Annotated in this window: 42 protein-coding genes (1 of these 42 cut by a window edge); 32 read left to right on the forward strand and 10 right to left on the reverse strand. The window is 75.2% G+C overall.

Annotation, left to right across the window (positions count from 1 at the left end; genetic code table 11):
• From mutM to ACI784_RS02540, 5 genes are all read left to right on the forward strand, one after another.
• Positions 1-447, forward strand: the 3' portion of a protein-coding gene (mutM, locus tag ACI784_RS02520) for a bifunctional DNA-formamidopyrimidine glycosylase/DNA-(apurinic or apyrimidinic site) lyase (protein WP_457012426.1). It extends 432 nt beyond the left edge of the window; the window shows 447 of its 879 coding nt (coding positions 433-879); its start codon lies off the left edge, out of view; the stop codon is at positions 445-447.
• The gene (locus ACI784_RS02525; protein WP_457012427.1) at positions 444-713 is read left to right on the forward strand and encodes an acylphosphatase; all 270 of its coding nucleotides are present in this window, start codon (positions 444-446) and stop codon (positions 711-713) included. Before mutM ends, ACI784_RS02525 begins: the two co-directional genes overlap by 4 nt.
• Before the next feature lie 149 nt (positions 714-862).
• Positions 863-1,054, forward strand: a complete 192-nt coding sequence (locus tag ACI784_RS02530) for a hypothetical protein (protein WP_456922142.1) — start codon at positions 863-865, stop codon at positions 1,052-1,054.
• Between the two features lie 86 nt (positions 1,055-1,140).
• A complete protein-coding gene (smc, locus tag ACI784_RS02535) occupies positions 1,141-4,707 on the forward strand; it encodes a chromosome segregation protein SMC (protein WP_457012428.1) in 3,567 nt (1,188 codons plus the stop codon).
• Positions 4,708-4,966: 259 nt separating this feature from the next.
• The gene (locus tag ACI784_RS02540) at positions 4,967-5,956 is read left to right on the forward strand and encodes an IS481 family transposase (RefSeq protein ID WP_457012429.1); all 990 of its coding nucleotides are present in this window, start codon (positions 4,967-4,969) and stop codon (positions 5,954-5,956) included.
• Here ACI784_RS02540 and ACI784_RS02545 read toward each other — a convergent pair.
• Both ACI784_RS02545 and ACI784_RS02550 read right to left on the reverse strand, forming a co-directional pair.
• On the reverse strand, positions 5,953-6,768 hold the full coding sequence (locus tag ACI784_RS02545) for an endonuclease/exonuclease/phosphatase family protein (protein WP_456922140.1): 816 nt from the start codon (positions 6,766-6,768) through the stop codon (positions 5,953-5,955). The genes ACI784_RS02540 and ACI784_RS02545 overlap by 4 nt on opposite strands.
• 4 nt (positions 6,769-6,772) lie before the next feature.
• Complete coding sequence (locus ACI784_RS02550; RefSeq protein WP_456922139.1) at positions 6,773-8,452, reverse strand: alkaline phosphatase D family protein; 1,680 nt, start codon at positions 8,450-8,452, stop codon at positions 6,773-6,775.
• A 71-nt stretch (positions 8,453-8,523) separates the two neighbouring features.
• On the opposite strand from ACI784_RS02550, the gene ftsY reads away from it, so the two are divergent.
• Positions 8,524-9,726 (forward strand): signal recognition particle-docking protein FtsY, encoded by a 1,203-nt coding sequence (gene ftsY / locus ACI784_RS02555; RefSeq protein WP_457012430.1) that lies wholly within the window; start codon positions 8,524-8,526, stop codon positions 9,724-9,726.
• Here the strand turns inward: ftsY and ACI784_RS02560 are convergent.
• From ACI784_RS02560 to ACI784_RS02575, 4 genes are read right to left on the reverse strand one after another with little or no spacing between them, the layout of a single operon-like run.
• Positions 9,723-10,502, reverse strand: coding sequence for an energy-coupling factor ABC transporter ATP-binding protein (locus ACI784_RS02560; protein WP_457012431.1), 780 nt, complete (start codon positions 10,500-10,502; stop codon positions 9,723-9,725). The genes ftsY and ACI784_RS02560 overlap by 4 nt on opposite strands.
• Positions 10,499-11,281 carry a cobalt ECF transporter T component CbiQ gene (gene cbiQ / locus ACI784_RS02565; RefSeq protein ID WP_457012432.1) on the reverse strand — a complete coding sequence of 261 codons (783 nt, stop codon included), beginning with the start codon at positions 11,279-11,281 and terminating at the stop codon, positions 10,499-10,501. Before cbiQ ends, ACI784_RS02560 begins: the two co-directional genes overlap by 4 nt.
• Before the next feature lies 1 nt (position 11,282).
• Complete coding sequence (locus tag ACI784_RS02570) at positions 11,283-11,606, reverse strand: PDGLE domain-containing protein (RefSeq protein ID WP_457012433.1); 324 nt, start codon at positions 11,604-11,606, stop codon at positions 11,283-11,285.
• Complete coding sequence (locus tag ACI784_RS02575; RefSeq protein ID WP_457012434.1) at positions 11,603-12,304, reverse strand: energy-coupling factor ABC transporter permease; 702 nt, start codon at positions 12,302-12,304, stop codon at positions 11,603-11,605. Before ACI784_RS02575 ends, ACI784_RS02570 begins: the two co-directional genes overlap by 4 nt.
• A gap of 335 nt (positions 12,305-12,639) precedes the next feature.
• On the opposite strand from ACI784_RS02575, the gene ACI784_RS02580 reads away from it, so the two are divergent.
• From ACI784_RS02580 to ACI784_RS02605, 6 genes are all read left to right on the forward strand, one after another.
• Positions 12,640-13,998: an ammonium transporter gene (locus ACI784_RS02580; protein ID WP_456922133.1), complete on the forward strand. Its 1,359-nt coding sequence runs from the start codon at positions 12,640-12,642 to the stop codon at positions 13,996-13,998.
• Positions 13,995-14,333 (forward strand): P-II family nitrogen regulator, encoded by a 339-nt coding sequence (locus tag ACI784_RS02585; protein ID WP_097208882.1) that lies wholly within the window; start codon positions 13,995-13,997, stop codon positions 14,331-14,333. Before ACI784_RS02580 ends, ACI784_RS02585 begins: the two co-directional genes overlap by 4 nt.
• 100 nt (positions 14,334-14,433) lie before the next feature.
• Positions 14,434-16,806 carry a [protein-PII] uridylyltransferase gene (locus ACI784_RS02590; RefSeq protein ID WP_457012435.1) on the forward strand — a complete coding sequence of 791 codons (2,373 nt, stop codon included), beginning with the start codon at positions 14,434-14,436 and terminating at the stop codon, positions 16,804-16,806.
• A gap of 85 nt (positions 16,807-16,891) precedes the next feature.
• Entirely contained in the window at positions 16,892-17,110 is a 219-nt protein-coding gene (locus ACI784_RS02595; RefSeq protein ID WP_456922131.1) for a hypothetical protein, read from the forward strand.
• A gap of 158 nt (positions 17,111-17,268) precedes the next feature.
• Entirely contained in the window at positions 17,269-18,846 is a 1,578-nt protein-coding gene (gene ffh / locus ACI784_RS02600; protein WP_457012436.1) for a signal recognition particle protein, read from the forward strand.
• Between the two features lie 85 nt (positions 18,847-18,931).
• Positions 18,932-20,017, forward strand: a complete 1,086-nt coding sequence (locus tag ACI784_RS02605; protein ID WP_457012437.1) for an amidohydrolase family protein — start codon at positions 18,932-18,934, stop codon at positions 20,015-20,017.
• Between the two features lie 107 nt (positions 20,018-20,124).
• On the opposite strand, the gene ACI784_RS02610 is transcribed toward ACI784_RS02605, so the two are convergent.
• Both ACI784_RS02610 and ACI784_RS02615 read right to left on the reverse strand, forming a co-directional pair.
• Complete coding sequence (locus ACI784_RS02610; RefSeq protein WP_457012438.1) at positions 20,125-21,375, reverse strand: HAMP domain-containing sensor histidine kinase; 1,251 nt, start codon at positions 21,373-21,375, stop codon at positions 20,125-20,127.
• Positions 21,372-22,058, reverse strand: coding sequence for a response regulator transcription factor (locus ACI784_RS02615; protein WP_456922127.1), 687 nt, complete (start codon positions 22,056-22,058; stop codon positions 21,372-21,374). Before ACI784_RS02615 ends, ACI784_RS02610 begins: the two co-directional genes overlap by 4 nt.
• 123 nt (positions 22,059-22,181) lie before the next feature.
• Between ACI784_RS02615 and ACI784_RS02620 the strand changes: the two genes are divergently transcribed.
• A complete protein-coding gene (locus ACI784_RS02620) occupies positions 22,182-22,835 on the forward strand; it encodes a hypothetical protein (protein WP_457012439.1) in 654 nt (217 codons plus the stop codon).
• A gap of 233 nt (positions 22,836-23,068) precedes the next feature.
• Positions 23,069-24,817: a proline--tRNA ligase gene (locus tag ACI784_RS02625; protein ID WP_457012440.1), complete on the forward strand. Its 1,749-nt coding sequence runs from the start codon at positions 23,069-23,071 to the stop codon at positions 24,815-24,817.
• A 4-nt stretch (positions 24,818-24,821) separates the two neighbouring features.
• Here ACI784_RS02625 and ACI784_RS02630 read toward each other — a convergent pair whose 3' ends face one another.
• Positions 24,822-25,763, reverse strand: coding sequence for a helix-turn-helix domain-containing protein (locus ACI784_RS02630; protein ID WP_457012441.1), 942 nt, complete (start codon positions 25,761-25,763; stop codon positions 24,822-24,824).
• 224 nt (positions 25,764-25,987) lie between these two features.
• On the opposite strand from ACI784_RS02630, the gene ACI784_RS02635 reads away from it, so the two are divergent.
• The 17 genes from ACI784_RS02635 (at position 25,988) to ACI784_RS02715 (ending at position 40,198) form a co-directional block, all read left to right on the forward strand.
• The gene (locus ACI784_RS02635; RefSeq protein ID WP_457012442.1) at positions 25,988-28,120 is read left to right on the forward strand and encodes a molybdopterin-containing oxidoreductase family protein; all 2,133 of its coding nucleotides are present in this window, start codon (positions 25,988-25,990) and stop codon (positions 28,118-28,120) included.
• A 174-nt stretch (positions 28,121-28,294) separates the two neighbouring features.
• Positions 28,295-28,729 carry a 30S ribosomal protein S16 gene (rpsP, locus tag ACI784_RS02640; protein WP_456922122.1) on the forward strand — a complete coding sequence of 145 codons (435 nt, stop codon included), beginning with the start codon at positions 28,295-28,297 and terminating at the stop codon, positions 28,727-28,729.
• 3 nt (positions 28,730-28,732) lie between these two features.
• Complete coding sequence (locus ACI784_RS02645) at positions 28,733-28,969, forward strand: RNA-binding protein (protein ID WP_012949998.1); 237 nt, start codon at positions 28,733-28,735, stop codon at positions 28,967-28,969.
• A 13-nt stretch (positions 28,970-28,982) separates the two neighbouring features.
• Positions 28,983-29,528, forward strand: a complete 546-nt coding sequence (gene rimM, locus ACI784_RS02650) for a ribosome maturation factor RimM (RefSeq protein ID WP_457012443.1) — start codon at positions 28,983-28,985, stop codon at positions 29,526-29,528.
• Entirely contained in the window at positions 29,525-30,265 is a 741-nt protein-coding gene (trmD, locus tag ACI784_RS02655) for a tRNA (guanosine(37)-N1)-methyltransferase TrmD (RefSeq protein ID WP_456922120.1), read from the forward strand. Before rimM ends, trmD begins: the two co-directional genes overlap by 4 nt.
• Positions 30,262-30,762 (forward strand): NUDIX hydrolase, encoded by a 501-nt coding sequence (locus ACI784_RS02660; RefSeq protein ID WP_457012444.1) that lies wholly within the window; start codon positions 30,262-30,264, stop codon positions 30,760-30,762. The genes trmD and ACI784_RS02660 overlap by 4 nt, the downstream gene beginning before the upstream one ends.
• 143 nt (positions 30,763-30,905) lie before the next feature.
• The gene (gene rplS, locus ACI784_RS02665) at positions 30,906-31,262 is read left to right on the forward strand and encodes a 50S ribosomal protein L19 (RefSeq protein WP_012949994.1); all 357 of its coding nucleotides are present in this window, start codon (positions 30,906-30,908) and stop codon (positions 31,260-31,262) included.
• A gap of 64 nt (positions 31,263-31,326) precedes the next feature.
• On the forward strand, positions 31,327-32,292 hold the full coding sequence (gene lepB, locus ACI784_RS02670) for a signal peptidase I (protein ID WP_457012445.1): 966 nt from the start codon (positions 31,327-31,329) through the stop codon (positions 32,290-32,292).
• Between the two features lie 282 nt (positions 32,293-32,574).
• Positions 32,575-33,288, forward strand: a complete 714-nt coding sequence (locus tag ACI784_RS02675; RefSeq protein ID WP_456922117.1) for a LuxR C-terminal-related transcriptional regulator — start codon at positions 32,575-32,577, stop codon at positions 33,286-33,288.
• A 251-nt stretch (positions 33,289-33,539) separates the two neighbouring features.
• The gene (locus ACI784_RS02680) at positions 33,540-34,307 is read left to right on the forward strand and encodes a ribonuclease HII (RefSeq protein ID WP_457012446.1); all 768 of its coding nucleotides are present in this window, start codon (positions 33,540-33,542) and stop codon (positions 34,305-34,307) included.
• Positions 34,304-34,624, forward strand: a complete 321-nt coding sequence (locus ACI784_RS02685) for a DUF2469 domain-containing protein (protein ID WP_097208899.1) — start codon at positions 34,304-34,306, stop codon at positions 34,622-34,624. Before ACI784_RS02680 ends, ACI784_RS02685 begins: the two co-directional genes overlap by 4 nt.
• Positions 34,625-34,744: 120 nt before the next feature.
• Positions 34,745-35,104 (forward strand): YraN family protein, encoded by a 360-nt coding sequence (locus ACI784_RS02690; protein ID WP_456922115.1) that lies wholly within the window; start codon positions 34,745-34,747, stop codon positions 35,102-35,104.
• On the forward strand, positions 35,101-36,621 hold the full coding sequence (locus ACI784_RS02695) for a YifB family Mg chelatase-like AAA ATPase (RefSeq protein WP_457012447.1): 1,521 nt from the start codon (positions 35,101-35,103) through the stop codon (positions 36,619-36,621). Before ACI784_RS02690 ends, ACI784_RS02695 begins: the two co-directional genes overlap by 4 nt.
• A complete protein-coding gene (gene dprA, locus ACI784_RS02700) occupies positions 36,618-37,877 on the forward strand; it encodes a DNA-processing protein DprA (protein WP_457012448.1) in 1,260 nt (419 codons plus the stop codon). The genes ACI784_RS02695 and dprA overlap by 4 nt, the downstream gene beginning before the upstream one ends.
• Positions 37,878-37,963: 86 nt before the next feature.
• Complete coding sequence (locus ACI784_RS02705) at positions 37,964-38,899, forward strand: tyrosine recombinase XerC (RefSeq protein WP_456922112.1); 936 nt, start codon at positions 37,964-37,966, stop codon at positions 38,897-38,899.
• Between the two features lie 116 nt (positions 38,900-39,015).
• Complete coding sequence (whiG, locus tag ACI784_RS02710) at positions 39,016-39,816, forward strand: RNA polymerase sigma factor WhiG (protein WP_456922111.1); 801 nt, start codon at positions 39,016-39,018, stop codon at positions 39,814-39,816.
• Between the two features lie 16 nt (positions 39,817-39,832).
• On the forward strand, positions 39,833-40,198 hold the full coding sequence (locus ACI784_RS02715) for an antibiotic biosynthesis monooxygenase family protein (RefSeq protein WP_457012449.1): 366 nt from the start codon (positions 39,833-39,835) through the stop codon (positions 40,196-40,198).
• Positions 40,199-40,214: 16 nt separating this feature from the next.
• On the opposite strand, the gene ACI784_RS02720 is transcribed toward ACI784_RS02715, so the two are convergent.
• Complete coding sequence (locus ACI784_RS02720) at positions 40,215-40,709, reverse strand: murein hydrolase activator EnvC family protein (RefSeq protein WP_456922109.1); 495 nt, start codon at positions 40,707-40,709, stop codon at positions 40,215-40,217.
• 308 nt (positions 40,710-41,017) lie between these two features.
• Here ACI784_RS02720 and rpsB point away from each other — a divergent pair, with 308 nt between their 5' ends.
• Complete coding sequence (gene rpsB / locus ACI784_RS02725) at positions 41,018-41,944, forward strand: 30S ribosomal protein S2 (RefSeq protein ID WP_456922108.1); 927 nt, start codon at positions 41,018-41,020, stop codon at positions 41,942-41,944.
• The last annotated feature ends 36 nt before the right edge of the window (positions 41,945-41,980 follow it).

Here is a 41,980-nt window from a genome sequence, read left to right on the forward strand (position 1 = left end):
GCCATCGACCCGCTCGACGGCTCCTTCGACGCCGACGGGTTCAGCGCCGCCCTGCGCCGGCGGCGCACCGAGGTCAAGCGTGCGCTGCTGGACCAGACGCTGATCGGCGGCGTCGGCAACATCTACGCCGACGAGGCGCTGTGGCGGGCGCGGCTGCACGGCAACCGGCCCACCGACCGGCTCACCCGAGCGCAGGTGGCCGACCTGCTCGACGGCGTCCGCGACGTGCTGGGGGAGGCCCTCGCCCAGGGCGGCACGTCGTTCGACTCCCTGTACGTCGACGTCAACGGCCAGAGCGGCTACTTCTCCCGGTTCCTCGCCGTCTACGGCCAGGCCGACCGGCCCTGTCCCCGGTGCGGGACGGCGATCGTGCGGGAGTCGTTCATGAACCGGTCGAGCTACAGCTGCCCGCGCTGCCAGCCCCGCCCGAGAGCCCGCCGGTCATGACCCGCCGCGTGGTCGCCCTCGTGTCCGGCGACGTGCAGGGCGTGGGCTACCGCTGGTTCGTCCGGAACCGCGCCGCGGACGCGGGCCTGGCCGGATCGGCGACCAACCTCGCCGACGGCCGCGTCGAGGTCGTGCTCGAGGGTGAGGACGCCGCGGTGGCCGCCGTCCTGGCCGAGCTCGACGGCGCGGGCGCCCCCGGGCACGTCACGCGGGTCGACGTCCGGGACGACGCGGCGCAGGGGGGAACCGGGTTCACCACGGCGTGACGAACGCGACACCCGCCCGACACGGTGGGTGTGCAGGGTGGCCGTTGACCTCTGTGACCTGGCCTGTCACCCTGGGAACACACGGACCGCGCCGACCGTCGAACGGGGCGCAGGTCACACACTCACGCAGTCGAAAGGCCGCATTCGCCATGGCCAAGGCCCTGTTCGGTCACGTCGTCACCACCGCGGAGCTCCGAGTAGTCGAGGAGAACGCCGTCCTCCGGGCGAAGGTGCGCCGACTGGAGCAGGAACTGAAGGAGCTGCGCGCCCAGCGGGACGCCGCCATCGCCCACGAGCTGCTGAGCATCGCCGGCGACCACGCCGAGCCCGCGCTCGCCTGAACTCCACCGTCCCACCGGCACCACCCGCACCGCCTGCGCCACGCGTCCCCGGCGTGGGCGCACCGCCGGGCTAGAGTTCTCTCCCCGTGCACCTGTCGAGCCTGACGCTCAAGGGCTTCAAGTCCTTCGCGTCCGCGACGACCCTGCGCCTCGAGCCGGGGATCACCGCCGTCGTGGGTCCCAACGGCTCCGGGAAGTCCAACGTCGTCGACGCCCTCGCCTGGGTCATGGGCGAGCAGGGGGCCAAGAGCCTGCGCGGCGGCAAGATGGAGGACGTCATCTTCGCCGGCACCGCCGGCCGCCCGGCGCTCGGCCGGGCCGAGGTCACCCTCACCATCGACAACGCCGACGGCGCGCTCCCGATCGAGTACACCGAGGTCTCGATCACCCGCCGCATGTACCGCTCCGGTGAGAGCGAGTACGAGATCAACGGCGACAAGGTCCGCCTGCTCGACGTCCAGGAGCTGCTCAGCGACTCCGGCATCGGCCGCGAGATGCACGTCATCGTCGGTCAGGGCCAGCTGGACGCCGTCCTCTCCGGCCGTCCCGAGGACCGCCGCGCCTTCGTCGAGGAGGCCGCCGGCGTCCTCAAGCACCGCAAGCGCAAGGAGAAGGCGCTCCGCAAGCTCGAGGCGATGCAGGCCAACCTGGACCGTCTCGGCGACCTCACCGCCGAGCTGCGCCGCCAGCTCAAGCCGCTGGGCCGGCAGGCCGAGGTCGCCCGCCGCGCCGCCGGCGTCCAGGCCGACCTGCGCGACGCCCGCCTCCGGCTGCTCGCCGACGACCTGGTCCAGCTCCGCGACGCCCTGGAGAAGGACGTCGCCGACGAGACCGCCGCCCGGCAGCGCCGCACCTCCGTCGAGGCCGACCTCGCGCGCACCTCGACCCGCGAGTCGGGGCTGGAGGCCGAGCTCGCCGCCAACGCGCCGCTGCTGGGCGGCGCGCAGGACACCTGGTACCGGCTGTCGGCGCTCACCGAGCGGTTCCGCGGCGTGGCCCAGCTGGCCGCCGAGCGGCACCGGCACCTCTCCGCCGCCCCGCCCGCCGCAGCCGGCGGGCGCGACCCGGACCAGCTGGACGCCGAGGCCGAGCGGGTCGCGGCCACCGAGGCCGAGCTCGCCGCCGGGCTGGAGGCCGAGCGCGGACGGCTGGCGGCCGCCGTCGCCGCGCGCGGGGACCTCGAGGCCGAGCTGGCCGCGGCCGAGAAGGCCTGGGTCGCCGCCGCCCGGGCGCTGGCCGACCGCCGGGAGGGGCTCGCCCGGCTGTCCGGCCAGGTCGCCGCCGCCCGCTCCCGGGTGTCGGCCGGGGAGTCGGAGATCGAGCGGCTCGCGCTGGCGGCGGGGGAGGCCGCCGACCGCGCCGAGGTCGCCGCCGAGCGGCTGGCCGAGCGCCGCGAGGAGGTCTCCGGCCAGGAGGACACCGACGTCGCCCTGGTCACCGCGCACCAGGACGCCGTCGCCGCGCACACCGCGGCGGCGGCCGTCGTCGCCGAACTGGCCGCCGCAGAGCGCGCCGCCGAGCGCGACCGCGCCTCCTGGCAGGCCCGCCGCGACGCCCTGGCCCTCGGCCTGGCGCCGGCCGACGGCACCGCCGCCGCGCTGGCCGCCGGTCTGCCCGGCGTCCTCGGGCCGGTGGCCGAGCGGATCACCGTCGAGGCCGGCGCGGAGGTGCCACTGGCCGCCGCGCTCGCCGGCCTGGCCGACGCGCTCGTCGTCGACGGCGTCGCCGGCGCCGCGGGCGTGCTGGCCCACCTCCGGGACGTCGACGGCGGACGCGCGGGACTGCTGGTCACCGGCGGCCTGCCGCCCCTGCCCCGTGAGGGCTGGCCGGAGCTGCCGGACGGTGCCCGGTGGGCGCTGGACCTGGTGGCCGCCCCCGACGAGCTGCGCCCCGCGCTCGCCCGCACGCTGGACCGGGTCGCCGTCGTGCCCGGCCTCGACGACGCCGTCGCACTCGTGCGCACCCACCCGCGGGTGCGGGCGGTCACCGCGGACGGCGACGTGGTGGGGGCCGACTGGTCGGTCGGCGGGTCGGCCAACGCGCCCTCCGGCCTCGAGGTGCGGGCCCGGGTCGACGAGGCCGGCCGCGAGCTCACCGCCGCCGCGGCGCGGGCCGCCGAGCTCGCCGACCGGCTGACCGCCGCCCGCTCGACCGCGCGGGACCGCTCCGCCGACGTGGACGCCGCCCTCGCCGCCCGCCAGGCCGCCGACCGCACCCGCTCCGCGGCCGCCGCCCAGCTGGCCGAGCTGGGCGCCGCCGCCCGCTCCGCCGCCGCCGAGGCCGAGCGCTCCGCCGCCGCCCGCGTGCGTGCCGAGCAGGCCCTCGAGCAGGCGCAGACCGCCCTGGCCGGGCTGGAGGAGCGGCTGGCGGAGGCCGAGGCCGCACCGGTGGAGGAGGAGCCCGACCCCGCCGTCCGTGACCGGCTGCGGCTGGAGACCGCCGCCGCCCGCCAGGCCGAGACCGAGGCCCGGCTGGCCGTGCGCACAGCGGAGGAGCGGGCGAGGGCGCTGTCCGGCCGGGCCGACTCGCTGCGCCGGCAGGCCCGCCAGGAACGCGCCGCACGGGAGCGGGCGGCCGCCGCCCGGGTCGCCCGGGAGCGGGGCGCGCAGGTCGCCGCGCGGGTGCGGGCCGGCGCGGAGGCGGCGCTGGCCGCCCTGGCCGAGTCGCTGACCCGCGCCGCCACCGAGCGCGACGAGCTGGCCCGCGTGCGCACGGCGCGGGAGGCCGAGCTGCTGGAGGTGCGGGCGGCGGTCCGTGCGGCCACCGCCGAGCTGGAGCGGCTGACCGACGAGGTGCACCGCGACGAGGTGGCCCGCACGGAGCAGCGGTACCGGATCGAGGCGCTGGAGGCTCGCGCCGCCGAGGAGTACGGCGTCGACCTCCCGACGCTCCTGGCCGAGTACGGGCCGGCCGCGCCCGTGCCCCCGACCCCCGCCCGGGTCGCCGCGGCCCGGGCGGCGGGGGAGCCCGAGCCCGAGCCGGAGCCCTACGACCGCGCCGCGCAGGAGCGGCGGGCCGCCAAGGCCGAGCGCGACCTCGCCACCCTCGGCAAGGTCAACCCACTGGCCCTGGAGGAGTTCGCGGCCCTGGAGGAGCGGCACTCCTTCCTCGCCACCCAGCTCGAGGACCTCAAGGCCACCCGGCGCGACCTGCTCACCGTCGTCCGTGAGGTCGACGAGCGCATCCACACCGTGTTCTCCTCGGCCTTCGCCGACGTGCAGCGGGAGTTCGAGCAGGTCTTCGCCACGCTGTTCCCCGGCGGCGCGGGCCGGCTGACCCTGACCGACCCCGACGACATGCTCACCACCGGCGTCGAGGTCGAGGCCCGCCCGCCGGGCAAGAAGGTCAAGCGGCTGTCGCTGCTGTCCGGCGGCGAGCGCTCGCTGACCGCGGTGGCGCTGCTGGTCGCGATCTTCCGGGCTCGGCCCTCGCCGTTCTACGTGCTCGACGAGGTCGAGGCGGCGCTGGACGACGTCAACCTCGGCCGGTTGCTGACCCTGGTCGAGCAGCTGCGGTCGACGTCGCAGCTGATCATCATCACCCACCAGAAGCGGACGATGGAGATCGCCGACGCCCTGTACGGGGTGAGCATGCGCGGCGACGGCATCACCGGCGTCATCAGCCAGCGCCTGCGCGAGGCCGAACCCGCCTGACGGCCCCCTGCAGGGGCCCACCGCGAGCTCGCGAGTGGTGGGGGGCAGGGGGTTCCCCCTCGGCTCCTGGCCCCCTGCAGGGGCCCACCGCGAGCTCGCGAGTGGTGGGGGGCAGGGGGTCCTCCTAGCTGTACTGACCGGAGACGTTGGTCGAGGGCGTGTGACCACAGGATCTGACTGAGGGATCTTGTGGAGGGAGGACCTCCGGACGTGGAGTGGAGCTGCTGAAGGCGACCACGACACGAACCCGGAGGTCCTCGTGCTCCACGCTAACGCCGTTCTGACCCCACGCCAGCGTCTGCGCCTGGCCCGCTTGGTGGTCGAGGAGAACTGGCCCAAGAGCCGGGCCGCGGAGTTCTTCGGAGTGGCCTGGAAGACCGCCGACCGCTGGGCCGAGCGGTATCGGACCCTGGGCACGGCGGGCATGGTCGATCGCTCCAGCCGACCGCACACCAGCCCGGGTAAGACCGATCCGGCGAGGACGAAGCGGATCATCTCGCTGCGGCTGCGCAAGCGCTGGGGGCCGGTCCGGCTGGCCGCCGAGACCGGGGTGGCGCCCTCCACCGCCGGCACGGTGCTGCGCCGCTGCGGGGTCAGCAGGCTGTCCGTGCTGGACCGCCGGGAGCGGGTGGTGACCCGCTATGAGCACCCCGCCCCCGGCGAGCTGCTGCACGCCGACGTCAAGAAGCTGGGCAACATCCCCGCCGGCGGTGGGTGGCGGTTCCTGGGCCGAGAGCAGGGCGGCCTCAACCGCACCGCCGACGGCGGCCGAGCCCGGAGTCAGTACCACAACCCGTTGATGCGCCATGGCTTCATCCACGTCGTGCTCGACGATCACAGCCGGCTGGCCTACGCCGAGATCCACAACGACGAACTTGGCGTCACCGCGACCGCCGTGCTGCGGCGAGCGGTGGCCTGGTTCGCCGACCGCGGCGTCACCGCGCGCCGGGTGCTAACTGACAACGGCGGCTGCTACCGCAGCCGGGACTGGGCCACCGCCTGCCAACAACTGGGCATCACGGCCAAGCGGACCCGGCCTTACCGCCCGCAGACCAACGGCAAGGTCGAACGCTTCAACCGCACCATGACCAGCGAATGGGCCTTCGCGCAGTTCTTCACCAGCGAAGCCGATCGCCGTGCGGCCTTTCCTGGTTGGCTACACGCCTACAACCACCCTCGGCCCCACACCGGCATCGGCGGTCACCCGCCCATCAGCCGCCTGACCAACCTCCCCGGTCAGTACATCTAGACGCCGGAGGGGACCTCGAGGTCGACGACGACCGGCAGGTGGTCCGAGGCGCCGTCCCCGACGAGCACGCGGGCCCCGGCGACGGCGGTCCCCGGCGTCACCCACACGTGGTCGATCCGGCGGTGCGGGTGCCGCGCGGGGTGGGTCAGGCCCTCGTCGTGCTGCCAGAACCGCCACCCGGCCTGGTCGTCGCGGTCGCGGGCCAGCTCCCAGGCGTCGGTGAACCGCTCGCGCAGCGCGGCCAGCTCCGGCTCGTCCGGTGTGGCGTTGAAGTCGCCGGCGAGGACGCCGGCCGCCATCGGCTCGGTGTGCAGGGAGGCCAGCCGGGCGGCCTGCGCGGCCCGCTCGCCGGCCGAGCGCGTGGAGAGGTGCGTCGTGGTCACCCAGAGGGTGCCGCCGTCCAGCTCCACCATGGTCCGCAGCGCACTGCGCGGCTCCCCGGTCGCCGGCAGCGGGTGGACGTCGCTGACCAGGATCGGCAGCCGCGACAGCAGGGCGTTGCCGTACTGGCGGCGCTCGCGCCCGTGGCGGCCGGGCTCGTCGATCGCCGGACCCCAGGCCAGCTGCATGTCCAGGGCCCGGGAGAGGAGCAGCGCCTGGTCGACGTCCTCGCTGCGGTCGCCGAAGTGCCGGTCGACCTCCTGCAGGCAGATCACGTCGGCGTCCGCGGCGGCCAGCACCTTCGCCAGCCGCGGCAGGTCGTGGCGGCCGTCGTCGCCGACCCCGTGGTGGGTGTTGAAGGTGACCAGCCGGACGGGGATGGGCGGCTGGTCGGGGCCCGGTGCGGGCTTCGCCCCGGTCGCGTCGGTCACCGCCTCAGCCTGTCACCTCCGCGGCCACGGGGTCGGACAGCGGCAGGTCGGCGACCTGGCGCAGGGAGTCCCCGCCGTCCGGCCGGCGCTCGCAGACGAACAGCCGGAAGCGCGCCTCGCGGCCGTCGAGCACCAGCTCACCGAGCTGGTTGCCGAAGAAGGGTCCGGCGATCTTCGCCCAGCGCAGCTCCGAGGGCCGCACGCGGGCCAGCCGCGCCATGCCGGTGGTCAGCCGCCGTGCCCAGCGGCTCCAGCCGATGCGGAAGCCGACCTTGATCGGGTGCGGCGCCTGGTTGTGCAGCGGGGAGACGGTCAGCTGGTGCACCCGGGTGGTCAGCCCGCCGGGGGAGACGAGCTCCGCGGCGTAGGCGTGGTGGACGTCGCCGGAGAGCACCAGCGCGGTCACCGGCGCCCGGCCGTGCTCCCCGCGGGCCACCGCGACCAGCGCCCGGCCCAGCCGCTCGAAGGAGTCCCCGAACGCTGCCCAGTGCTCCAGGTCGGCAGCCTGCCGCAGCTGCTCCGACAGCCATCCGACGGGCCCGCCGAGGTGCCGGCCGTTGAGCGTCTCGTTCCACCGCTCGAGCTCGTGGATGGCGTGCGGCAGCAGCCACGGCAGCGACGTCCCGAGGACCAGGTGCTCGACCCCCTCGTCGACCGCGCGGCGCAGCGCCGCCTCCACCCAGGCGAACTCCTCGTCGTCGACCATCCGCCGCTGGTGCTCGTCGAGCACCCGCCCGGCCCGGCTGTCGACCATGACCATGCGGGCCTCGCCCCAGTGCCGCACGAAGCTCCAGCGGACCGACCGGGGCTCGGTGTCGGCGGCGTCGGCCATGGCCCGCAGGACCGGCTCGGCGTCGCCCGGGTACTCGTTCACCGCCTGCCACGTCGCGTTCTCCGCCAGCTCCTGCGGGCTGAGGTTGCCCAGGTGCTGGTACACCCAGTAGCTGACCAGCCCGCCGCTGATCCGGTGCTCCCACCACTCCTTGCCGGTCACCCTGCGCCGCCAGGCGGCCGAGCTGTTCCAGTCGTCGATCATCTCGTGGTCGTCGAAGATCATCGAGGACGGGATCGTCGACAGCAGCCAGCGCACCTGCGGGTCGCTCCAGGACTCCGCGTAGAGGCGGGTGTACTCCTCGAAGTCCGCGACCTGGCTGCCGGCCGGCGCGTGCTCGCCCCGGCGCAGCGACAGCCACCGGCGGGTCGCTCCCGTCAGCTCGTCGGCGTACACCTGGTCACCGAGCAGGACCAGCGCGTCGGGCCATTCGCCCTCCGGGAGCTGGGCGAGGCGGGCGGCGTAGGTGTCCAACGCGTCCGGCGGGATGCCCTCGTCGACGTCGACCGTGCTGTGCGTGGCGTAGCGGCAGGACCCGAAGGCGATGCGGAAGGGCCCCGGTCGGCCCGGCGTCCGGATGCGGCTCGGCGGGAAGGTCGAGGCGGCCTCCGGCCACACCCGGTCGCCGTCGAGGCGGACGTCGTAGGGCGTGGTGCTGCCCGGTTCCAGGCCCTCGACGAGGACGAGCGCGAAGTGGTGCCCCCCGACGGTGAAGGTGTCGGCGCTGCGACCGAGCACCGTCACCTGGCACGGCCGGTCGGTCTCGACCCACACGGTGGCCGAGACGGGGTCGACGTGCCGCAGCAGCGGTCCGAGCAGGATGACCGGGGACTCCCGGCCGGGCAGCGGCATGCCGACCAGCCTGGCCCACGGACCTGGATTCCGCCCAGACCTGGCCGTACGTGGGCTGGGAGACTGACCCCATGGAGTTCGTGCTGATCGCGGTCGCGATCCTCGTCGTCGCGCTGGTCCTCGGGGTCAGCCTGCTCGTCGGCCGCGGCCGCCGCACCACCCGCCTGGACGAGGACGCCGCCCTCGGCACGACCCTCACCAGGCCGCGGCCCCCCGCACCGGCCGAGGCCGCCCCGCCCACCGAGCAGGCGCAGCCCGACACCGTGCAGCCGGAGGCGCCGCCGGTCCCAGAGGCGCCGCTGCCCCCGGCCGAGCCCGAGCCGGGCCTGGTCTTCGAGACCCCGCCCCCCTCGGCGGGCCGGCTGGTGCGGCTGCGCTCCCGGCTGGCCCGGTCGCAGTCCTCCCTGGGCCGCGGCCTGCTCACCGTGCTGGCCCGCGAGCGGCTCACCGAGGACGACTGGGAGGAGGTCGAGGAGACCCTCCTGGCTGCCGACGTCGGCATCGCGGCCACCACGCAGATCGTCGAGCGGCTGCGCACGCAGTCGCTGGTGCTGGCCACCGCCTCGGGCCCGGAGCTGCGCCGGCTGCTGGTCCGGGAGCTCACCGCCGTGCTGGGGCCCGACCTCGACCGCGCGCTGGCCGTCGACCGCCACGACGGCCGGCCGGGTGTGGTGCTGGTGGTCGGCGTCAACGGCGCCGGCAAGACGACGACGGTCGGCAAGATCGCCCGCGTGCTCGTCGGGGACGGCAAGAGCGTCGTGCTGGGCGCCGCCGACACGTTCCGCGCCGCCGCCGCCGACCAGCTGGAGACGTGGGGCGAGCGGGTCGGCGTCCTCACCGTGCGCGGGCGCGAGGGGGCCGACCCGGCGTCGGTCGGCTTCGAGGCGGTGCGCACCGGTGTGGAGGCCGAGGTGGACACCGTCGTCGTCGACACCGCCGGCCGGCTGCACACCAAGGGCGGCCTGATGGACGAGCTCGGCAAGATCAAGCGGGTCGTGGAGAAGGTCTCGCCGGTCACCGAGGTGCTGCTGGTGCTCGACGCGACGACCGGCCAGAACGGCGTCGTCCAGGCGCGGGTGTTCACCGAGGCCGTCGACGTCACCGGCGTCGTCCTGACCAAGCTCGACGGCACCGCCAAGGGCGGGATCGTCGTCTCGGTGCAGCGGGAGCTCGGCATCCCGGTGAAGCTGGTCGGGCTGGGGGAGGGCGCCGACGACCTCGCGCCGTTCGAGCCGGAGGCGTTCGCCGAGGCGCTCGTGGGTGGCGCCGACTAGGGGACGTTGGCCGGGTCGAACCCGTAGGGCAGCTCCAGCCGGTGCCGGGCCAGCATCCCGGTGTCGGCCAGCAGCTCGCGGGTCGGCCCGTCGGCGACCACGACCCCGCCGTCCAGGACCACCGACCGGGGACACAGCTGCAGGGCGTAGGGCAGGTCGTGGGTGACCATCAGCATGGTCACCGGCAGGCTCGTGAGCACCTCGGCCAGCTCCCGGCGTCCGGCCGGGTCGAGGTTGGACGACGGTTCGTCGAGCACCAGGATCTCCGGGTGCATCGACAGGACGGTGGCCACCGCGACCCGCCGGCGCTGCCCGAAGGACAGGTGGTGCGGCGGGCGGTCGGCGGACCCGGCCATGCCCACCTGGTCCAGCGCGGCGGCGACGCGGGCGGCCACCTCGGTCTCGGGCAGGCCGAGGTTGCGCGGGCCGAAGGCGACGTCCTCGCCGACGGTGGGCATGAACAGCTGGTCGTCGGGGTCCTGGAAGACGATGCCGACCCGCCGCCGGACCTCCTGCAGATGGCGCTGGTCGACCGGCAGCCCGGCCACGGCGACCGATCCCCGGCCGCCGCGCAGGATGCCGTTGAGGTGCAGCACCAGGGTGGTCTTGCCCGCGCCGTTGGGCCCGAGCAGCGCCACCCGCTCGCCCGGCTCGATCCGCAGGTCGACGCCGAACAGGGCCTGGTGACCGTCGGGGTAGGCGAAGGCGAGGTCCTCGACGCGGAGGGAGGGCTCCGGGGGCGAGGAGCCCAGCGGGGACGGTGCGGCGGTGTTCACCCGAGGAGGAGACCAGATGCGAGGACGGCCCCCGCGGCCAGCGGCAGGGCGAGGGCGGACAGCCACGCCTGCGCGGGCACCGCGGCGACCGGGCCGCTGGGCATCCGCCCGGTGTAGCCGCGCGACAGCATCGCCAGGTGCACCCGCTCGCCGCGCTCGTAGGAGCGGATGAACAGCGAGCCGGCCGCGGGGCCGAGCACCCGCAGCGCGCCCACGTGGCGGCCGCGGAACCCGCGGGACTCCCGGGCCACCCGCATGCGGCGCAGCTCGCCGCCGACGACGTCGGCGTAGCGGAACATGAACATCAGGATCTGCACGAGCACCGAGGGCAGCCGCAGCCGCTCCAGGCCGCGCACCAGCGCCCGGGGCTCGGTGGTGGCCGCCAGCACGGTGGCGGCGAGCACCGAGAGGGTCGCCTTGGCCAGCAGCCCGCCCGCGGCGGTCAGCCCGCTCTCCGACAGCGAGAGCCCGAGGACGTCGACCCGGGGCCCGCGCGCGACCAGCGGCAGCAGCAGGGCGAACAGCACGAAGGGCACCTCGACGACCAGGCCCCGGGCCAGCCGCCGCGGGCCGATGCCGGCGAGCGCGGCGGCGCCGAGCACGAGGGCGAGGTACCCGGCGTAGGCGGCCCAGGCCCACGGCGCGTGCACCGGGGTGGCCACCACGACCAGGGCGAACCCGAGGACGGCGACGAGCTTCAGGTGCGGCTCCAGCCGGTGCACCGGGCTCGCGCCGGCGAGGTAGGCGGAGCCGAGGGCCCCGCCGTGCCCGGCACCCACGTCAGTCGCCGGTGCCGGCGGGCTCCCGGCCGCGCCGGCGGACCAGCACGGTGACGCCGCCGGCGAGGACCAGGGTGACCGCGACCCCGACGACGCCCGCGAGACCACCGGAGAGCCGGCTGTCGTCGACCCCGGCGACGGCGTAGTCGGCCAGCGGGGAGTCGGCCGTGGCGCTGTCGCGCGCGGTGTCGAGGAAGCCCTCCTGCTCGGCCGACCACTCCAGCCCGTCGGGGTGGGAGCTCGCGTAGTAGCTGCCGACCCCGGCGATGAGCAGGGTCACCACCAGCCCGAGGAGGAGGCCGGTGGTCCGGCGGGAGACGGTCATCGGGGGCCTCCCGTGGTCGTCGTCGGACGCGGGGCCAGCTGCGCGACCGTGCGCAGGCAGCGCGCCCCCCAGACGAGGTCGGGCCGGACGGTGAGGACCGCACCGAGGACGGCGACGCTGATCGCCGCCTCGCCCAGGCCGATGAGCAGGTGGATGCCGCCCATCGTGGCGGCCACGGTGCCGATCGGGACGTCGGCGACGCCGCCCACGGCGAACAGGGCGACGAAGGCCAGCGCGGCCGCGGGCACCGACAGGAAGGCGCCCACGCCGGCCGCCGTCAGCACGCCGGTGCGGGTGCGCGGCAGCACGGCCGACAGCAGCCGGAAGGCGCCGTAGCCCACGCCGACGGCGACCAGGCCCATGAGCGTGACGTTCGTGCCCAGCGCGGTGAGCCCGCCGTCGGCGAACAGCACGGCCTGCACCAGGAGGACGACGGTCATGCACAGCACCGCCGTCCACGGCCCGACCAGGACGGCGGTGAGCGCGCCGCCGATCAGGTGACCGCTGGTGCCTGCGCCGACGGGGAAGTTCATCATCTGGACGGCGAAGACGAAGGCGGCGGTGAGGCCGGCCAGGGGAGCGGTGCGCTCGTCGAGCTCGCGGCGCGCGCCGCGCAGGGCCACCGCGACCGTGCCGGCGGCCACGACCCCGGTGGCCACGGACGTCGGGGCGTCCAGGAACCCGTCCGGGACGTGCACGCTGCCTCCTGGGGATCAGTCGTCGGTGGGGACGCGACCTGCGCCGCCGCGACCTTATTGCACCCCCTTCGCAATTGCACACGGGTCGCAACAAGCGCGGTACGGCCGCGCCGGGGGGGCTCCGCAACACGGCTGGAACACGAGGGCCGGACACGCGGGCCGGAGTTCACCGTCCGGAAACAGCGACACGTCGTCCCCGGAAACAGGCGCGCGGCACGGTGAACGCCACGTCGCCCCTCGCTGGAGGGGTGACCGTCCGAGCCCCCGGCCCCGGCGTGACCCCACGCCGACGCCACCCCGTGGCCCCGCCACACCGATCCCGTCAGGAGGTTGCCGTGGACACCGGCGACACCGCCTGGGTTCTCATCAGCGCCGCACTGGTGCTGTTCATGACCCCGGGTCTGGCGCTCTTCTACGGCGGCATGGTCCGCGCGAAGAGCGTGCTCAACATGATGATGATGAGCTTCGGCGCGCTCGCCCTCATCGGCGTGCTCTGGGTGCTCTACGGCTACTCGATGGCCTTCGGCGACGACGTCGGCGGCGGTCTGCTGGGCGACCCGTTCGAGTTCTTCGGGCTCTCCTCGCTGATCGGCACCGGCGGCCTCGACGCCGCCTTCGCGCCGGAGAACCTGGTCTTCACCATCCCGTCGCTGGCCTTCGTCGCCTTCCAGGCGGTGTTCGCGATCCTCACCGTCGCGCTGATCTCCGGTGCCATCGCCGACCGCGCCCGCTTCGGCCCGTGGATGGTCTTCGCCGGCATCTGGGCCACGATCGTCTACTTCCCGGTCGCCCACTGGGTGTTCGCCTTCAACGGGGCGGAGTCGGAGACCGGCGGCTGGATCGCCAACGACCTGCTGGCCATCGACTTCGCGGGTGGCACGGCGGTGCACATCAACGCCGGTGCCGCCGGCCTGGCGCTGGCCCTGGTGCTCGGCAAGCGGCGGGGCTTCGGCCGCGACCCGATGCGCCCGCACAACCTGCCGCTGGTCATGATCGGCGCCGGCATCCTCTGGTTCGGCTGGTTCGGCTTCAACGCCGGCTCCGCGCTGTCGGCCAACGGCCAGGCCGCCGAGGTCTTCGTGACCACCCTCGCCGCCACCGGTGCGGCCACCCTCGGCTGGCTGCTCACCGAGAAGCTGCGCGACGGCCACGCCACCTCGCTGGGCGCCGCCTCCGGCGTCGTCGCGGGCCTGGTCGCCATCACCCCGGCCTGCTCCTCGGTGACCCCGCTCGGCGCGATCCTCGTCGGCCTGATCGCCGGCGTGCTCTGCGCCCTCGCGGTGGGCCTGAAGTACCGGCTGGGCTACGACGACTCCCTCGACGTCGTCGGCGTCCACCTCGTCGGCGGCCTGTGGGGCACCCTCGCGGTCGGCCTCTTCGCCTCCGCGGCCACCACGGCCGGTGTCGACGGGCTCTTCTACGGCGGTGGCCTGGACCAGCTGTGGCGGCAGGCCATCGGCGCGTTCGCGGTCCTCGTCTACTCGTTCGTCCTCACCCTGGTCATCGGGTTCGTCATCGCCAAGACGATGCGCTTCCGGATCACCGAGGAAGAGGAGGTCAGCGGCATCGACGGCGCCGTGCACGCTGAGACCGGCTACGACCTCGCCTCGCTCGGGGGCGGTGGCGGCGGCGCTGCGACACTCACCGCGCAGGCGCACGCCGAGGCGCGCAACACGGAAGGGATCCGGGCATGAAGCTCGTCACCGCCATCGTCAAGCCGTTCAAGCTGGACGACGTCAAGAACGCCCTCGAGCTGATCGGGATCGCGGGGCTGACCGTCAGCGAGGTCCAGGGCTTCGGCCGCCAGCGGGGCCACACCGAGGTCTACCGGGGCGCGGAGTACCAGGTGGACTTCGTGCCGAAGGTCCGCATCGAGGTCGTCGTCGGCGAGATCGACGCCGCCCGGGTGGTCGACGCCATCGTGGAGGCGGCGTCCACCGGCCAGATCGGCGACGGGAAGGTGTGGGTGACGACGATCGACGAGATCGTCCGGGTCCGCACCGGTGAGCGCGGCGCCGACGCCCTGTAGCGCCCGGCAGGACAGCACGACGAGCCGGCCGGGGTGGTGGGAGGACCCGCCACCCCGGCCGCCGTCGTTTCTCGGTCAGGAGCAAACCGGAGGGGGAGACGTGCTGGACACCGGGTCGCTGCCCGCACTGCCGCGGGCGCGGCGGGGCGAGGAGCTGGACGCCTGGCTGGCCGGACTGCTGGACGAGGCCGTCGCGGGCACGCCGGCGCCGCGCGGGAAGCGGGGGGCGCCGCCGCCACGGACGGGCACCGAGGGGCTCGCGCTGGTCGCGGTCGGCAGCCTGGGCCGTCGCGAGCTCCCGCCCCACGGGGACCTCGACCTCGTGCTCGTGCACGACGGCCGACCGGAGATCGCCGCCCTCGCCGACGCGGTCTGGTACCCGATCTGGGACGCCGGGCTGCGGCTGGACCACTCGGTGCGCACCGTGGCCGAGGCGGTCGGGGTGGCCTCCACCGACGTCAAGGCCGGGCTCGGGCTGCTCGACGCCCGGCTGGTGGCCGGTGACGCCGACCTCGCCGCGGCCCTGCGCACCGCCACCCTGGCCAGCTGGCGCCAGTCGGCGTCCCGGTTGCTGCCGCAGCTGCGCGACCTGCGCCGCGGCCGCGCCCGGCAGGTCGGCGAGCTGGCCTTCCTGCTCGAGCCGGACCTCAAGGAGGCCTACGGCGGGCTGCGCGAGGGCCAGGTGCTCCGTGCGGTGGCCGCGGCCCAGCTGGCCGACGAGCCCACCGCCGAGGCGGAGACGGCCTACGCCTTCCTGCTCGACGTCCGCGACGAGCTGCGCCGGCGCTCGGGCCGGGCGACCGACGTGCTGGTCCGCCAGGAGCAGCGGCCGGTGGCCGTGGCGCTCGGGCTGCCCGACGAGGACGCGCTGCTGCGCGAGGTGAGCCTGGCCGGCCGGCGGCTGGCGTTCGTCGCCGACGAGACGTGGCGGCGGGTGGAGGCGGCCCTCGTGCGCCGTCCCCGCGGCCGCTACCGGCGGGTGCGGCGGGAGCCGCTGGCCGAGGGCGTGGTCCGGCAGGGCGACGAGGTCGTCCTCGCCCGGGACGCCCGCCCGGCCGCGGACCCGGGGCTGGTGCTGCGCGGTGCGGCCGCGGCCGCCCGGGTCGACCTGCTGCTGTCGCCGTACACCCTCAAGGTGCTCGCGGTGCACTCGCCGCCGGTGCCCGAGCCGTGGCCGGCGGAGGTGCGCTGGTCGTTCCTCCGGCTGCTGGCCAGCGGCCGGCCGGCGGTCGCGGTGCTCGAGCAGCTGGACCAGGAGGGACTGCTGTCGCGGTTGCTCCCCGAGTGGGACCGGATCCGCTCCCTGCCGCAGCGCCACCCCTGGCACCGGTTCACCGTCGACCGGCACCTGGTGGAGGCGGCCGCGGCGGCCGCGGAGCTGACCCACGACGTCGACCGGCCCGACCTGCTGCTCGTCGGCGCGCTGCTGCACGACCTCGGCAAGGGCTGGCCCGGTGACCACAGCGTCGTCGGGGAGCCGATCGCGGCGGCGGTCGCCACCCGGATGGGTTTCTCCGAGGCCGACGTCGCCACGCTGGCCGCGATGGTGCGGCACCACCTGCTCCTCCCCGACACCGCCACCCGCCGCGACATCGACGACCCCGCGACGGTCGACCGGGTCGCGGCGACGATCGGCCACGACCCCGCGCTGCTGCAGCTGCTGCACGCCCTGGCGCAGGCCGACGGCGCCGCGACCAGCTCCTCGGCCTGGAGCCCGTGGAAGGCCCACCTCGTGGCGGCGCTGGTCGCGCGCGTGCAGGGGCGGCTCAGCGGTGTCCCCTCCCGGGAGCAGGAGCCGGTGCTGCACCCGGTCGAGCCCCAGGTGAGCTCCGCGCCGGTGGACCTGCCCGGGGGCGCGGGTGGGGTCACCGTGGGGGTCGAGGACGTCGCCGACGGCCAGCAGGTCACCATCGGCGCCCCCGACCGGCCCGGCCTGTTCAGCTCGCTGGCCGGGGTGCTCGCGCTCAACCAGCTCGACGTGCGCGCCGCGAAGGTCAACGTCGTCGAGGGCCGGGCCACCGCCGTGTTCGCCGTCCGGCCGCGGTTCGGGCGGGTGCCGGTGCCCTCGATCCTGGCCGACGCCGTCCGCGCGGCCCTGGAGGGGACGCTGCCGCTGGCCGACCGGCTGCGGCAGCGCGAGGCCGACTACCGGCAGGACGCCGGACGGTCTGCCCCGCCGCGGATCTCCTGGCACAACGGCGAGGTGACCGGGGACGCCACCGGAATCGTCGAGGTGCGGGCGAGCGACCGGGCCGGGCTGCTGTACCGGCTCACCGCGGCCCTCGCCGGGGAGGGGCTGGACGTGACGTCGGCCCGGATCGAGACCCTGGGCGCCGACGCGGCCGACCACTTCTACGTCAGCAACCCCTCCGGGGTGCCGATCGACGACGCGCAGCGGACCCGCGTGGAGGCCGCCCTGGCCGTCGCCGTCCGCGGCGGGGCGGCCGAGCCGGTGGCGGACACGCCGCACTGAGTTGCGCGGTTCTGTCGGTACCCCGTGTCACCGTCGCGGGCGAGTGGGACGGAACGGTCCCACCGACGCGGAGGGGGTTTCGCTGATGGGCCACCGGTCCTTCGAGATCGCGACGGCCGAGGGGCGCGTGTGGCGCTGCGCGGCCTGCGGGGACGACCGGGAGTTCGTGCAGCCGCCGTGCGTCGACGGGCACGCCGAGGACGGCGGGGAGTGCCCGGAGTGGGCCTGCGCCGACTGCGGTGCCGCGGTGGTCGCCGGCTCCGGTGCCGCCGTCGTGGCCGCGTCCGTCGCCCGGGCGGCCTGAACCGGCCTGCCCGGCCCGCAGGAGACCGGCATCCGGCCGGCGCTCGTTAGGCTGGTCGGGAGGTGGCGCGACGGTGCCGGGGTCCCCCGGGTGCCGGAGCCGAGCAGCCGGTCGGTCCGACCGGCGGGCCGCGCCCGCGACGTACCCGAGGACGTGCTGTGTTCGAGACCCTCTCCGACCGCCTGGACAAGGTCTTCAGCGGCCTGCGCGGCAAGGGTCGGCTCACCGATGCCGACATCGACGCGACCGCGCGCGAGATCCGCATCGCGCTGCTGGAGGCCGACGTCGCCCTGCCGGTCGTGCGGGCGTTCATCACCGCCGTCAAGGAGCGGGCCCGCGGCGCCGACGTCTCCCAGGCACTCAACCCGGCGCAGCAGGTCATCAAGATCGTCAACGAGGAGCTCATCGAGATCCTCGGCGGGGAGACCCGGCGGCTGCGCCACGCCAAACAGTCGCCCACGGTCATCATGCTCGCCGGTCTGCAGGGCTCCGGTAAGACGACGCTGGCCGGCAAGCTCGGCCGCTGGCTGAAGTCCCAGGGCCACACCCCACTGCTGGTCGCCGCCGACCTCCAGCGGCCCAACGCGGTCAACCAGCTGTCGATCGTCGCCGGCCAGGCCGGGGTCGACGTCTTCGCGCCCGAGCCGGGCAACGGCATCGGCGACCCGATCCGGGTTGCCGCGGACTCCGTCGAGCACGCCCGCCGCACCATGCACGACGTCGTCGTCGTCGACACCGCCGGCCGGCTCGGCATCGACGCGGAGCTCATGGCGCAGGCCGCCGGCATCCGTGACGCCGTGCAGCCGGACGAGACGCTGTTCGTCGTCGACGCGATGATCGGTCAGGACGCCGTCACCACGGCCGAGGCCTTCCGCGACGGCGTCGGGTTCAGCGGCGTGGTCCTGACCAAGCTCGACGGTGACGCCCGCGGTGGTGCCGCCCTGTCGGTCCGCTACGTCACCGGCCAGCCGATCATGTTCGCCTCCACCGGCGAGAAGCTGACCGACTTCGACGTCTTCCACCCCGAGCGGATGGCCTCGCGCATCCTCGGCATGGGCGACGTGCTGACCCTCATCGAGCAGGCCGAGCAGGCGTTCGACGCCGAGCAGGCCGAGCGGATGGCCGGCAAGCTCGCCTCGCGGGAGGGCTTCACCCTCGAGGACTTCCTCGAGCAGATGATGGCGATCCGCAAGATGGGCCCGATCGCCAACCTGCTCGGCATGCTGCCCGGCGCGGGGGCGATGAAGGAGCAGCTCAAGCAGGTCGACGACCGCGACCTGGACCGCACCGCGGCGATCATCCGCTCCATGACGCCGGAAGAGCGGGTCAACTCCAAGATCATCAACGCGTCGCGGCGGGTGCGCATCGCCAACGGCTCGGGCGTGACCGTCACCCAGGTCAACCAGCTGCTGGAGCGCTTCGCCCAGGCCCAGAAGATGATGGGCCAGATGGCCGGCAGCATGGGCCTGCCCGGCGTGGGCCCCATGTCGAAGAAGGCGCGCGGCCGGCAGATGCAGGCCCAGACCCGCGGCAAGGGCAAGAAGGGCAAGGGCAAGGGGAAGGGCGGTCCCGCCCGCCGGCCGACCGGTGCGCCGGCCCTGCCGCCCGGTGCCGGCTTCCCCGGTGCCGGCTTCCCCGGCGGGATGCCGTCGCTGCCGCCCGGTCTGGCCAACGGCCAGGGGCTGCCCGATCTCACCAAGCTGAACTTCGACCAGCCGGGGGACGAGCGGCGGTGACACGGGCTCGGCTCCGCCCCCGGTCCGCTCCTCGCTCGCCGGCGCTCGCTGCGGTGCTCCCGCCGGCGTCGACTCGCGCGTCCCGGTGAGCGGGCCGGCCCTGCACCTGTCCGGTGTGGTGCTCCCCGAGGGGGAGCACCGGGATCTGTGGGTGCGCGACGGCCGGATCACCTCCGAACCGGTGCCGGGGGCCGAGACGGTCAGCCGCGGCGGCTGGCTGGTGCCGGGGCTGGTGGACGCGCACTGCCACGTCGGCATCGGCCCCGAAGGGGTGGCCGTCGAGGACCTCGCCGGTCTGCGGGAGCAGGCGCTGGCCGAGCGGGCCGCGGGCGTGCTGGCACTGCGCGACTGCGGCTCGCCGGTCGACACCCGGGTCCTCGACGGCGAGCGCGACCTGCCGCACATCGTCCGCGCCGGCCGGCACCTGGCCGCACCCCGCCGGTACATCCCCGGGCTGGCCGTCGAACTGGCCCCCGACGACCTCGCCGCCGGGGTGCGCGTGCAGGCCCGCCGCGGCGACGGCTGGGTCAAGCTGGTCGGCGACTGGATCGACCGGGGGGTCGGTGACCTCGCCCCGGAGTGGCCGGCCGACGCCGTGGCCGCGGCGATCGCGACGGCCCACGAGGAGGGGGCGCGGGTCACCGCCCACACGTTCGGCACCGACGCGCTGCCCGACCTCATCCGGGCCGGCATCGACTGCATCGAGCACGGCACCGGGCTGACCGAGGAGCTCATCGGGGAGATGGCCATGCGCGGTACCGCCGTCGTCCCGACGCTGGTCAACGTCGAGAACTTCCCCGAGTTCGCCTCCGCCGGTGAGGCGCGGTTCCCGTCCTACGCGAGCACGATGCGGCGGCTGTACGCGTCCTCGGGCGCCGTCGTCCGTGCGGCGTACGAGGCAGGGGTGCCGGTGTTCGCCGGCACCGACGCCGGGGGCGGCATCGCGCACGGCCGGATCGCCGACGAGGTGCGCGCCCTCGCCGGCGCGGGGCTCCCGGCCGAGGCGGCGCTGGCCGCCGCGTCGTGGGCGGCACGCGACTGGCTCGGGCTGCCGTGCATCGAGGAGGGCGTCCCGGCCGACCTCGTGGTGTACGAGACCGACCCGCGGGCCGACCTGGACACCCTGGCCCGCCCGCAGCTGGTCATCCTGCGCGGGACGCGGGTCGCGTAGCGGTGGACCCGGCGCGGGGCCCGGAGGGTCCCCGGCGGGGACACGGGGCGAGCTCCGCGGCGCCGGGGACGGCACGAGGCCGCGGTGTCGGCCGGTGGGCCGACGGATCACGCCGCAGGCGGGCCCAGGTCGAGGGTGACGGTCGTGCCGGCGGGGGAGGCGCCCACCCGCATCGTGCCGCCGGAGCCCTCGGCGGTCCGGCGGGCGATGTCCAGCCCGAGCCCGGTGGAGCCCGCGCCGCTGTGCCCCCGAGCGACCGCGGTCGCCGGCAGACCCGGACCGTCGTCGGCCACCGTCACCTCCGCACCCCCGCCGTCCCGGGGGCGGACGGCGACCCGCAGGCCGGTGCCGTCGGGGGTGTGCGCGAAGACGTTGCCGAGCAGCGCGTCGACGGCGGCACCGAGGTCCGCGGTCGCGACCCGGACCGGCAGGGGCTCCTCCGGGAGGTCCACGGTGAGCGCGCGGTCCTCCTCCTCGGCCAGCACCGACCAGAACCGCACCCGCTCGCCCACGACGGCGACCGCGTCGCAGCCCGCGCCGAGCCCCTCCCGCACCGGGCGCCGGGCCTCGGAGATCACCTCGTCGATGCCGCGGGTGAGCGCGTCGACGTCACCCGCGATCCGATCGCGGTCGGCCGGCGGCAGCGCCTCGACGTCCAGCCGCAGCGCGGTGAGGGGCGTGCGCAGCCGGTGCGCCAGGTCCGCGGCGGCCTCCCGCTCCGCGGCCAGCAGCTCACCGATCCGGCCGGCCAGCCGGTTCACCGCGACGCCGACCTCGCGCACCTCGTCCGGCCCGGCCGGGGTCACGCGCGCCGACAGGTCGCCGCTGCCGAGCCGGTGGGCCGTCGTCGCCAGGTCGGTGACGGGGCGGGTGAGCGAGCGGGCCAGCAGGTCGGCGACCAGCAGGGCGAGCACCAGCAGGACGGCGCCCAGTCCGCCCAGCACCAGCCACGTCCGCGGGACGTCGGCGCGCAGCTCGGCCGCCGGCACGAACACCTCGACCACCGCCGTCCCGCCCTCGCGGCGGACCGGCTGGAGCAGGTGGACGCCGTCGTCGCTCTCGCGCTGTTCCGCGCCGGCCGGGGCCGGACCGGCACCCAGCACGCCCTCCGGCCCCAGCCACGTCCCGTCGCTCCAGCGCACGGTGACCGCGCGGCCGTCGTCGACGGCGAGCGCGGACGCCACCTCCTCGCGCTCGTCGAGGCCGACGCTCGGGATGAGCGCCTGCAGCCGCGCCTGGGCGGTGTCCACCGCCCGCGCCTCGGCCACGCGCGCGACCAGGACCGCCGCGGGCAGGAGGAACGCCAGCAGGACGACCGACGTCGTCGCCGCCACCAGCAGGGTGATCCGGCGCCTCACCGTTCGGGCTCGGTCAGGCGGACGCCCACCCCGCGGACGGTCTGCAGCAGCCGGGGCTCGGCGGCGGACTCGCCGAGCTTGCGGCGCAGCCACGACAGGTGGACGTCGACGGTCTTGTCCGACCCGCCGTAGGGCAGCTGCCACACCTCGGTGAGCAGTTCCCGCTTGGACACCACGGTGCCGGGGCGGGCGGCCAGGTAGGCGAGCAGGTCGAACTCCTTGGGGGAGAGGTCGACCGGTGCGCCGGCGTGGGTGACCCGGCGGCTGCGGGGGTCCACGGTGAGGTCGCCGACCGTCACCGGCTCCGGCCCGCTCTCCACCCCGGAGGCGCGCCGCAGCACCGCGCGGATGCGGGCCTCGAGCTGGCCGGCGGAGAACGGCTTGACCACGTAGTCGTCCGCGCCCGCGTCCAGGGCGGCCACCACGCTGCCGTCGTCGTCCCGGGCGGTGGCGACGATGACCGGGACCGCCGACACCGCGCGCAGCATGCGCAGCAGCTCGCCGCCGTCGAGGTCGGGCAGGCCGAGGTCGAGGACGACGAGGTCCGGCCGCTCCTCGACCGCCAGCTGGAGCCCCGCCAGCGCGGTGCCCGCCGAGCTGACGGCGTGCCCGCGTTCTCGCAGGGCCCGGATCAGGGCGGTACGGATCCGCTCGTCGTCCTCCACGACCAGGAGCTGGGCCACGGCGGGACGCTAGCGCCGATCCGGCCCGTTCCGATGGCCCCCCACCCAGGGGGATGAGATCGGTCCCTGCCCTTGTCACGCTCTTGAGGTGGCCTTAACCGACCCGGCGACAGAGTCCTCGCCATGAAGCGAATCGTGGCCTTCGGAGCTCTCTGGACCGCGTCGGCGGCTTCGGCCGTCGGGCTCGGGTTCCTCGCCGTCTCCTTCGTGGACGCCGACCGGACCCCGCTCGCCCAGCCGGCCGCCGCCACCGGGTCGGCGGCCTCGACCCCTTCCGTGCCGAGCGCGGAGGCCGACTCCACGCCGGCTCCCCAGCCCGACCCGCCCGTCGCGGCGCCGGCGTCCGGGGAGTACGTCACCGTCGGCGGCACCATCTACGCCTCGTGCGACGGCGGCGTGCTGCAGCTGGCCGCGGCGCCGGCGGTGGGCTGGTGGCTCGACGACCAGGACGCCGGCGGGGAGGTGGAGTTCGAGAGCCCGTCCCAGAAGGTCGAGGTGCACGTCGCCTGCACCGACGGCGCGCCGTCGTTCTTCGACGAGGGCGTGCGGTCCGACGACAACGAGCCGGAGGACTCCAGTCCGTCGTCGGCGTCCTCCTCGCCGAGCGTCTCCGCGCCTGCGGGGGCGGGCGTGGACGACTCCGCCGGCCGCGTCGGCGGGGGGCACGGCTCCGACGACCCGCCCGGTGACGACTCCGCGGGCCGGGTCGGCGGCGGTCACGGGTCCGACGACGGCCCCGGTGACGACCGCGGGCGCGGCCGCGGCAGCGACGACTGAACGGAGCTGTCGTCCGACTAGTTGTGAGTGGGCAGTCGGTGTCGCCGACGCGCGCGGACACGCCGGTCACGGCGGCGCCAACTGCCCACTCGCGCTGATCGGTCGGCACCTGGTCGCGGGTGGGCCCGTCGCGGGGGGCCGGAGGCCCTCCCGGCGGGGACACGGGGAGGGCTCCGCGGCGCTGCGGGAGGGCACCTGGTCGCGGTGTCGGCCGGTAGGCCGACAATGTCGTCGTGCTGTTGCGGATGTCGACCCTGTTCCTGCGCACCCTGCGTGACGACCCCGCCGACGCGGAGGTGCCGAGCCACCGCCTGCTCGTGCGGGCCGGCTACATCCGGCGCGCGGCTCCCGGCGGCTTCACCTGGCTGCCCCTGGGCTACCGGGTCTTCCGCAACGTCGAGCGCGTCGTCCGCGAGGAGATGGACGCGATGGGCGCGCAGGAGGTGCACTTCCCGGCGCTGCTGCCGCGGGAGCCCTACGAGGCGACCGGCCGCTGGACCGAGTACGGCGACAACCTGTTCCGGCTCCAGGACCGCCGCGGCGTCGACCACCTGCTCGGTCCCACGCACGAGGAGATGTTCACGCTCCTGGTGAAGGACCTGTACTCGTCGTACAAGGACCTCCCGCTGTCGCTGTACCAGATCCAGACCAAGTACCGGGACGAGGCGCGGCCGCGGGCCGGGCTGCTGCGCGGCCGCGAGTTCACGATGAAGGACAGCTACTCCTTCGACGTCGACGACGCCGGCCTGGACAAGTCCTACGCCGCCCACCGCGACGCCTACATCAAGATCTTCGACCGGCTCGGCCTGGAGTACGTGATCGTCTCCGCGATGTCCGGCGCGATGGGCGGGTCGAAGAGCGAGGAGTTCCTCCACCCGACCGACATCGGCGAGGACACCTTCGTCCGCTCCGCCGGCGGCTACGCCGCCAACGTGGAGGCGGTCTCCACCGTCGTCCCCGACGCGATCCCGCTGGACGGCCTGCCCGAGGCCCACGTCGAGGACACCCCCGACACCCCGACCATCGAGACGCTGGTGGCGGTGGCGCAGCAGCTGTTCCCGGACGCCGGGTACACGGCCGCCTCGACGCTGAAGAACGTCGTCGTCACGCTGGTGCACCCCGACGGCACCCGCGAGCCGCTGGTCATCGGCATCCCCGGCGACCGGGAGGTCGACGCCAAGCGCCTGGAGGCGCAGGTCGCCCCGGCCGAGGTGGAGCCGTTCACCGAGTTCGAGAAGCACCCGGAGCTGGTCAAGGGCTACATCGGTCCGCAGGTGCTGGGCACCGACAGCGCGTCGGGCATCCGCTTCCTCGTCGACCCGCGGGTCGTCCCGGGCACGCGCTGGATCACCGGCGCCAACGAGGCCGGCAAGCACGTGTTCGACCTCGTCGCCGGCCGCGACTTCAGCTGGGACGGCGTCGTCGAGGCCGCCGAGGTGCTGCCGGGTGACCCCGCGCCCGACGGTTCCGGCCCCCTCGAGCTGGCCCGCGGGGTGGAGATCGGTCACATCTTCCAGCTCGGCCGCAAGTACGCCGAGGCACTGGACCTGGAGGTGCTCGACGAGAACGGCAAGCTGGTCACGGTGACGATGGGCTCCTACGGCATCGGCGTCTCCCGGGCCGTGGCCGCGATCGCGGAGTCCACCCACGACGAGCTCGGCCTCGTGTGGCCGCGCGAGATCGCGCCGGCCGACGTGCACGTGGTCGCCACCGGCAAGGACGCCGCGGTGTTCGAGGCGGCCGAGGCCCTGGCCGGCCAGCTGGTGGGTGCGGGGCTGACCGTGCTCCTCGACGACCGTCCCAAGGTGTCGCCCGGCGTGAAGTTCAAGGACGCCGAGCTGCTCGGGATGCCGACGATCGTCACGGTCGGCCGCGGCCTGGCCGAGGGCGTGGTCGAGCTGCGCGACCGGGCGACCGGGGAGCGCGAGGAGGTGCCGGTCGCCGACGCCGCGACCCGCGTGCTGGCCGCCGTCCGCGGCTGAGCGGTCAGCCCCGCACCAGCGCCCGGTACCGGGAAGGCGTCACGCCGTAGGCCGCCCGGAAGGCGCGACCGAAGACCGATGGGTCGGCGAACCCGCAGCGGTGCGCGACGGCGGTGAGCGGTAGCTCCCGCGCGCCGCTGCGGGCCAGCTCCTCGCGGGCCCGCTCCAGGCGCCGCCGCTGGACGTAGCGGGCCACGGTGTCCTCCTCGCCGGCGAACAGCCGGTGCAGCTGCCGCACCGAGACGAAGTGGGCGGCCGCGATCGAGCGTGGGTCGAGGGCGGCGTCGGCCAGGTGCTCTTCCACGTGCGCCCGCACGGCCGCCATCAGGTCGCGGGCCGACCGCGCCGTCCCCGGCTGCGGTACCCCCGCGCCGGCCGCGGTGGTGACCAGCTCGAGCAGCTCCCCGGCGAGACGGTCCCCGGGGTCGGCGTCGCCGGCGTCGTCGCTGTGCACCAGGTCGGTCAGCATGCGGCCGAGCACCCCCGTGAGCCCGCGCCGGCCGTCCATCCGCCGGGCGGTGAGGGCGTGCGCGGGCACCGCCGGGTCCGGCCGGCACCAGGTGAGCACCAGCAGCGACCAGGACGGCGACCCCGGCGCGGCCCGCAGCTCCCAGGTGAACGGGCGGTCGGTCACGTAGAAGGCGTAGTCACCGGGGTGCAGCCGGCAGTCGCGCCCGTCCTGCTGCAACCGGGCCGCGCCCCGCTCGAGCAGCCCGACCTGCACGAAGTGCCGCGGATCCGTCCGCGCCAGGCCGGCGGTCCGCCGGGCCAGCTGGTCGACCGACCGCACCCGCGACAACTGCAGCGACCCCACGGTCCGGCTGTGCACCTCGCCGTCCAGGAGGTCGTCGGTGGCGGGGGAGACGTCGAGGTCCACGAAGTGCTCGCCGAGCAGGTCCCGCCAGGACCGGACCCCGGCGGAGCGGGCGGTCGTCGATGTCGGCATGGCGGCCTCGCTGACGGTCGGCCGCGCGGGGCTGCGCGGCACCGGTCCGGACCAGGCGGATCCGAGGGGAGGCTGCCACGCCGCGCAGCCAGGCGGAAGGCACGGGCGTTCCGGCGCTGGACGTCGAGGACCTGGCACGCGACGTCGAGGCCGTGGCCCGCCGGCGCGCCACGATCGGCGGCACCGGACGCCTTCGGGGTCCGCCCCCGAGCGAGGAGGCCACCATGACCCTGACCGACCTGCCGATGCCCGGGACGAAGACCGTGCACGGGGCCTGCCCGTGCGACTGCCCGGACACCTGCGCGTTCGACGTGACGGTCGTGGACGGCGTCGCCACCCGCGTGCGGGGCGCCCGGTCGCACCCGTTCACCCGCGGCGGGCTCTGCGTGAAGCTGAACGACTACGAGCGCACCGTCTACAGCCCCGACCGCGTGCTGCACCCGATGCGGCGGACCGGCCCCAAGGGCAGTGGCCGGTTCGAGCGGATCACCTGGGACGCCGCGCTGGACGAGATCGCCGCCCGCTTCACCGAGATCGCGCAGACCTCCGGCCCGGAGGCGATCATGCCGGTGAGCTACCTGGGCACCCAGGGCATCCTCAACGGCCTCAACGTCGGCGACCCGTTCTTCAACCGGCTGGGTGCCACCATCAGCGAGCGCACCTACTGCGACTCGGGCTCGTGCACCGCGTACGCGATGACGGTGGGCGCGACCGCCGGCGTGGATCCCGAGTCGTTCGTGCACGCGCGCTACATCGTCATCTGGGCCAACAACATGCTCAGCACCAACCTGCACCTGTGGCCGTTCGTCGCCGAGGCGCAGCGCCGGGGCGCCAAGGTCGTCGTCATCGACCCGGTCCGGCACCGGACGGCGGCGCACGCGGACTGGTACATCCCCATCCGCCCGGGCACCGACGGCGCGCTGGCGCTGGCGATGATGCACGTGATCATCGGCGAGGGACTGACCGACGAGGACTACGTGGCCCGGTACACCGTGGGCTTCGAGGAGCTCGCCGAGCGGGTCCGGCAGTACACCCCGGAGTGGGCCAGCGGCGAGACCGGCATCCCGGCCGAGGACATCCGCACCCTCGCCCGCGAGTACGCGGCGGCCAGCCCGTCGGTCATCCGCATCGGCGTGGCGATCGAGCGGCACGCCGGCGGCGGGCAGACCGTGCGGGCGATCTCCTGCCTGCCGGCCCTCACCGGGGCGTGGCGGAAGCCCGGCGGCGGGCTGCTGCAGCTGCCGCTGTGGGCCTTCCCGGTGAACTGGCCGGCGTTCCTCGGCGCCGAGTTCATCCGTCCCGGCACCCGCGTGGTCAACCAGTGGCTGCTCGGCCGCGCGCTGACCGGGAAGCTCGAGCTGGACCCGCCGATCCGGGCGCTGATGGTCTACAACAGCAACCCGCTGGTGGTCTGTCCGGAGCAGGACGAGTTGCTGGCGGGGCTGGCACGGGAGGACCTGTTCACCGTCGTCAGCGAGCACTTCATGACCGACACCGCCGACTTCGCCGACATCGTGCTGCCGGCCACCACCCAGCTGGAGCAGCGCGACCTGATGTTCTCGTGGGGCCACCTCTACGTGACAATGAACCTCCCGGCGATCGCCCCGCTGGGGGAGGCGGTGCCCAACACCGAGCTGTTCCGCCGCCTGGCCGCGCGCATGGGCTTCACCGAGCCGGTCTTCACGCGCACCGATGAGGAGATGGTGGCGGCGGCGTTCGACTGGTCGTCCCCGGTGCTGGAGGGCATCACGCCGGAGACGCTCGAGCGCGACGGGTGGGCCCGGCTGCGGCTGCCCGGCCCCGACGAGTACGCGCCGCACGCCGAGGGTGGCTTCCCGACGCCGTCGGGGAAGGTCGAGTTCCTGTCCTCGGCCGCCGCCGGCGGGAACTTCGTGTTGCCGCTGTTCCGTCAGGGCTGCACCGACCACCAGTCCGGCGAGCCGGTCGACCCGTTGCCGCACTACGTGCCGCCCCGCGAGGCGCCCGGCTCCGGGCCCTACCCGCTCACGCTGCTGTCACCGAAGTCGCACGCCTACCTCAACTCGAGCTTCGCCGACCGGCCGGGGCAGCAGCGGGTGCAGGGCGGGGACACCGTCGTCCACGTGCACCCGGCCGACGCCGCGGCCCGGGGGCTGGCCGACGGCGCGCCGGTCTGCGTGGTCAACGACCGCGGCCGGTTCGCCGCCCGGCTGCACGTCACCGACGACGTCGCTCCGGGCGTGGTGGTCTCGCCGATGGGCGGCTGGCGCAAGCACGCCGGCGGCGCCACGGTGAACGCGCTGAGCCCCTCGGTCTTCGCCGACCTGGGCCGGGCGCCGACGTTCTCCGACAACCTCGTCGACGTGCGGCCGGCCTGAGCACGACCGGCCGGAGAGCCGGCTCGGCGGGATCTGGCATGATGGTGGGTCGAACACGGCGGTGGGCGGCCCTCTCACCGTTGCCGGCCGTGTCCAGCCGCACCGCCCCCGGCGTACCCCCACGCGCCGCACGGGCGGGCACACGACCTGCGTTCGAGGAGAACACCACACACCGTGGCCACCAAGATCAAGCTCATGCGCCTGGGCAAGATGCGCGCGCCGTACTACCGCATCGTCGTCGCCGACGCCCGCACCAAGCGGGACGGCCGCTCGATCGAGACGATCGGCAAGTACCACCCGAAGGAGGACCCCTCCTACATCGAGGTCGACTCCGAGCGGGCGCAGTACTGGCTGGGTGTCGGCGCGCAGCCGACCGAGGCCGTCGCCGCCATCTTCCGGGTCACCGGTGACTGGCAGAAGTTCAAGGGCGAGCCGGCCCCGCCGCCCATGAAGGTCGCCGCCCCGAAGCCGGACAAGAAGGCCCTCTACGAGGAGGCCGTCCGCAACTCCGGTGCCGAGGAGCCGGCCACCGGCGCCACCACGCCGAAGAAGAAGGCCGCTCCCAAGGCCGACGACGCGGCCGCCGCCGCCGAGACGCCCGCCGAGTAAGACGTGCTCGAAGAGGCGCTCGAGCACCTGGTCAAGGGCATCGTCGACCACCCCGAGGACGTCACGGTCGACCTGCTCAGCAACCGCCGCGGCAAGACCCTCGAGGTCCGGGTGCACCCCGACGACCTCGGCAAGGTCATCGGCCGTGGCGGCCGCACCGCCAAGGCGCTGCGCACCGTGATGACCGGCGTCGGGGGGCGAGGCCTGCGGGTCGACGTCGTCGACACCGACGGGCGCTGAGCGCCTGCCCTCGTTGAGCACTGAGAACGATCCCACCGACACCGTGGTGGTCGGCCGCATCGGCCGGCCCCACGGTGTCCGTGGTGAGGTGACCGTCGAGGTCCGCACCGACGACCCCGACCTCCGGTTCGTCCCCGGGGCGGTCCTGCGGACCGATCCCGCCGAGCGCGGGCCCCTCACCGTCACCGGACGGCGGTGGCACCGCGACGTGCTCCTCCTGCAGTTCGAGGGCCCCGGCGGCCGCGTGGTCGACAGCCGCGAGGCCGCCGAGGAGTACCGCAACACCGAACTGCACGTCCCGGTCACCGACCTCCCCGAGCTCGAGGACCCGGACGCCTTCTACGACCACCAGCTGGTCGGCCTCAGCGCGCGCCTGCCCGACGGCACCGTCCTCGGCGAGGTCGTCGCCGTGCGGCACGAGGGCGCCGACCTGCTCGTCGTCCGCCGGGTCGAGGGCGGCCAGCTGCTCATCCCGTTCGTGACCGCGATCGTGCCCACCGTCGACCTGGCCGGTGGCGTCGCCGTCGTCGACCCGCCGGAGGGTCTGCTGGACCTGTGAGTGCCTTCCGCGTCGACGTCGTCACGATCTTCCCCGAGTACCTGTCCCCGCTGCGCCAGTCCCTGCTGGGCAAGGCCGCCGAGCGCGGACTGGTCAGCATCGGCGTGCACGACCTGCGGCAGTGGACCGACGACCTCCACCGCACGGTCGACGACTCCCCGTACGGCGGCGGTCCCGGCATGGTCATGCGCCCCGAGCCGTGGGGCCGGGCGCTGGAGGCGGTCCGCCCGCCCGGTACCCGGCTGGTCGTGCCCACCCCCGCCGGGCGTCCCTTCACGCAGGCCACGGCGGCGGAGTGGGCTCGTGAGCCGGGTCTCGTCTTCGCCTGCGGCCGCTACGAGGGCATCGACCAGCGGGTCGCCGACTGGGCGGCCGACGCCGGCCCCGTGTCCGAGGTCTCGATCGGCGACTACGTGCTCGCCGGCGGCGAGTCCGCCGTCCTGGTCATGGTGGAGGCGGTCACCCGCCTGCTGCCGGGCGTGGTGGGCAACCGGGAGTCCGTCGAGTACGACTCGCACGCCGACGGCCTCCTGGAGGGGCCGTCCTACACCCGTCCGGCCTCGTGGCGGGGACACGACGTCCCCCCGGTCCTGCTCTCCGGCGACCACGCCGCGATCGCGAGGTGGCGGCGCGCGGAGTCGCTGCGCCGGACCGCGGCCCGCCGTCCCGACCTCCTGGCCGCCCTCCCCGACGACGCGCTTGCGCCCGCCGACCGCGCGGTGCTGGACGAGCTGTGACCGACCGCCCGTGGGTGCGCCCGACCGCGCGGGTCGTCGTCCTGGACCCCGCCGGCCGGGTGCTCCTGCTCGGCGCCCGGCTGACCGACCCCGCCGTCCCGCCGGGTGACGTGCTGTTCTGGTACACGCCCGGCGGCGGCGTGGAGGACGGCGAGAGCGTGCGCGACGCCGCCGTCCGGGAGCTGGCCGAGGAGATCGGGCTGGTCGTGGCCCCCGCCGCGCTCGAGGGCCCGGTGTGGTTCCGGCGACACGTCGGCCCCTTCGCCGGGGTGCAGATCGACTCGCGGGAGACCTTCTTCGTCCTGCGGGACGTCGTCCACGAGATCGACCCGAGCGGCCGCACGGAGCTGGAGCTGCTGGGGGAGGAACCGCACCGCTGGTGGAGCGCCGCGGAGGTCGCGGAGGCGGCCGTGGACTTCGCGCCGCGGGAGCTCGCCGCGCTGCTCCCGGAGCTCCTCGCGGGCCCGTGGACGGGGCCGCCGCGCTTCGTCGCCTGAAGATGTGGCACAGTAGAGAGCTGCTGCGGACCGTCGGCCCCTCGACGGGAGCTCCTCCCGGAGCGCAGCTCCCCGGATCGGACAGCCGGGGCCGCTCGCTGTCCGCACCGTGAAGACGTAACCGCTAGGACAGGACTGCCGAGATGAACACCCTGGACGTACTCGACGCCGATTCGCTGCGCGACGACATCCCCGAGTTCCGCCCGGGCGACACCGTCAAGGTGCACGTGCGCGTCATCGAGGGCAACCGCTCGCGCATCCAGGTCTTCCAGGGTGTGGTCATCCGCCGTCAGGGCGGTGGCATCCGGGAGACCTTCACCGTCCGCAAGGTCAGCTTCGGTGTCGGCGTGGAGCGCACCTTCCCGGTGCACACCCCCGTCGTCGAGAAGATCGAGGTGCTGACCCGCGGTGACGTGCGCCGCGCCAAGCTGTACTACCTCCGCGAGCTGCGCGGCAAGGCCGCCAAGATCAAGGAGAAGCGCGAGACCGTCTCGCGCTGACACGCTCTCCGGCCGGGTCCCGGCCTGACCGCGGCGGGTCTCCCGCGCCGTACGCTGGCTCTCGATGAGCAGTGACCGGCCCGGGTGGCCCGCCGACGTCGTTCCGGAGGGCGAGGAGCCCCGCGGGGCCGCAGCCGACGGGTCCGCCAGGAGTGGCGGCATCGGCGACGACACCGGGCCGGTGGCCCCCGTCTCGCGCCGGCAGCGCCGGCGGGAGCGGCAGCAGGCGCCGAAGAAGGGCTCGCTGCTGCGGGAGCTGCCGGTGCTGCTGCTCGTGGCGTTCGTCCTCGCGCTGCTGGTGAAGACCTTCCTGGTGCAGGCCTTCTTCATCCCCTCGGGGTCGATGGAGCAGACGCTGCACGGCTGCCCCGGGTGCACCGGTGACCGGGTCTTGGTCAACAAGGTGCCGTACTGGTTCGGCGAGCCCGAGCCCGGCGACATCGTCGTCTTCGAGGGGCCGGACACCTGGTCACCCGAGGTCGACGTCGCCGAGCCGGGCAACTGGCTCTCCGGTGGGCTGCTGTGGCTGGGGCGCGCGGTGGGCGTGGCCCCGCCCAGTGAGGACGACTTCGTCAAGCGGGTCATCGCCACCGAGGGCCAGACCGTGCAGTGCTGCGACCCCGAGGGGCGGGTCACCGTCGACGGCGAGCCGCTGGACGAGCCCTACATCTACCAGGACTCCCCGCCGGAGCAGCGCGCGTTCGGCCCGGTCACCGTGCCGGAGGGCCGGCTGTGGGTCATGGGTGACCACCGGTCGGCGTCGGCGGATTCCCGCGTCCACGTGGGCGACCGCCACGCCGGCACGATCGGTGTGGACGACGTCATCGGCAAGGCCGCGCTCATCGTCTGGCCTCTGGAACGCTTCGACACGCTCGGCTCGCCCGACATCCAGGGCCTGGAGGCCTCGGCGCCGGGGGCGGGGCAGGCCGTGCCGGAGTCCGGTGCGACGGCGCTGGCCGCCCCCTACGCGCTCGGCCTGGTCGGTGCCGTGCCCGTGGCCGCCTGGCGACGACATCGACGCCGGCGCTGATCCGCTCCACCGCCGTCCGAGACCCGCCCTCCCGCTCCCGGGGAGGGCGGGTCTCGTCGTCCCGGCGCCGTGATACGCATTCGAAGAATGGCGTCGCCATGTCGACATCTGTTCACCGGTCACCTTTCCGGTGATTCTCGTGTGACGACGACTACGGGAATCCGTGCCCCCGGGATGACTCCGAGAATTCTGCTGAGAAATCTCCGGAAACTGTTCAAGCAACGGTCTCACCCGTCCGATGGACATTGTGAGAGTTCCCGATTGTGTGAAACGGAGTCAGTTGTGTCCGCACCCCTGGGTAGCACCGCCCGCGGCGTCACCCGCGTGCTCATCCTCGCCGACGCCCCCGTCCTGCGCCGGGGCCTGGTGAGCATGATCAACGAGACCGCCGGCATGCAGTCGGTCGGGACGCCGGGCGAGCTGCGCCGGGCGCTGACCCTCTTCGAGACCGCCCGCCCGGACGCCGTCGTCGTCGAGCTGGGCCACGGCCGCGCCGCCACGCTGAACGCCTGCCGCGACCTGCGTCGCCGGAGCCCGCAGGTGACGATCGTCGCCGTCGGCACCTCCGAGGACCCCGCCGTGGTGAACGAGGCGCTGGCCGCCGGCGTCCGCGGGTACCTCATGATCAACACCTCGCCGACCCTGCTGGGCTGGGCGATCCTGGCCGCGCGTGCCGGCCGCACGGTCGTCGACCCGCAGATCCGCCGCGTGGAGCCCTCCGCCACTCCCGCCGCCAAGCCGTTCACCCCGGAGGTGCCGCTGACCCGGCGCGAGTCCGACGTCCTCGACGAGCTGATCCAGGGCCAGTCGAACCGGCAGATCGGCCGCAACCTGTTCATCAGCGAGGACACCGTGAAGTCCCACGTCAAGGCCATCCTGCGCAAGCTGGGTGCCCGCGACCGGGCGCACGCGGTGTCCCTGGTGCTCTCCTCGCGCAACGGCGGCTGCACCTGCGGCGCCCACGGCCTCGCGCCGGCCGCGCCCGCCGAGGTCTGATCCCCGACCTCCCGGTCCCGCCGGTGGCACCGCCGCCGGTGACCGACCGGGATGCCTGTCCGGACCGTCCGCCTCCTCGGCGGTCCGCCGGGCACCACGGGCCCTCCGGGCCCGACCGTCCATGGGCCGGCCCCCTCTGACCCCGGGGGCCGGCCCGTGGCGTCTCCGCGACCGCCTCGGTCGGCGGCCCGGCTGCCCGGCCGGGGGAGTGCGTCCCTGTCGTCACCCCCGGGTCGTACTGTCGGACCGCGATGGTCCTGAGTCCCACCCCAGTCCGCGGCGCGCGCCTCCGGAAGGCGGCGCCGGTCGAGGACCGCCCTGACGCCCTGTGGGAGATGGAGCGGTCGCTGCGCCGCCGTGGCTTCGCCGCCATCGCGGGCGCCGACGAGGCCGGTCGTGGCGCGTGTGCCGGTCCGCTCGTCGCCGCCGCCTGCGTGCTGCCCCCCGGACGGCGCGGACGCGTGCCCGGGCTGGCCGACTCCAAGCTGCTGTCCCCGGCCACCCGGGAACGGGTCCACGACGAGATCCTGGATCGGGCCGTCGCCTGGTCGGTCGTCGTCATCCCCGTGGCCGACCTCGACGCGCGGGGCATGCACGTCACCAACATCGAGGCGCTGCGGCGGGCCGTGTGGAACCTCGACCCGGGCGCGGACTACGTGCTCACCGACGGCTTCCCCGTGCCGGGCCTGGCCCGGCCCACCCTCGCGGTCTGGAAGGGCGACCGGGTGGCTGCCTGCGTCGCCGCGGCCTCCGTGCTCGCGAAGGTCACGCGGGACCGGATCATGCTCGACCTGCACGAGCGCTGGCCCGAGTACGACTTCGCCGGCCACAAGGGCTACATCACCGACGTGCACACCGCCGCGCTGGACCGTCACGGCCCCTGCCCGGAGCACCGCATGCGCTTCGTCAACGTGGCCCGGGCCCGGGCTGCACACGCCGAACGGGCATCCCAGCTGACCGGCTCCGCCGGCATGGTCGATGATGGGGCCATGCGCCATGTGTCCGGAGAGTCTCGATGAGCACCGAGGACCTGGAGAAGTACGAGACCGAGATGGAGCTGCAGCTCTATCGCGAGTACCGGGACATCGTCCGGCAGTTCACCTACGTGGTGGAGACCGAGCGGCGCTTCTACCTGGCCAACGCCGTGGACCTCCAGGTCCGGGAGGCGGGGGGCGAGGTCTACTTCGAGCTCAAGCTCTCCGACGCCTGGGTGTGGGACATGTACCGGCCGGCGCGGTTCGTGCGCAACGTGCGTGTGCTGACGTTCAAGGACGTCAACGTGGAGGAGCTGGACAAGCCCGACCTCGAGCTGCCCGAGGGTCCCCGCCTGACCTGACACCCCTGCAGGGTGTCCCTCCACCCCGGTCCCGGGTCGCCGTGAGTCCACAGGACCGGAGTTGTCCACAGACCGGCTCCCGTCCTGGTGGCGGGCCGCCCCGCGGCCGACGGTCGGCTGGTGCGAACGACATCCGATCTCGGCGCCCACGGCGAGCGCATCGCCGCCGCCTTCCTCACCGACCGGGGGTTGCGGGTCCTCGACCGGAACTGGCGCTGCCGTGACGGTGAGCTCGACATCGTCGCCCGCGAGGGGGACGCGCTCGTCTTCTGCGAGGTGAAGACCCGCCGGGCGGTCGGCTTCGGCCACCCGGTGGAAGCGGTGGGGCCGGTCAAGCAACGCCGCCTCCGGACCCTCGCCCAGCGGTGGCTGGCCGCCCACGAGGAGCACGCCCCCGAACTGCGTTTCGACGTCGTCGGGGTGCTCGTCCGGCCGGCGGCACCGGCCCTGGTCACCCACCTGCGGGCGGCGTTCTCATGACGCTGGCACGCACCTGGTCGGTCGGGCTGGCCGGGGTCCACGGCGCGGTGGTCGAGGTCGAGGTCGACATGTCCGCCGGCGTCCCGGGGGTGACCCTCGTCGGCCTGCCCGACGCCGTGGTCCGCCAGTCGGTCGACCGCGTGCGGGCGGCGGTGGTCAACGCCGGAGGGCGGTGGCCGATGCGCCGCATCACCATCGGCCTGTCGCCGGCGTCGATGCCCAAGCAGGGCAGCGGCTTCGACCTCGCCCTGGCCATGGCCGTGCTCGCCGCGGACGGCGCGGTGCCGGGGGAGTCGGTGGACGGCCTGGTCCTGCTCGGCGAGCTGGGGCTCGACGGCTCGGTCCGCGCGGTCCGGGGCGTCCTGCCGGCGGTCCTCGCCGCCGCCCGGGCGGGCCACCGGACGGTCGTGGTGCCGGCGGGCAACGCCGAGGAGGCCGCCCTGGTCGACAGCGTCGACGTGCTGCCGGTCGGCACGCTGACCGAGCTGGTCGCCCACGTGCAGGGCGGAGCGGCGCTGCCCCGGCACACCCGCCGCCCGCTGCCCCCACCCGCGCTCGGAGCGGACCTGGGGGACGTCGTCGGCCAGACCGTGGGCCGCCGCGCGGTGGAGGTGGCGGCGGCCGGCGGGCACCACGTGTTCCTGACCGGGCCACCGGGCGCGGGCAAGACGATGCTGGCCGAGCGGCTGCCCGGTCTGCTGCCGGAGCTCGACGAGCAGGCGGCCCTGGAGGTCACCGCGATCCACTCGGTGGCGGGCACGCTGCCGCCGGACGCCCCGCTGCTCACCCGGCCTCCGTTCGAGGCGCCGCACCACTCGGCGACGATGGCCGCGCTGGTCGGCGGCGGCTCCGGGCTCATCCGCCCCGGGGCCCTGTGCCGGGCCCACCGCGGTGTCCTCTTCCTGGACGAGGCGCCGGAGTTCCCGCGGGCCGTGCTCGACACGCTGCGCCAGCCGCTGGAGCGGGGGCAGGTGACGATCTCCCGGGCCGGTGGTGCGGCGACCTTCCCGTGCCGCACGCAGCTGGTGCTCGCCGCCAACCCCTGCCCGTGCGCCAGCGCCGCCGGGGACGCCGCCTGCACGTGCAGCGCCCTGGAGCGGCGGAGGTACCGGGCCCGGCTGTCCGGTCCGCTGCTGGACCGCATCGACCTGCGGGTGGAGCTGCCCGCGGTCACCCGCGCGGCCTGGCTGGAGGCCGGCTCGGCGCCGGAGCCGACCGCGGTGGTGGCCGGGCGGGTGCACGAGGCGCGCGCGGCGGCCGCGGCCCGGCTGCGAGGCACGGGCCTGACCCTCAACAGCCAGGTCCCCGGCCGGCTGCTGCGCGAGCGCTGGTCACCACCTCGCCCGGCGCTGCGCCTGGTCGAGCGGGCGCTGGAGCGGGGGGCGCTGTCGGTCCGTGGCTACGACCGGGTGCTGCGCGTCGCCTGGACCCTCGCCGACCTGTCGGGCCGCACGGTGCCCGGTTCCGACGACGTCGCCGAGGCCCTCGGCATGCGGCTGCAGCGGGTGGCGGCATGAGCACCCTCCCCGACCTGGACGAGGAGATGGAACAGGGGCTCGTCGAGCCACAGGGGCCCGACGGGCTCCCCTCCCCGGCGGTGCGGCGTGCGCGGGCCTGGCTCAACCGGTCGGCCGAGCCGGGGAGCGTCGCCTTCTGGCGGTTCGTCGACGACGCCGGGCCGGTCGAGGCGGTGCGGCGGCTGCGGGCCGGCCGGGCCCCCGACGCCGTCCGGGCGCTCGTGGGTGCCCGGGTGGACCAGGATGCGACGGGGGCCGACCTGCTGCGGGCCCAGCGGTGCGGAGCCCGGCTGGTCGTCCCGGAGGACGACGAGTGGCCCGGGCTGCTGCTCCATGCGCTCACGGTCGCCACCAGCGAGGAGCCCGACGACCCCCGCAGGCAGGCGCCGCGCACCACCGCCCCCGTGCCGCCGCTGGCGTTGTGGGTCCGCGGGCGGGACCGCCTCGACCGACTGGCCGAGCGCTCGGTGGCGATCGTCGGGGCCCGGGCGTCGACGGCCTACGGCGAGCACGTGGCCGGGGAGCTCGGGCACCAGCTGGGGGAGCGCGGGTGGACGGTCGTCTCCGGCGGCGCCTTCGGGATCGACGCCGCGGCGCACCGGGGCGCGCTGGCCGCGGGCGGGCCGACGATCGCCGTCCTCGCCTGCGGGATCGACCGGGTCTACCCCGCGGCGCACGGTGCCCTCCTCCACCGCATCGCCGAGGAGGGGCTGCTGGTCAGCGAGTGGCCGCCGGGCGCTGCTCCGCACAAGCACCGGTTCCTGGTGCGCAACCGGCTCATCGCCGGGCTCACCCGGGGCACGGTCGTGGTGGAGGCGGCCGCGCGGTCCGGCGCCCAGGCCACCGCGCGGCGGGCCGGTCGGCTGGGGCGGCCGGTGATGGTGGTGCCCGGTCCGGTCACCTCGGCGATGTCGGTCGGGTGCCACGAGCTGCTGCGCGACGTCGACCTGGGCGCGGTGCTGGTGGGCAACGCCGCCCACGTCGTCGAGGCGGTCGGGCGGCTGGGGGAGGACCTCGCCGAGCCACCGGCACGACCGGCCGACCGGCGGGACGGGCTGTCCGACGTCGCCGTCCGGGTCCTGGACGCCTGCCCGGTGCGCAACGGCGTCAGCCCGGAGCGCCTGGCCGCGACGGCGGGGTGCGACGTCCTCGACGTGATGCGGGTGCTGCCGGCCCTGGAACTCGCCGACCTGGTGGAGTGGACCGGCACCGGCTGGCGGATCGCCCGGCAGGAGGAGTCCGGCGCCACCCGGTGACGGGGCGGGGCGGAGCACCGGACGCCGGGGTCCGGAGGTCGGCGCGGCGGCTTGACCCCCGGCGGACGGCGACGGACGGTTCCGGGGTGACCGCCCGGACCGCCGACGCGCGCGCCGCCCTGCCGCCGGCGCTCGGCGAGGCGCTGTCCGGGTACGAGGACCACCTGCGCACGCAGCGGGACCTGTCCGACCACACCGTCCGCGGTTACGTCGGTGACGCCGTCTGGCTGCTGGACCACCTCGCCCGCCGCGGTGGCACCCGCGTCGACGAGCTCGACCTCGCCGCCCTGCGCAGCTGGTTGGCCCAGGGCCGCACCCGGGGCGCCGGGCGGGCCACCACCGCCCGGCGGGCCGCGGCGGCGCGGTCCTTCACCGGCTGGCTGCGGCGCGCCGGCCTGACCCCCGAGGACGTCGGCCTGCGGCTGGTGAGCCCCAAGGCCCACCGCACGCTGCCCGACGTGCTCGCGCCGGACCAGGCCCGAGCCGTGCTCGACTCCGCCGCGGACGCCGAGGAACCGGTCGGGCTGCGCGACGCCCTGGTGCTCGAGCTGCTCTACGCCAGCGGCATCCGGGTCAGCGAGCTGGTCGGGCTCGACGTGGACGACGTCGACCGCGGCCGCCGCCTGCTGCGGGTGCTGGGCAAGGGGCGCAAGGAGCGCAGCGTGCCCTACGGCGTCCCGGCCGAGCGCGCGCTCGACGCCTGGCTCACCCGGGGGCGGCCGGCCCTGGCCACCGCCGAGTCCGGTCCCGCGCTGCTGCTCGGCCGTCGCGGCCGGAGGCTGGATCCGCGCGAGGCGCGGCGGGTCGTGCACACCGCGGTGGCCGCCGCGCCGGGCGCGCCCGACATCGGTCCGCACGGCCTGCGGCACTCCGCGGCCACCCACGTGCTCGAGGGCGGCGCGGACCTGCGCTCGGTGCAGGAGCTGCTGGGCCACGCCAGCCTCGCGACCACCCAGATCTACACGCACGTGACGGTTGAGCGCCTCCGTGCCGTGCACGCCCAGGCGCACCCGCGCGCCTGAGCGGACTGCTCTCCGTGTCTGACACAGTTGGGGTGCGCTCGATCGAGTCGCCCCACACCGCAGTGCCCACCCCGAGGCTGCCGACGGCAGGCCTCCGACCAGTCGGGAGAGCGTCCGTGCCCGAGGCCACCATCCACCGGCGTGACGAGACCCACGGCGACGCCGACGCAGCGCTGGCCGAGCTGTGGGCCACCTACGTCGCCGACCGCGACCCCGGCCTCCGCGACCGGCTGATCCTGCACTACGCGCCGCTGGTGAAGTACGTCGCCGGCCGCGTGGGCAGCGGCCTGCCCGCGCACGTCGAGCAGGCCGACCTCGTCTCCTACGGCACCTTCGGGCTGATCGACGCGATCACCCGGTACCAGCCCTCCCGCGAGGTGAAGTTCGAGAGCTACGCGATGGCGCGCATCCGCGGCGCGATCATCGACGAGCTGCGCAGCACCGACTGGATCCCGCGCTCGGTGCGCATGAAGGCCCGGCAGTTCGAGCGGACGGTGGCGACCCTCGAGAGCCGGCTGCGCCGCAGCCCCACCGACGAGGAGGTGGCTGCGGAGATGGACATGGACGTCGAGGAGGTCCGCAAGTTCCTCGGGCAGCTCTCCCTGGTCAACGTCGTCGCCCTCGACGAGCTGCTCTCCGACGACGAGGGCGGCGCACCCCGGCTGGTGGACACCCTGCAGGACACCAGCGCGCTGGACCCGCAGGCGATGGCCGAACACGGGGAGGCCCGCCAGCTCCTCGCCCGGGCGGTGGAGCAGCTTCCCGAGCGGGAGAAGGTCGTCGTCAGCCTCTACTACTTCGAGGGCCTCACCCTCGCCGACATCGGCCGCGTCCTCGGCGTGACCGAGAGCCGGATCTGCCAGCTGCACACCAAGGCCGTGCTGCACCTGCGCACCAAGCTCGCCGACATCGCCTGACGGCGCGACGGTCGCGGTGGTCCTGGAGCACGCCCTGCTGCCGGTCCGGCCCGGGCAGGAAGCCGAGTTCGAGGCGGCGTTCGCCCGGGCGCGCTCGGTCATCGCGGCGACGCCCGGGTTCCGGAGGCTGACGCTGAGCCGGTGCCTCGAACGCCCCGCCACCTACCTGCTGCTGGTGGAGTGGGACCGCGTCGAGGACCACACCGAGGGCTTCCGCGGCTCGCCCGGCTACGCCCGGTGGCGCGCGCTCCTGCACCACTTCTACGACCCGTTCCCCACCGTCGAGCACTTCGCCACGGTCCTCACCGCCGACCCGCACGACGCCGAGGCCGACGCCGGGGTGGACTGCGGGGCCGGGGAGCAGCCCCCGCCCCGGGCGTGACGCCGCCGGCAGCAGGTCATCCCATCGGCAGCAGCCGCACCTCCGGCGGGCGGAGCAGCGCCATCGGGTCCAGATAGGTCTCCCCGCGGCGCAGCCCCCAGTGCAGGCACGCCGCGACCGGGCAGCCGGCGTGCCCCTCGGCGAGCGTGCCGACGGGGGAGCCGCGCGCCACGGCCTGCCCGGCGCCGACGCCCGGCGTCACCGGTTCGTAGGTGGTGCGCAGGCCGCCGGGGTGGTCGACGCTCACCACCGGCCGCCCGGCCACCGTGCCCGCGAAGGCGACGACGCCGTCCCCGGCGGCCAGCACCGTCGCGCCGGGGGAGCCGGCCAGGTCCACGCCGCGGTGGCCGGGGCCGTAGCGGTCCGGCGGCGGGTCGAAGGGCCGGGTCACCGCGCCGTCCACCGGCCGCACCCAGAGGGCGGCAGCGGCCGGCCGAGCGGGTTCGGCGACGGCGGGCGCCGGGGCCAGCAGCCAGACGACGGCGAGGAGGACGACGGCGAGGGCGCGCACGGGGAGCACCCTGCCGCCGGCAGGGGAGCGGGCGGCCGGTGGCGGCCCGGTTGTGGACGGACCCGGCCGCTGGGGATGGGCACCGCGGACGAGGCGTATGCTGCTCGGTGCGACCCGCCTCGCGCGGGTCGACTTCGCGCGTCCTCATCCCCGCCGCACGACGGCGGGGCGGTCGCCACCTCGGTCCCCACGGTCCTCCCGCGGGGTGGTGTGGCGCCCGGACGCCAGGGCGGTGCACCACCCGGTGCCCGCGACAACCGAGGAGCGCGGCCGCCCGGCGGCCGCGCGCACACAGGAAGGCTGCGGCCATGGCAGTCGTCAGCATGAAGCAGCTGCTCGACAGCGGCGTCCACTTCGGGCACCAGACCCGTCGCTGGAACCCGAAGATGAAGCGCTTCATCTTCACCGAGCGCAACGGCATCTACATCATCGACCTGCAGCAGACGCTCGGGTACATCGACAACGCCTACGAGTTCGTCAAGCAGACCGTCGCCCACGGTGGCTCGATCCTGTTCATCGGGACCAAGCGCCAGGCGCAGGAGGTCATCGCCGAGCAGGCGCAGCGGGTCGGCATGCCCTACGTCAACCAGCGCTGGCTGGGCGGCATGCTCACCAACTTCCAGACCGTGCACAAGCGCCTCCAGCGGCTCAAGGAGCTCGAGGACATGGAGCAGACCGGCGTGCTGGTCAGCCTGTCCAAGAAGGAGCAGCTGGTCCTCAGCCGCGAGAAGGCCAAGCTCGAGCGCAGCCTCGGCGGCATCCGCGACATGCAGAAGGTGCCCAGCGCCGTCTGGATCGTGGACACCAAGAAGGAGCACATCGCCGTCGGCGAGGCCCGCAAGCTGGGCATCCCGGTCGTCGCGATCCTCGACACCAACTGCGACCCCGACGAGGTCGACTACAAGATCCCGGGCAACGACGACGCCATCCGCAGCGCCGCCCTGCTCACCCGCGTGATCGCCGACGCCGTCGCCGAGGGCCTCATGGCCCGCTCGGCGGCCCAGGCCAACGCCGGCCGCGAGGAGGGCGAGCAGCCCGCCATCGGCGGCGACGAGCCGCTGGCCGACTGGGAGCGCGAGCTGCTCACCGGCCAGCAGGCCGACGCCGGCGCCACCCCGCTCCCGGAGACCCCGGCCGAGCAGCCGCAGGTCTCCGCGGCCGAGGTCGCCCCGGTCGAGGGCGTCCCCGCCACGGGCGACACCGCGACCGGCACCCAGGGCGCCCAGAACGGCTGACCCCGCGGCGCCGTCCCCGCCCGCGCGGGGACGGCG

Source organism: Geodermatophilus sp. SYSU D01186 (assembly GCF_054050215.1).

What these genes read in the sequence shown, in the direction of transcription:
- ACI784_RS02695 (WP_457012447.1), top strand. Translation starts at nt 35,101, where the DNA reads ATGACGCTGGCACGCACCTGGTCGGTCGGGCTGGCCGGGGTCCACGGC.
- ACI784_RS02585 (WP_097208882.1), top strand. Translation starts at nt 13,995, where the DNA reads ATGAAGCTCGTCACCGCCATCGTCAAGCCGTTCAAGCTGGACGACGTC.
- ACI784_RS02620 (WP_457012439.1), top strand. Translation starts at nt 22,182, where the DNA reads ATGAAGCGAATCGTGGCCTTCGGAGCTCTCTGGACCGCGTCGGCGGCT.
- rpsB (WP_456922108.1), top strand. Translation starts at nt 41,018, where the DNA reads ATGGCAGTCGTCAGCATGAAGCAGCTGCTCGACAGCGGCGTCCACTTC.
- rplS (WP_012949994.1), top strand. Translation starts at nt 30,906, where the DNA reads ATGAACACCCTGGACGTACTCGACGCCGATTCGCTGCGCGACGACATC.
- ACI784_RS02630 (WP_457012441.1), bottom strand. Translation starts at nt 25,763, where the DNA reads ATGCCGACATCGACGACCGCCCGCTCCGCCGGGGTCCGGTCCTGGCGG.
- ACI784_RS02530 (WP_456922142.1), top strand. Translation starts at nt 863, where the DNA reads ATGGCCAAGGCCCTGTTCGGTCACGTCGTCACCACCGCGGAGCTCCGA.
- ACI784_RS02680 (WP_457012446.1), top strand. Translation starts at nt 33,540, where the DNA reads ATGGTCCTGAGTCCCACCCCAGTCCGCGGCGCGCGCCTCCGGAAGGCG.
- ACI784_RS02635 (WP_457012442.1), top strand. Translation starts at nt 25,988, where the DNA reads ATGACCCTGACCGACCTGCCGATGCCCGGGACGAAGACCGTGCACGGG.
- lepB (WP_457012445.1), top strand. Translation starts at nt 31,327, where the DNA reads ATGAGCAGTGACCGGCCCGGGTGGCCCGCCGACGTCGTTCCGGAGGGC.
- ACI784_RS02525 (WP_457012427.1), top strand. Translation starts at nt 444, where the DNA reads ATGACCCGCCGCGTGGTCGCCCTCGTGTCCGGCGACGTGCAGGGCGTG.
- ftsY (WP_457012430.1), top strand. Translation starts at nt 8,524, where the DNA reads ATGGAGTTCGTGCTGATCGCGGTCGCGATCCTCGTCGTCGCGCTGGTC.
- ACI784_RS02595 (WP_456922131.1), top strand. Translation starts at nt 16,892, where the DNA reads ATGGGCCACCGGTCCTTCGAGATCGCGACGGCCGAGGGGCGCGTGTGG.
- ACI784_RS02570 (WP_457012433.1), bottom strand. Translation starts at nt 11,606, where the DNA reads ATGACCGTCTCCCGCCGGACCACCGGCCTCCTCCTCGGGCTGGTGGTG.
- dprA (WP_457012448.1), top strand. Translation starts at nt 36,618, where the DNA reads ATGAGCACCCTCCCCGACCTGGACGAGGAGATGGAACAGGGGCTCGTC.
- ACI784_RS02685 (WP_097208899.1), top strand. Translation starts at nt 34,304, where the DNA reads ATGAGCACCGAGGACCTGGAGAAGTACGAGACCGAGATGGAGCTGCAG.
- ACI784_RS02550 (WP_456922139.1), bottom strand. Translation starts at nt 8,452, where the DNA reads ATGCCGCTGCCCGGCCGGGAGTCCCCGGTCATCCTGCTCGGACCGCTG.